Raw genomic sequence first — 57,188 nt, 5'->3', positions numbered from 1 at the left:
GGCATCGATCAGCACGAACTTGACGTCGGGGAAGTCCTTGGCGATCTTCTCCACGCTCTTTGCCTGATTGAAGCCCACAGCGACGATGGGAGAGAACCCCTTGTCGGCAAATTTGCGCAGACCCTGTTCCACCTGGGCTTCGTTCTGAGGTTCGTAGCCCCGGTAGGTTTCTCCCGTGCGTTCGGCGAAGCGCTGGGCCCCCTCGTCGACGGCTTGGTTGAAGGATTTGTCGAATTTGCCCCCCAGGTCGAAGACGATGGCGGGCTTGAAGGCCTCGTCGGCCCGGGCCTGGGGAAGACTGCCAGACAGCAGGCTGCCGGACAGCAGGCCAACAGCGGAAAGAGCGGCGATCACAAGCGTCTTCATGGTATCGATTACCTCCACTTGGGCGTTTCTATTCGGGCTTGTTTCTGCTCGGGGTCATCCCTGCTCGGAGATGGAAAAGGCGCAAAGAGAAGGGGGGTGGCGAACAGTCCGCCACCCCACCCGACTCCCGGATCATCCGCCGAAGGCGGCTTTCCAGACGACATCGGTGGTGGCGCCCTCGGGCTCCTTGCTGATGATCGGCGCGCTGCCCGGCTGCATCAGCACCTTCACGGTGCGGGCGTAGGCTTCTGGATCCAGGTAGCCGAAGCCTTTCTTGGAGCCTTCCAACAGCTTGTTGACCTCGCTTAGCATGCGGGCCTGGTGCTCTTCGGTCTGGGCGCCGGTGGCGTCGTTGGCCAGGACGATCTCTACGGCTTCTTCGGGATGTTCGGCCGCATAGGCCCAGCCCTTGGCCGAGGCTTTCAGGAAGCGGGCCAGCTTGTCGACCATGGCCGGGTCAGCCAGGGTGGCCTCGGTGGCGTAGAGGCCGTCTTCAAGGGTGGCGACGCCATAATCCTGGTACTTGAAGACCGTCAGATCGGACGCGGGGATGCCCGCATCGATGATCTGCCAGTATTCGTTATAGGTCATGGTCGAGATGCAGGAGGCCTGGTTCTGCAGGATTGGATCCACGTTGAAGCCCTGCTTCAGCACGGTTACATCCGGGTTGGAGCCTTCGGTGCTGAAGCCGAGCGTCGACATCCAGGACAGGAAGGGATACTCGTTGCCGCCGAACCAGACGCCCAGGGTGTGGCCCTTGAAGTCCTCGGGTTTGGTGATGCCGCTGTCCTTGCGGCAGGTCAGCATCATGCCGGATTTCTGGTAGACCTGGGCGATGTTGACCAGGGGTACGCCCTTCTCGCGGGTGGCCAGTGCGCTGGGCATCCAGTCGACGACCACGTCGGCGCCGCCACCGGCGATGACCTGACTGGGGTTGATGTCCGGACCACCAGCCTTGATGGTCACGTCCAGGTCTTCCTCGTCATAGAAGCCCTTGTCCTTGGCCACGTAGTACCCGGCAAACTGGGCCTGGGTCACCCACTTCAATTGCAGGGTCAGGTCGTCGGCAGCGAAGGCCGCGCTGCTGGCGCCCACCAGGGCAAGTGCCCCGGCCATTCCCGTCAATACGGTGGTCTTGAACTTGCTTCGCATCGCATAAGCTCCCTTGCGGTGAGATGAGGGCGGAAGAATTCGAAAAGGGTCAATGAAAACGGAAAACGGCTTACTTGGACCTGAACGACGGATGCCAGAAGGTGGCTCGCCGTTCGGCCAGGGACAGAAGGCCGTAGGCGCCAGACCCGACGACGGCGGCCACTGTAATGGTCGCCCAAACCACGTCCACGTTCATCCGGGCGACCTCTGAGCTGATCCGGAATCCCATACCGACGATGGGGGTTCCGAAGAACTCGGCGACGATGGCGCCGATCAAGGCCAGGGTGGAGTTGATCTTCAGGCCATTGAACAGGAAGGGCAAGGCTGCGGGCAGGCGCAGGTGAAAAAGGGTGCGCCAATAGCCGACCCCATAGGATCGCATCAGGTCCAACTGGATCTTCTCCGCCGATTGCAGGCCGGCAAGCGTGTTTACCAGCATGGGGAAGAAGGTCATGATCACCACAACAGCCGCCTTGGACTGCCAATCGAAGCCGAACCACATGACCATGATCGGTGCGATACCGACAATGGGAATGGCGCTGGCCAGATTGGCGAGCGGCAGTAACCCCCGGGCCAGGAACGGCACCCGGTCGGCGATGATCGCCAGCAGGAAGCCCGACAGGCAACCGGCCACATATCCCCGGATCACGGCTTGCAGCACGGTCTGCTGGAAGTCCGCCCAAAGGGTCCCGGCGTGGCTGAGCAGGGCTGCGGCCACCGCATGGGGGGCAGGCAGAAGCACCGAGGGCACCTCGAAACCGCGCACCCCAACCTCCCACAGGTAGAGCAGGGCTGCCCCGAACAGGGTGGGCACGAGGATCCGGCGGAACAGGGCATGCTCTTCCATATTGGCCAAAACGGCCATGGCGTGCCAGGTCATGCCCATGGCGCCGAGCACCACCAACCAGACCGGTCCGGCGCCCCGGGCCAGGGAATACCCCTGGTCCATGAGCATCAGGGGCACTACCCCCAAGGCGACGAGGGAGAGCAGAGACAGCAGGCCTTCGACCAGGGCGGTCCTGGCCCATCGACCCGCCAGGGCGGCGCCGATGCCCAGGATCACAGCCGCTGCGGGACCGGGAAGCTCCCACCACATGGGGCGGAGGCCGTCCAGGGAGACGGGCGGTACCAGCAGGGCGACGACGGCCAACAGGGGCCAGGGCGCCATGGGGGGGCGGCATGTGTTGGCGGACAGCATCTGTTGGGGGCTCATCGGTGGCCTCCTGCGGAGTGAATGACCGCCTTTTCGATACGAGCGACCAGGGCCACCAGCACCACCGACAGGACGGAAGCGAGGATCAGGGCTGACCAGATTTGCACGGTCTGCCCATAATAACTGCCCGAAAGAAGGCGCGACCCCAGGCCCGATTGGCTTCCGGTGGGCAGCTCGCCGACGATGGCCCCGACCAGGGAAATGGCGATGGCGATTTTCATGCTGGTGAAGAGGAAGGGCATGGCTCCGGGCAGGCGCAGCTTCCAGAAGACCTGACTGGGGCTGGCCGAATAGGTCCGCATCAGGTCGAGTGCCAGGGGATCGGTGGAGCGCAATCCCTTCACCATGCCGATGGTGATGGGGAAAAAGCAGAGGTACATGGAAATCACCGCCTTGGGCAGAAGGCCGGTGAAGCCGATGTTGCCGAGGACCACGACGATCATCGGAGCGATCGCCAGGATGGGAATGGTCTGGCTGGCAATGACCCAAGGCATCAGGGCGCCGTCGAGGGTGCGTGAATGGATGATACCCACCGCCAGCACAATGCCCAGGACCAAGCCCATGGCGAAGCCGGTCAGGGTCGAGGCGCTGGTCACCGCCGCGTGGAACAGCAGGTTGCGCACGCTGTCCAAGGGCCATTTGGTCGTGCTGGTCCACAGGTCAACGGCAATCTGGTCCGGTGTGGGCAGGATGGGCCGCTTCATGGTGTAGGCTTCGGCCAGCACCCGGGAAAAATCCGGGCTCTCGATGCCTTTGCGGGCCAATTGGTCGAGCACGACCGGTGCATTGAGAAAATAGGCGCCCAGGTACCAAATGATCAGCACGGCTGCGGCAATCACCAGGATGGGCAAGCCATGGTGGACGAGGGATTGGGCTCCGGAGCGCTTAATCGTCATATCCATGCCCCTCCGCCAGTCCCACGCGTACCTTGGCGGCGATTTCCTGGAATTCGGCGCTTTCGCGCATGTCCAGGGTCCGATCCCGGGGCAGGTCGCAGTCGATGACCTCCAGGATGCGGCCGGGCCGGGGGCTCATGACGACGATTTTGGTGGAGAGGAACACCGCCTCGGCGATGGAATGGGTGACAAAGACACAGGTCTTGCCCGTTTGGTTCCACAGACGGGTCAGTTGCAGGTTCAAATGGTCCCGGGTGATCTCGTCCAGGGCGCCAAAGGGTTCGTCCATCAGCAGGATGTCCGGGGCGAAGGTCAGGGCCCGGGCGATGGAGGCCCGTTGCTGCATGCCGCCGGACAACTGCCAGGGAAACTTTTTCTCGAACCCGGTCAGGCCGACCAGGGCCAGTTGCTCCTCGGTGATGCGCTTGCGTTCGGCCTTGCCAGCGCCGAACAGTTCGAGCGGCAGGGAGACGTTGCGTTCCACGGTCCGCCAGGGGTAGAGGCCCGGCGCCTGGAACACATAGCCGTAGCGGCGTTTGCGCCGCGCTTGCTCGGCGCTCATGCCCTCGACGGTGAGGTCTCCGCCGGTGGGTTGCTCCAGGTCGGCGATCACCCGCAGAAGGGTGGTCTTGCCGCAGCCCGAGGGGCCAATCAGGGAGACGAATTCCCCCGGCGCAATCTTCAGGCTGACATCACTGAGGGCATGCACCGGGTGGTCGCCCGCGTTGAAGGTCAGATTCAGGTGGCGGATATCGATGATGGCCGAAGCACTGGCCCCAGTGTGCGGGCCAGTTCGGGTATCGGTTCTGGGATCGGTGGAAGCGGACAGGGGCGCCGTTGAATTGGGGGAGGGGGCCACGCGAAATCTCCTGGAACGGGTATGGACCGCTTTGGCGAAAAGGGGACGAAAGGGAGGCGGCGTAATGAGGTGGCGAAAGGAGGCTTCCGGGTTCCTTGACCCGAATGCTTCAACCGTAACCCATAAGGCAAATCCGGGGCCAACTGTTTGACACGTCTTCCCCGGCCGTCTGCTCGGGATCACTCTTCTCGCCTCCCCAGGGCCTCCGGACCCCACGAAGGGGAAGGAAACCCTAGGGAAAGTTGACCAAGAAGACAGCTTATTCGCTCCGCAGGCCCCCCCTGTCCCAAGGTCGTGTGACCGGGAAGGGGGCCTGGATTAGGGACTATGGGAAAAGTTCAAAAAGCAGGCAGAGACAAATTCCCATAGAAAGGCTTGGGTTTCCAAGCGATATCCGAGGGAAGACCCTTCGGAATGGCGGTCTCGGACCCGAAGCTGGGGAGGGAGATTCTGAGAAGGGTTCCTCTATGATGCTGAAAAAAAATGAAAATTTTTAATATGATTAATTTTTGTGCTTTAAATAAAGATATTGCTTAGAAAACGATCTTATCGAACGGGCATTTCTTGGCCAAAAAGTCAGGAAAAAAACGAAATTTTCGGGTTATCCTATGTTGGCATTGTCATTGCTTGACCAGATGGTCAGGTTTTCGAGGATCCCTCCGATGGTTAGGTTTTGAAGGGCCCCCTCAGCCGCGTGTCCCTTACCGACGTGTTTCCTTTCCCCCTAACGAAGGATTTCGCCGATGACCGCCGCTCCCCGTCTTCCCGCCGCCGATTTGTCCAGCGCCTGTCGATCCAGTGGTGGCTTCGACGACCTCCATCCGCCCCTGTCCTCCTTTGAGGCCATGGCTGACAGCGCCCGCTGCTTCTATTGCTACGACGCGCCCTGCGTCACGGCTTGTCCGACCTCCATCGACATTCCCGGGTTCATTCGCCGCATTGGGCAAGGGAACGCGGTGGGCGCGGGCAAGACGATTCTCTCGGCCAATGTGATGGGGGGAACCTGCGCGCGGGTCTGCCCGACCGAGGAACTCTGCGAGGCCGCCTGTGTGCGGGAAAAGGCCGAAGGGGAGCCCGTTGCCATTGGCCAGTTGCAGCGGTTCGCCACCGATGCCCTGTTTTCCGCCGGAGTCCAACCCTTCACCCGCGCCGCCTCCACGGGTAAGCGAGTCGCCGTCGTCGGGGGCGGTCCCGCCGGACTGTCCTGCGCCCATGCCCTGTCCCGCGCCGGGGTGGAGGTGACCGTTTTCGAGGCCCGGGCCAAGGCTGGTGGTTTGAATGAGCACGGTTTGGCCGCCTACAAAATGACCGACGATTTCGCCCAACGGGAAGTGGACTTCATTCTGTCCCTGGGCGGGATCTCCATCGAAACGGGAAAGGCCCTGGGCCGGGATATCGCCTTGGCGGATTTGACATCCGGCTATGACGCGGTCTTCTTGGGCATTGGCCTGGGTGCTGCTAATCCGGTGGGCCTTCTCGGCGAGGGCTTGGACGGCGTGGAAGCGGCCATCGATTTCATCGAGCGCCTCCGCCAGGCCAAGGACCCCATCGGCGAGATCTCCCTTCCCGACAATGTCGTCGTCTTGGGCGGAGGGAACACGGCCGTTGACGCGGCCATCCAGGCTCGGCGCTTGGGCGCGGCCCATGTGACCCTGGCCTATCGCCGGGGCGAGGACCAGATGGGCGCCACCGCCTTCGAACTGGATCTGGCCCGGGCCAATGGCGTCCAGGTGGTCTTCTGGGCGAGCCCCACCCGCTTCGTTGATACCGCAGGCAATGGCGTTGTCGGCGCGGTCGCTTTCGAACACACCGTCCTGGTGGACGGCAAATTGGAGGGCACCGGCGGGACCTTTGAGGTCGCTGCGGATCTCGTGCTCAAGGCCGTGGGGCAATCCATGAAACCGCTCGGGTTGGAGGGGCTGACCCTCGCGAAGGGACGGCTTGCCGTCACTGACTATCGAACCAGCGACCCCAAGGTTTTTGCGGGAGGGGATTGTATCCACAACGGGACGGATTTGACGGTGCGCGCCGTGGCCGATGGCGCCAAGGCGGCGGAGGCGATTTTGGCCTCCCTGGCCCTGTGAGGGCGCCTTCCGTTTCCCCGATTGCTTCCCTTTCCTTTTGAACGAGGACATCGCGCCATGGCCGATTTGACCTGCACCATCGCCGGAATCAAAAGTCCCAATCCCTTCTGGCTGGCTTCCGCTCCGCCGACGGACAAAAAGTACAATGTTGAACGCGCCTTTGCTGCTGGCTGGGGGGGTGTCGTCTGGAAAACCCTGGGCGAGGATCCCCCAGTGGTGAACATGTCCAGCCGCTACGGCGGTCACCTGGACGCCAGCCGCCGCCTGATCGGCATCAACAACATCGAGCTGATCTCCGACCGTCCCCTGGAGGTCAACCTGCGGGAAATTACCGAGGTCAAGCGCGATTGGCCCGACCGGGCCTTGGTGGTCTCGCTGATGGCGGTGATCGAGGAGCGGGCCTGGGCGAGCCTCGCCCAAAAGATCACCGCCGCCGGAGCCGATGGCCTGGAGCTCAACCTGGGCTGTCCCCATGGCATGTGCGAGCGCGGTATGGGTTCTGCTATCGGTCAGGTGCCGGAGATGGTGGAGCAGGTGACCCGCTGGGTGAAGAATGCCACCGACCTGCCGGTTCTGGTCAAGCTGACCCCCAATGTGACGGATATCCTGATCCCCGCCTCTGCTGCCCGGGCGGGGGGGGCGGATGGCCTGTCGCTGATCAATACGGTAAATTCCATCACCAGCGTCGATCTGGACATCATGGCGCCGACTCCCACTGTGGACGGCAAGGGCAGCCACGGGGGCTATTGCGGCCCGGCGGTGAAGCCCATCGCGCTCAATATGGTGGCCGAACTGGCCCGCGATCCCATCACCCAGGGCCTGCCCGTTTCCGGCATCGGTGGCGTGGGCAGTTGGCGGGACGCGGCGGAGTTCATGGCGCTCGGCGCCCATGGGACGCAGGTCTGCACGGCGGCAATGACCTATGGGTTCCGCATTGTTGAGGACATGATCGACGGCCTGTCCGACTGGATGGACGAGAAGGGCTACAAGACCCTGTCCGACTTCATTGGCATGGCCGTGCCCAATGTGGTCGACTGGAACGAGCTGAACATCAACTTCGACAGCAAGGCGATCATTGACACGGAGAAGTGTATCGACTGCGGCCGGTGCCACATTGCCTGCGAGGACACCAGTCATCAGGCCATCACCATTGCCCAGGGCGAGGGGAAACGCGTCTTTACGGTGGTGGACGAGGATTGTGTGGGGTGTAACCTCTGCTCGCTGGTTTGCCCTGTGCCCGATTGCATCACCATGGTGCCAGTCGATAACGGTAAGCCCGCTCTGACCTGGCCCGAGGATCCCCGGAACCCCATGCGCGTCGATGCCGCTGAGTAATCCCAAAACGCGTGATTTCGAAAGGACGATGAAGCGATGGAAACGCCTACCAATTTGAAAAGCAATGGGTCGCGCCTCTGGGACAGCCTGATGGAGATGGCCCAGCATGGCGCCACGGAAAAGGGTGGCGTCTGCCGTCTGGCGCTGACGGATATCGACCGGGCGGGACGGGATCTGTTCGTCTCCTGGTGCCAGGAGGCCGGGTGCACGGTCTCTGTGGACAAGATGGGCAATATCTTCGCCCGCCGCCCGGGCAAGAACCCGGATCTGCCGCCGGTGATCATGGGCAGTCACCTGGACAGCCAGCCCACGGGCGGGCGGTTCGATGGTGTTTATGGCGTGCTCGCCGGGCTTGAGGTGGTGCGCAGCCTGAACGACCTGGAAATCGAGACCGATGCACCCGTGGAAGTGGCCGTCTGGACCAACGAAGAGGGCTCGCGCTTCGCTCCGGCCATGGTGGCCTCCGGTGTGTTCGCCGGTGTCTTCGACCTGGACTATGGCCTCTCCCGCGCCGACCTGGATGGCAAGACCATGGGCGAGGAACTGGCCCGTATCGGCTATGCCGGGGATGCGGATGCCAGCTATAAGGCCCACCCGGTGGGCGCCTATTTTGAGGCGCATATCGAGCAGGGCCCCATCCTGGAAGCCGAGGACAAGACCGTCGGCGTGGTCACCGACTGTCAGGGCCAGCGCTGGTACGAGATCACCTTCACCGGCGTGGAAAGCCACGCGGGTCCAACCCCAATGAACCGACGCAAGGACGCCCTGTTGGGGGCCTCGCGGGTGGTGGATGCGGTCAACCGCATTGGCATGAAGCATGCGCCCTACGCCTGCGCCACCGTGGGGCTGATGCAGGTTTTCCCCAATTCCCGCAATGTCATCCCGGGTCGGGTCTTCTTCACCGTGGACTTCCGCCATCCCGACGATGCCGTGCTGGCGGCCATGGACGCCGAGCTGCGTGCCGAAGTGGACCGTATCGCCAGCGAGATCGGTCTTCAGAATGACTTCGAGCAGATCTGGTACTATGCGCCGGTCAAGTTCGATGCCGATTGCGTGGCGGCGGTGCGCAAGGGCGTGGAGGCGGGGGGCTTCTCCACCCGCGACATGGTGTCCGGCGCCGGCCACGACGCCTGTTACCTCGCTGCGGTGGCGCCGACGGGGATGATCTTCATCCCCTGCGTGGATGGGATCAGCCATAACGAGATCGAGGACGCCAAGCCTGAATGGGTGGCCGCGGGCGCCGACGTTCTTCTGCATGCCGTGGTGGAAACCAGTCGCACCATCGCTGACAAGGCTTGCTAGAGTATTTCGAGATCAAGTTGGGTCACTTTGCGACCAAACTTGGCCTCGAAGATACTCTAAAATCTATAGAATGAGAGTGAAACCGGGCCAGCTTGACTCAAGCTGATCCAGTTTCACTCTAGCAGATTGCGGGAAAAAGTTTTTCCGTCATTCTCGCCCCCTTCCCGTCATTCCCGCGAAAGCGGGAATCCAGGGTGGGGACAGGTGACGGAAGCGGTCGACGCGACAGGCGCGCGTTTCATCGTCGGCAGCGAAATCAACCCTGGATCCCCGCCTGCGCGGGGATGACGAATGTCGCGAGGATGACGAATAGAGGGGAGGGCTCGGACTCTTTCCGCAACCTGCAAGATCCGAAAGGGTGGAGACCAGACGATGAAACAGGCGGTATCGGAAAATTCCACCGGTAAGGGGCGGATCCGGCTGGAGAACGAGCAGCGGATTCTGCGCGCGGCGGAGGCTGTGTTCGCCGATGCCGGGTTCGCCGGGACGACCATGGCCGATATTGCCGCCACCGCTGACCTGCCCAAGGCCAATCTCCATTACTACTTCGGGTCCAAGGAGGACCTCTATCGGGCCCTCCTTCGGGATATTCTTGATGTCTGGCTGGACCCCATCGAAAGCATCCGGGCCGAGGCCGATCCGGCGGAGGCAGTCACCGCCTATGTGGCGGCTAAGATGGAGGCCACAAGGACCCGACCGGCGGCCTCGCGGGTTTTTGCCAATGAGGTTTTGCATGGTGCGCCGGTGTTGGCCGATTTCCTGGCCCATGACCTGCGAGATCTGGTCAATGCCAAGGCTGCCGTGCTGGAAGACTGGGCCAGGCGGGGGCTGATTGCTCCGGTGGATGCCCGCCATTTCCTGTTCATGATCTGGGCCCTGACCCAGCATTACGCTGACTTCGATGTGCAAATCCGTCTGGTGTTGGGGCGCCGGACGCTTGGGCGCTCCGATTACAACCATATCACCGCCGAGGTGACGCGCTTCGTGCTGCGCGGCCTCGGTTTGCCCATCCCCTCACACCTCCAATAATGGACCAAGGGAAGGATCTCGCCATGGCACTTCTGGTAAAGGGCGGCACCGTCGTGACCGCTGACACAACGACCCGGGCCGACGTGCTCGTCGAGGACGGCGTGATCATCGCCGTTGGTGAGGGCCTGGAGGCCCCCGTCGGCGCAGAAGTGGTCGACGCGGGCGGCTGTTACGTCATGCCCGGCGGCATCGATCCCCATACCCATATGCAACTACCCTTCATGGGGACCGTCGCCAGCGAGGATTTCGAAAGCGGTACCGCTGCGGCCATGGCCGGTGGGACGACCACCATCATTGATTTCGTCATCCCCAACCCCAAGGAACGCTTGATGGATGCCTACCGCACCTGGCGTGGCTGGGCGGAGAAGGCGACCTGCGACTATGGGTTCCATGTGGCCGTCACCTGGTGGGATGACAGCGTCTATGAGGACATGGGCACCCTGGTGACCGAAGAGGGCGTGAACAGCTTCAAGCATTTCATGGCCTACAAGAACGCCATCATGGCCGATGATGAGATCCTCTATAACTCCTTCTCCCGCTGCCTGGAGCTGGGGGCCATCCCCACCTGCCATGCGGAAAATGGGGAGCTGGTCTTTCAGCTCCAGAAAAAACTCCTGGCCGCAGGGATCACCGGACCGGAGGCCCACCCCCTCTCCCGCCCGCCGGAGGCCGAGGGCGAGGCCGCCAACCGGGCCATCCGCATGGCCGAGGTCATCGGCGTGCCGGTCTATCTGGTGCATGTCAGCGCCCAGCAGGCCCTGGACGAGATCACTCGCGCCCGCTCCGCCGGCAGCCGGGTCTATGGAGAGGTCCTTGCCGGTCACCTGATGATTGATGACTCCGTCTACCGAAATGAGGATTGGTACACCGCCGCCGCCCATGTGATGAGCCCGCCCTTTCGCCCCAAGGGCAATCAGGAGGCGCTGTGGAAGGGCCTGCAATCGGGTAACCTGCAGACCACGGCCACGGACCATTGCTGCTTCTGTGAAAGCCAGAAGTCCATGGGCCGGGACGACTTCACCAAGATCCCCAATGGCACTGGTGGGGTCGAGGATCGCATGGCCGTGCTTTGGGACCAGGGAGTGAACACCGGGCGGCTGACCATGAACGAGTTCGTGGCCGTGACCTCGGCCAATGCGGCGAAAATCTTCAACCTCTATCCCCGCAAGGGTGATGTGCGGGTGGGGGCGGACGCGGATCTGGTGGTCTGGGATCCCAAGGCCACCCGGACCATTTCCGCCAAAACGCACCATCAGAAGGTGGATTTCAATATCTTCGAAGGCATGACCTGCACCGGTGTTCCCGTCCACACCCTGTCCCAGGGCAAACTGACCTGGACCGGTGGGGAGCTGCGGGCCGAAAAGGGGGCGGGACGCTATCTGAAACGCCCCAATTTCCAGCCGGTCTTTGACGCCGTCTCCAAGGTCAACGCTGCCCGCGTGCCGACGTCCGTCGCACGGTAGACGCGGATTGGGTCAAGCGGGACGCTTTTCGGCGCCCCGCTTGATTCGGGGGTGATCAGTCGCTCTCGCCGTTCAGAAAGGCCTCGCTTTCCTTGCGGACGATCGACACCGCTTGGTCGCGGGGCATGCCGGGTAAAATGGCCGGAAGATAGTGAAGCTTGGGCAGCAGTTCCGTTGCGTACAGTCCGTGTCCCGCAGCATCGACATAGTGGCTATTCCAGGCCACACTTCCTCGGAAGCCCACGGCCCAAAGGGCGGCTGTGGTCGCGACGGTTCCGAGGACCTGGGGGGAATCGTTGAGCATCCCCACCGGGTCAACGGTTTCGAGCGTTGAAGGGCTGATCTCGATGCGCACCCGGCTGAGGACGCCCGCACGGTGGCTGAAGTGGGCTCCCATGGCGTCGGGCTCGCCTCGGGCATTCGTTCGGGGGCCATCGAGATGGGTGATTTCGACGGTACAAGGGCCGTCCTCCGGTGCGTCTTGCAAACCTGCCGCTTTTAGCGTGGATGCGGTCCGAGACAGCAGGTTGTCCCGGAGCAGGCTATCGGGAAATCCCGTGACACAAACGCGGATGGGGCTTGCCCATTTGAGGATCACAGCGCCGGGTTCCGTGGAAACGGCGCGGGCGTACAGGGCGGACAGTGTTTCTGGCGTCAAGGGAACTTGGTTCCAGACGATCAAGGCCCAGCCGAACAGGCCACCACCGACGATGATGGGAAGAAATTTAAACAACAGTGCCTTCCCAAGGCGAGGCAGGAGGGGGCGGGATCTCTCTTCCCTTCGAAACTGCCGTTCATCGTCCTGGAAGGTGCGCCCCGGGGGACCGAACGGATGGGGGTGGGGAAGGCCCGTTGCCGTTGGTGGCGGTTCGTACATCCAACTGTCCGATAGGCGAATGCCCTTGATTTGCCGGACGATCAAACGACCCGGATCCAGAAGAAGGACAAGGGCACAGAGAATAAAGACAAGTCTGTCTCCTTGAGTGACGAGGACGCCGAGGGCAGGCGCGGCAAAGGGAAAGGCGGCGATGGCCAAGGCCAGAGTCAGGAGGGCCGCGACTTTTCTGATAAATCGTCCCCGGCCCCATTGCTCCGAGGGTTTCAGGGAGAGAACCGGGGGACGGCGCATGGGGCGTGGCGGGATGCCCATGCGCTCCAGACCTGCGCTGAAATCACGGGCAAGCCAACGTTGCAAGACGAATTGCGCAAGCGGGTGACCAATCACCAGACCGATCCCAAGGCAGAGAAGTCCTAGAACCCTGTCGGAGAGGAGCAGGGGGGGAAGGGGAAAAACCACGAACACCCCAAAGGCGAGAGCCGTGATGGGAAGCACGGCCAGCAAGAAAAGGGGGGAGGTTTTGGCTTCCATCACCAAGGCACTCCATTGCACGGCGGCATCTTCATCGATCTCGTAGGCCCTGTCCGTGCGGTTTGGCCAGAGGAAGAGACGTCCGGACCGGTCGACATACAGGCCATCGGCCTGGGTTGCGCCGGGTCGCGTATGGAAGAAGCCGTAGGTCATGGTCATGGAGCCTCCAACCTGTTGCCGGGATGCGCGTTCCCCTGCGAATGAGGAGGGGTGTCACAGACAGAATGATCGACGAGCGCCATCTGACGGTTTGCATTTTTTGCGATATTGAGAGGGGGAGACCCGATAGGTTTGGACAAAGGTAGCGTTGAACTGACGAATGCTCCCGAAACCGGCCTGAAACGCGATAGTGGCGATTTTTAAGTCGCTTTCGTCCAAGAGGCGTTTGGCCCGCTGCAGTCTCACGGTTCTTGCTGTCTGTATGGGGCTGGCGCCAACATGGGTCTGGAAAAGCCTGGATAAATGCCGCTCGCCGATGCCAAGCCTGTCTGCGAGGTGTTTGACATTGCCCTCATCCAACGCGCCCTGATCGATCAGTTTCAGGGCACGCGACACCGTCGCTTGAGTGCCACTCCAGGCTGCCGAATGGGGGGCGGCTTCAGGGCGGCACCGTAAGCAGGGCCGATACCCCTCCGCCTCTGCCGCAGGTGCTGTTGGAAAATAGAGAACGTTTTTCGTCAGAGGTTGCCGGACCGGACAGATGGTGCGGCAGTAAATCCGAGATGTTTTGACACCGACGAAAAACACACCGTCAAAGTCGGGATCACGCCCCAATCTCGCCGTCTCACACGTTTGAAAGTTCAACATACAGGCGAGGTTACCCGACAAGTGAAGACTTGTCGAAAGCCCTTTCGATTTCCATGTCCGAAAACCGCCAGAAAATTCGTTCCGTACATGCGAATAGGCTAGATCAAACCGCCTTAAATCGGAATCGATTTAAGGCGGGTAATTTGATCTAGATTCAACAGGTTGAGCATCGAGTGGATCGGAAAACCGGTGCTCACTTTTCCGCTCGATGCTCTAGAGTGAAATGGGATCAGCTTGGAACAAGCTGGCCCCATTTCACTCTAGTAACGCCTATTGGCATGACCTTGTGGAGCCCGACCAATGAATTTGTCTCGTACTGAAAATCTGGCGATGCTGGTTGCCGCACTCTCGGGGGTTGCCTGGGGGCTCTTCTGGATTCCTTTGCGGGCGCTTGACGATGCCGGGATTACCGGTGTCTGGGCTGTCGTTCTCTTCTATGTCTTACCAACACTTCTGCTCCTGCCCCTCATCGTTGTGCGCCGACGCCGATTCATTGCGGGGGGATGGCCCCTGCATTGTGCGGGACTGCTCTCGGGCGTGGCCCTTGCCTGCTATGCGGGCGCGCTCGTCTTCACCGACGTGGTGCGCGCCTTGCTGTTTTTCTACCTCACACCGATTTGGAGCACGCTACTGGAGCGTCTTGTGCTGGGTGAACCCATCACAGCGCGCCGGTGGGGTATGATCGGTTTGGGGTTGATCGGGCTCTTGTTGATCTTAAAGATCGATACAGGGTTCAGCGGGGGTCCCAACCTGGGGGACTGGATGGGGGCCATTGCCGGGATCGTCTGGGCCATGGCGGCGGTTTGCATGAAGTCCGACGAGAGCGGCAATGGGATCGACTTCACCCTGTCCTATTTTGTATGGGGAAGTGTCGCGGCCCTCCTGCTGGCTGTTCTGCCCCTTGAGGGGCAGACTTCGGCTCCCGATTGGGAAACGATTGGCGATGTCCTCCCCTGGATTCTGCCGGTGGTTCTGTTCTTGGTCATTCCTCCCGCGATTGGCATTATGTGGGGGGCGACGGTGCTGAGCCCTGGTCTTCTTGCCATTCTGTTCATGACAGAGATCAGCGCGGGTACGGTGACGGCAGCACTCTGGGCCGACGAACCGTTTGGCGTCAGGGAAGTGTCAGGCGTGATCTTGATCACCGCAGCGGGAATTCTGGAACCGCTTCTCCTGATGTGTCGACGTGACCCTTGACGGAGCAGCCAACCTTCGCCGTTGCGTGACTTGCGTTCGTTGCCTGTCCTCACCCTGGAGTCCCGCCTGCGCGGGAATGACGACGACGCTATTGAAACAAGGGGAGTCCTTTCGGGTTGGCTCTAACCCTCCAACCCAGCCACCCAGCGTTCGAGGATGGCGTGGACGGCCTCTGGCCGTTCGATGGGGGCGAAATGGCCGGCGTTCTCGACGATTTCCAGCGTTGCGCCGGGGGTCGCTTCGGCCATTTCGGTGTGCTGCTCCGGTGGGCTCCAGGCGTCCTGGCGGCCAACGATCAGCACCACCGGACAGGTCAGGGTCGGCAGCACCGGCGCGGCGTCGGGCCGGGTCAAGAGGGCCTGGATTTGGCGGGCGTGGATCTCCGGGGTCATCCGTTTGACCATCCGGGTGAGCGCTCCCATGAGATCACCGTCCTTATGGCGGCCTGGGTGGACCATGGGGGGAAGCCAGGCCTCGGCGACGGCGGCCATGCCCTTTTCCCGGCCCAGGGCGGTCAGGGCATGGCGGGGACCCTCCTCGCCGGGTTTGGCGGGGTGGATGCCCGTATCGAGCAGGGCCATGCCGACGATCCGCTCGGGGGCTTGGCGGGCCATCTCCAATGCCACCCGCCCCCCCATGGAATGGCCGATCACGGCCAGGGGACCCGGATGGGAGTCGAGCATGTCCTTGGCCATGGCTTCGATGGAGTCCTGGGTGGTCAGGTCTCCGACGACGGTCGGCAGGGGGGCAGTCAGGTCTTCCAGGATCACTTTCCAGACCACAGCATCGGACAGCAGGCCAGGCAGAAATAACAGGGTCGCGGGCATGGACGGGGACTCCCTTTGTGTGATCCCATGGGGTGAACGCGCAGTATCCGGGGGAGGGCGGTGATCATAGCAGCCGCAGCCGATCCGGCAACGCAGACCTTTTCCTGCGGGAAGGGGCCTCTGTAAAAATGGAGAAGTCGGCATGTTCCTTGTCTGCGGTGAAGCCTTATTCGATGTCTTCGTTGTCGAGGACCGGCCCGATGGTCTGACCCTGGACGCCCGCCCGGGAGGATCCCCCTTCAACGTGGCCATTGGGCTGGCCCGGCTCGGTTGGCCGGTTCAGGGTCTCATGGGGTTGTCTGCGGACTTCTTCGGGGATCGCCTGCGGGCGGTTCTGGCCAGGGAGGGGGTTGGAACCGTTCCCTTGCCCGATCGGCGGGCCCCCACCAATCTTGCCGTGGTGCGTCTGGATGACCGGGGCGTGCCAACCTATGCCTTCGGTGTGTCGGAAACGGCGGATCGGGCCATCCGCCCCGAGGATCTTCCGGACCTGCCCGAGGCGATCCAGGCCATCCATATGGGGTCCATCAACACGGCCATGGAACCAGTTGCCACCGCCCTTTTGGCCCTGGCCCAACGGGAAACCGGCCGCCGCTTCCTCGCCTATGACCCCAATGTCCGCCTGACCGTGGAGCCCGACCAGGAGGTTTGGCGACGGAGCCTGGCCTCTCTGGTGTCTTTGGTGGATCTGTTGAAAATCTCCAGTGAAGATCTGGCGTTGCTCTATCCCGGTCGCGACTTGGAAGACGCCGCCCGCTCTTGGCTGGACCAGGGTCCTGGCTTGGTGGTGATCACCGATGGGGAGAACGGCGCCCAGGCCTGGACCGCGGAGCACCACCTGTCCTTGCCCTGCCATGCGGGACCCGTGGTCGACACGGTGGGGGCGGGGGATACCTTCCAGGCGGGTCTGCTGGCGGCCCTGGCCGAAATGGGGCATTTGTCGCGGAAGGGGCTCAAAGCGCTGGATCGGGAGCGCTTGGCTGCGGTCCTGGATTTCGCTGCCCGGGCGGCGGCGGTGACCTGCTCCCGCCGGGGGGCAGATCCGCCGCAACGGACTGAGTTGCCGATTATTCCATGAATGGGGGTCCGGGGCCTCAGGCCCCGGCGGGGGGCGGGGCAGAGCCCTGCACGGGGTTCATTCGCTTCCGATTTCAGGCGATTTGATCTGGTCGACGGGTCCCTGCAAGGTCAGAATGGGGCGAGGTACCATTTTTTGGATAGGGCCAAATGGGCAGGACGAAGGGAACCGGGGGAACCCGGCTGGATGATGCGGCGCGGGCTGGGTGGCTGTACTATATTGGGCGCAATACGCAGGAGGAGATCGCCGAAAAGCTGGGGATTTCCCGGCAGGCGGCGCAGCGGCTTGTCTCGCTCGCCGTCTCCGAGGGGTTGGTGCGTTTCCGCCTGGACCATCCCATTGCCCATTGCCTGGACCTGTCGGCCCGTCTGACGGATCGCTTCGGCTTGACAGCTTGCGAGGTGGTGCCCTCTGATCCCACCTCGGAGTCCACCACTTTGGGGCTTGCAGAGGCTGCCTCTGCCACCTTGGAACGGGCTTTGCTTGATCCGGAGACGCGGATCATCGCCATTGGCAGTGGTCGGACCTTGAAAGCGGCCATCGAATGCCTGCCGCCCATCGAGGTCCCGGACACCAAGGTTGTTTCCCTGACCGGCAATATTGCCCCCAACGGGTCTGCGGCGCTCTATAGCGCCATTTTCACCATGGCCGACCGGGTCAAGGCGGAGCACTACCTGATGCCCGCTCCGGTGGTTGCGTCCTCGGTTGCCGAACGGGATAGCCTGCACCAACAGTCCATCATCCAGCGCAGCTTCACCCTGGCCAAGCAGGCGAATGTGGTCTTTGTCGGTTTGGGGGACCTGGGACCCCAGGCGCCTTTGCTGGTGGATGGCTTCATCGACGAGGGCGAACTGGATGCCCTGCGCAAGGCCGGAGCCGTGGGCGAGATCCTGGGCTGGGCCTTCAATGCTGACGGCGATTTGGTCGATGCGGCGACCAACCGGCGAGTCGCCTCGGTTCCCCTGGAATGGGGACCGGAAACGCTGGTAACCGTCCTGGCCATGGGGCGGCGCAAACTCCCCGGAATGCGGGCTGTCCTGCGCAAGGGATGGGTCGGGGGGCTGGTCACCGATGAATGGACCGCCGAAGCACTCCTGAAAGCCTGAACTGCAACCCACGGAAGTGTCTGCCAGAATTCCCCTTGGGTCCTTAGAGCATGTTGCGTGAATCACATTTCACGCAACATGCTCTAAGGACCCAATCCAAAAGTCATGCCGTGAAATTAAAGGTTACCGTCATGCCCGTGAAAACGGGCATCCAGGGTTGATTTCGGTGCCGGTGCTCAAATGCACTGACGTCGCGGGATTTGCTTCCCTTGCCTGCTCCCACCCTGGATTCCCGCGTGCGCGGGAATGACGACCAAGTGGTTGAAAGAATGAGAGTCATTTCGGGTTGGGCTCTAAGGAAAGGGATCCTGCTGTCTTTTTCCCGTAAACAATACCCTGGCTATTTGGTCAAGAACCTCGCGTTTGTGGTGCGCCGCAGCGACGAAGAGTCTTGACTTGATTCTCAGAAAAGTGGGTAATTGCCCGACAACGAGGCAAAAGCCCGGTTAAAATGTTTCTGGGAGGAAAAAATCATGAAACTTTCCAAGCTTCTTCTTGGAGCCTGTTCGGCTATCGCTCTGTCCTATCCGGCGATGGCGGACACCACCTTGACCATCGCGACGGTGAACAACGGCGATATGATCCGGATGCAAAAACTGACCGGACCGTTCACCGAAGCCCATCCGGACATCAAACTGGAGTGGGTGACCATGGAGGAGAATGTGCTCCGCCAGAAGGTCACAACGGATATTGCCACCAAGGGTGGCCAATACGACATCATGACCATCGGCAACTACGAGGTGCCGATCTGGGCCAAACAGGGCTGGCTGCTTCCCCTGGATGACCTGGGCGCTGACTACGATGTCGACGACCTGCTGCCCGCCATCCGCTCGGGCCTGACCTACGAGGACAAGCTGTACGCCGCCCCCTTCTATGGGGAGAGCTCGATGGTCATGTACCGCACGGACCTGTTCGAGAAAGCCGGATTGACCATGCCGGAGGGACCCACCTGGGAGTTCATTGGCGAGGCTGCCCGGAAGATTACCGACAAGGACAACGAGATCTACGGCATTTGCCTGCGCGGCAAGGCGGGTTGGGGCGAGAACATGGCCCTGATCACCACCATGGCCAATTCCATGGGTGCCCGCTGGTTCGATATGGACTGGAACCCCCAGTTTGACCAACCGGCTTGGAAGAACACCCTGAAGTACTATGTGGACCTGATGACTGACGCTGGTCCTCCGGGCGCTTCCTCCAACGGCTTTAACGAGAATCTGGCCCTGTTCCAAACGGGGAAATGTGGCATGTGGATTGATGCCACCGTTGCCGCCTCCTTTGTGACCAATCCCAAGGACTCCACGGTTGCCGACAAGGTTGGCTTCGCGCTGTCCCCCGATGCAGGGTTGGGCAAGCGGGGAAGCTGGCTATGGTCCTGGAACCTGGGCATTCCCGCAGGCTCGACGAAGGCGGAGGCCGCCAAAGCGTTCATCGGTTGGGCTACCAGCAAGGCCTATACCGAATTGGTCGCCGAGAAGGAAGGTTGGGCCAACGTGCCCCCGGGGACCCGGACCTCGCTTTATGAAAACCCGACCTACCTGAAGGACGCGCCCTTTGCGGCCATGACCCTGCGGTCCATCAATGCTGCGGATCCCAAGGCGTCGACCGTGGATCCGGTGCCCTATACCGGTGGGCAGTTTGTCGCGATTCCGGAATTCCAGGGGATCGGGACGGCGGTTGGCCAGCAGTTCTCTGCGGCCTTGGCCGGTCAGACGAGCGTGAATCAGGCCCTGGAAAACGCCCAACGGATCACCGAACGGGAAATGGAGAAGGGCGGTTACATCAAGTAATCGGGTGACCTTTTCGCAGGAGGGTGAGCGGGGAACGATGGCTTCCATCTTTTCCGCCCCCCGCCCCGTTTTGGGGCCGGACCCCTCCCACTTGGCGGGCCGCGTGACGCTCTCTCCTGGCGCGGCCCGCCCTTTCTCTTCCCTTCGAGATCCCATCGTTGGACCTTGGCGTCCGGCGAGGAGGAGGCATCCGTGGCGACCTTGCACACCAAATCCACCGCCCGGGCGATGATGTCCCCCAGCGTCATACTCCTGTTTTGCTGGATGGCTGTCCCCCTGGCCATGACCCTCTATTTCTCCTTCCTGCGGTATAACTTGCTGATGCCGGGCATGGAGGAATGGGCGGGATTTTTTAATTACAAATACTTTCTGACCGATCCGGCCTTCTTTTCTGCCCTGTTCAATACCTTGATCCTGGTGGGCAGTGTCTTGGTGATCAGTGTGGGAGGCGGGCTGTTGATGGCCCTGCTGCTCGATCAACCGGTCTTCGGCCAGGGCATTGTCCGGGTTTTGGTGATCTCACCCTTCCTGATCATGCCCACGGTTTCGGCGCTGGTCTGGAAGAACATGATGATGCACCCGGTCTACGGCCTGTTCGCCTGGCTCGCCAATGCTGTCGGATTGGACCCCATCGACTGGCTGTCCTCGGCGCCCTTGACCTCGATCATCATGATCGTGTCCTGGCAATGGTTACCCTTCGCCACCCTGATCCTGCTGACAGCCCTCCAATCCCTGGACGAGGACCAAATGGAGGCGGCGGAGATGGATGGGGCGAGCTTGTGGTGGCGCTTCTATTTCATTGTCCTGCCCCACCTGGGTCGGGCCATCACGGTCGTCATCCTGATCGAGACCATCTTCCTGCTCAGTGTCTTCGCCGAGATCCTGGTCACCACCTCCGGCGGGCCGGGTTATGCAAGTACCAATATCACCTACCTGATCTATACCCAAGCCCTGCTTCAATTCGACGTGGGAGGGGCCTCCGCTGGCGGCATCGTCGCGGTGATCCTGGCAAATATCGTTGCCTTTTTCCTCATTCGCCTCATCGGCAAGAACCTGGAGGGCTGACCCATGGCACGCACCGTTTCCACAAGGCGGCGGGTGGCCTTCACGGCCCTGGCTTGGACCGTTGCCCTCGCCCTGTTCTTCCCGATCCTCTGGACCTTCCTGACCAGCTTCAAGTCCGAGGGGGCGGCCATCGCCTCGCCCCCCTCCTTCCTGTTCTTTGATTGGACGCTGGAGAACTATCAGGAAGTTCAAGAGCGGTCGAATTACTTTCACCACATGTGGAATTCCGTGGTGATTTCCTTCGGCTCCACATTCCTGGGACTGCTGATCGCCGTTCCCGCAGCCTGGGCCATGGCCTTTTCGCCGACCAAAAACACCAAGAACATCCTGATGTGGATGCTGTCGACCAAGATGTTGCCGCCGGTCGGCGTGCTGGTTCCCATCTACCTGCTGTTCCGGGATTGGGCGTTGCTCGACACCCTGACGGGGTTGGTGCTGGTGCTGACCATGGTCAACCTGCCGATCATCGTCTGGATGCTCTATACCTATTTCAAGGAAATCCCTGTCGACATCCTGGAGGCCTCCCGCATGGATGGCGCCTCCCTTGGGCAGGAGATCCTCTATGTCCTGACACCTATGGCCGTGCCCGGCATCGCCTCCACCTGTCTGTTGAACGTGATCCTGGCCTGGAACGAAGCCTTCTGGACCTTGAACCTGACCGCAGCCAAGGCGGCGCCCCTGACGGCCTTCATCGCCTCCTATTCCAGTCCCGAGGGCTTGTTCTGGGCCAAGCTGTCTGCGGCCTCGACCATGGCGATTGCGCCCATTCTCATCCTTGGCTGGTTCTCGCAGAGGCAGCTTGTTCGCGGCCTGACCTTCGGTGCCGTCAAATAGCGATCGCCGTCGCTTGTTCCTTAAACAGCGACCTCCGTCGCGAAAGAAAAAGACCCTCTCGGGAGAGACCCCATGTGCAACATCCGGCTTGAAAATGTGACCAAGGTATTTGGCGAACTCGCCGTCATTCCAGGCATCGACCTACAAATCGACGACGGAGAGTTCGTGGTCTTTGTCGGCCCGTCGGGCTGCGGCAAATCCACCCTGCTGCGGCTGATCGCCGGGTTGGAGGACATCTCTGGCGGGGCCATTCTGCTGAATGGCGAGGATGTGTCCAGCCTGCCCCCGGCCAAGCGGGGGTTGTCCATGGTCTTCCAGTCTTACGCCCTCTATCCGCATATGACCGTTTACGGCAACATCGCCTTTCCGCTCAAAATGGCGGGCATGGACAAGGAGGAGATCGACAAGAAGGTGTTGGCGGCGGCCAAGGTTCTGAATCTGACGGAATACCTGAAGCGCAAGCCCCGCAACTTGTCGGGCGGTCAGCGCCAGCGGGTGGCCATCGGTCGGGCCATTGTGCGGGAGCCTGCGGCCTTCTTGTTCGACGAACCACTGTCCAACCTGGACGCCGCCCTGCGGGTGAATATGCGTCTGGAGATTACCGAGCTTCACCAACAGCTTGGCACCACCATGGTCTATGTGACCCACGACCAGGTGGAGGCCATGACCATGGCCGATAAAATTGTCGTTTTGAATCGGGGCAACGTGGAACAGGTGGGCTCGCCCTTGGATCTGTACCGGGATCCGGCCAACCAGTTCGTTGCGGGCTTCATCGGCTCACCCCGCATGAACTTCGTCGACGGAGGAAATGCGGCAAGCATGGGCGCCACCACCATTGGGATCCGCCCGGAACATATCCGGATCGACCGGGAAACGGGCCTGTGGAAAGGGGTGATCGGGGTCTCCGAGCACTTGGGGTCGGACACGTTTCTGCATGTCCATGTGGAGGATGTGGGGACCATCACCGCCCGGGCCGGAGGGGAATGGGCCCTGCGGCATGGGGAGACTGTTTTCCTTACTCCGGAGCCGGACAAGGTTCACCGCTTCGATGAGTCCGGGCGCTCCATGGCGCGCGCAAGGATACCGGATGTGGAGACCCTTCCCCCGAGCCTTCGGGCGGGCCCGACCTCGGGAGCGCCCCTTCAATGAAACGGCTGGCGGGAAAGGTGGCCTTGGTGACCGGCGGCGCGCGGGGGATCGGGCGCGCCTTCGCCGAGGCCTTCCTGGAGGAAGGAGCTTGGGTGGCCCTCGGTGATGTGAACCTGGAACAGGCGGAAGAGACGGCTCGGGACCTCGGGCCCGATTGCCTTGCGGTGTCCCTGGACGTGTCGGATCCGCTCTCCATCGATGGGGCCTTTGAACAGGTGACGGCGGCCTACGGGGGTCTCGACATCCTGGTCAACAATGCCGCGATTTTCGACATGGCGCCCCTGACCGAAATCACCCGGGAGAGTTACGAGCGCGTCTTCTCGATCAATGTGGCGGGGGTGCTGTTCTGTATGCAGGCGGCGGCCCGGGTGATGATTCCCCAGGGCCGGGGCGGTCGGATCATCAATATGGCGAGCCAAGCCGGACGCCGGGGGGAGGCCCTGGTGGCAGTCTATTGTGCATCGAAGGCCGCCGTCATCAGCCTGACCCAATCGGCGGCCCTGAACCTCATTCCCCATGGCATCAACGTCAACGCCATCGCCCCTGGGGTGGTGGACGGGGCGCATTGGGACGGGGTGGATGCCCTGTTCGCGAAATATGAAAACCGACCCATCGGCGAGAAAAGACGGTTGGTCGGAGAGGCCGTGCCCCATGGCCGCATGGGGCGGGCCGAAGATCTGACAGGCATGGCCGTGTACCTGGCCAGCGCCGACGGCGATTACGTCGTGGGCCAGACCTTCAATGTCGACGGCGGTAATGTCTTGAGTTGAGAAGGGGACGGAACATGTATCTCGAACGTTTGAAAATAGAGGGGCGGGTTGCTGTGGTGACCGGTGGGGGACAGGGCATTGGCGCAGCCTGTTCGGAAGCCCTGGCGGAGGCGGGAGCCACTGTTATTGTCGCTGATATGAAGGAAGACCGGGCCCAAGCCGTGGCCAAGGCCCTCACCGACAAAGGCTTTCAGGCTCATGCCGCCGTGCTGGATGTGACGGACTCGGCTCAGGTGGATGCCGTCGCCGCCCAGGTTCTGAAGGACCAGGGCCGGATCGATATTCTGGTGAACAACGCGGGCGTGGCCATCAGCAATGTCCCGGCGGAGGAGACCAGCGACGACCATTGGCGCTTCCATATGAATGTGAATGTGGACGGACTGTTCTGGTGCTGTCGGGCCTTTGGCAAGATCATGCTGGGGCAGGGCGCTGGGTCTATTGTCAATATCGGCTCGATGTCTGGCTTGATCGTCAACAAGCCGCAGCCCCAATCCTTCTACAATGCCTCCAAAGCGGCAGTGCACCAACTGACCCGGTCACTGGCTGCGGAATGGGGGGCTCGGGGGGTTCGGGTCAATGCCGTGGCACCGACCTATATCGAAACGCCCTTGACCGCCTTCGGCATCGAGGAAAACCCCGAGATGTACAAGGTCTGGGTGGAGATGACACCCATGGGGCGGGTCGGTCAGCCGGAGGAAGTCGCTTCCGTTGTCCATTTCCTGGCCTCCGATGCGGCCAGCCTCATGACCGGGGCGATCGTCTCCACTGATGCCGGATATACCTGCTGGTAGGGGAGGGGAACAACCATGGGAGAGAGACACCGACCCGCAGCCCGTCGTGCCATTGATTTGCTGTTGTTCGACTGTGATGGGGTGCTGGTGGACAGCGAACCGATCGCGGCCCGGGTGTTGCTTGAGTCCGTCGCCGAACGGGGCGTGGCCATCGACCCCGGCGAGGCCAACGACCGCTTCCTTGGACGCAGCATGGCTGCCATCACCGGCATCCTGAGGGATGACTATGGCTGTACCTTCGGCGAGGAGGGGCTCGCGGCCATGCGGGAACGGCTTTTCACCGCGTTCCGGGCTGACCTGAAACCGACCCCGGGCGTTGTCGGCGCTTTGGAGCGTTTGACGGTGCCCCATTGCGTTGCCTCCTCCAGCCAGGTGGAGCGGATCCGTTTGGCCCTGTCGGTCACCGGCCTCCTGCCCCATTTCGAGGGTCGGATCTTTTCTGCCACCATGGTCCGGAACGGCAAGCCCGCTCCGGACCTGTTTCTTTATGCCGCTGCGGAAATGGGCGTACCCGCAGAGCGCTGTCTGGTCATTGAGGATAGCCCGGCGGGGGTGACCGCAGCCCATCGGGCGGGGATGCGGGTGTTTGGATATTGGGGAGGGAGCCACGCATCCAACGCGCGCCATCGGGAAGCCTTGGAAGCGGTGGCGCCCTTCGCTACATTCAATAATATGGATGATCTGATTGATCTTGTTGGCGGATTGGACGGTCCGTCGCATAAGGTCCAGAGATAGGCGGTAAAACAAAGATCGCGCCGGTCGGATCCGATCCGCCGCGAAGGAGAGGGGACATGCGGACCTACGTGATTGGCGTGGATGTGGGGACGGGCAGCGCTCGGGCGGGCGTACTCGATACCACGGGTGCCCTGCTTGGGCGGGCGGAGCATCCCATCGAGATGCGCCAGCCAGAGCCAAACCATGCGGAATACCAATCCGAGGGCATTTGGGAGGCCGTGGGCAAGGCCGTCCAGGGGGCTCTCGCCGAAGCGGGGACACCGCCCGAGGCGGTGGTTGGGATCAGTTTCGATGCCACCTGTTCCCTGGTCGTTCGCGACCGGAACAGCGTCCCCTTCCCCGTGGGGCGGGATGGGGCTCCGGGCTGGGATACCATTGTCTGGATGGACCATCGCGCCCTGGCCGAAGCCCGGGAATGCACGGAAACGGAGCATCGGGTGCTCGGCTACGTGGGCGGGGTGATGTCCCCGGAAATGGAAATTCCCAAGCTGATGTGGCTCAAGCGCCACTATCCGGAGCGCTGGCCGAATGCGGGTTATTTCTTCGATCTGGCCGATTTCCTGACCTGGAAGGCCTCGGGCTCGCTCGCCCGGTCCCAATGCACCCTGACCTGCAAATGGACCTATCTGGCCCATGAGGATCCGGGCTGGCAGCGGGATTTCCTGGAGGTCGTGGGTCTGTCTGACCTGTTGGAGCGGGGCAACCTTCCCGACCGGGCCACGCCGATCGGCGACGACCTCGGCCCGCTGTCGGAGGAGGCAGCGGCCCATTTGGGCCTGACCACCGCCTGCCGGGTGGGGGCGGGGTTGATCGATGCCCATGCGGGGACCCTTGGCGTGCTCGGGGCGATCGCAGCCGAGCCTTCCGTTGATCACCATTTGGCATTGATCGCCGGGACATCAAGCTGCGTCATGGCCCTCTCGCCCGAGGCCCGGCCCACAAGGGGGGTCTGGGGGCCCTATTTTGGCGCCGTTGTGCCGGGATGTTGGCTGAATGAAGGGGGACAGTCGGCTACGGGGGCGTTGCTCGACCATATTATTCGGCTCCATGGGGCCGGGGGAGAGCCCACCGGTGCCATGCATGGCAAGATCTGTGACCGTTTGGCCGAACTGCGTGCGGTGGAGGGGGCGGATTTTGGCGCACGCTTGCATGTTCTGCCCGACTTCCACGGTAACCGCTCGCCCCTGGCCGATCCCCTGGCCCTGGGCGTGATCAGTGGCTTGGACATGGATAGCTCCTTTGACAGCCTCTGCCGCCTCTATTGGCGCACGGCCGTGGCTATTGCCCTGGGGGTTCGCCATATCCTGGAGGCCTTGAACGAGCGGGGCTATGGTATCGATACCCTGCATGTGACCGGGGGCCACCTGAAGAACCCCGTGTTGATGGAGCTTTATGCCGACGCGACCGGTTGCACGGTTGTGGTCGCCCGAACCGAAGACGCGGTCTTGCTGGGGACGGGGATGGTGGCGGCCAAGGCAGCAGGACTCCACGATAGTCTCGCCTTGACCGCTGCGGCTATGCGGCAGGGGGAAGATATTCGCGCCCCCAATCCGGCGGCTCGGGCCCGGTTCGACAAGGATTACGCGATTTTCATCGAGATGCACGCGCATAGGAAAGCGTTGGACGCCCTGTCCGCAGGATAAGTCTGCCCAATGCGGGAGGATGTCTTGTCCTTGTCAACCAGTTTAGCCAAACTGCGTCATCACATGGTTTGGGAGGCGGGTTGAGGGGTATGGTGTCTGGTATGTATGATCGGGAGTGGGATCTTCAAAAGGCAACGGCGGAATTGTTGGATGGGGGTTCCGCCGATCCCGAAGCGTTGCGTGACGCGCTGGACCGGTTGAATAGTGAATTTGGTCGCCTCATTGAACAGGGCGAGGAACAGGTCGCCCAACGCACCAAGGAGTTGGCTGCGGAGAAATCCAAACTGGCCTCATTGGTGGAGCAGGGCATCGCCTTATCTGCGGAACGGGATTTGGGGGCGCTGTTGGGGCGGATTCTGTCCTCCGCCATGGGGCTGACCCATGCGGATGGGGGAACCCTTTACCTGCGTACGCCGGAAAATACGCTTCGTTTTGCCATCATCCACAATGGTACGCTGAATGTGCATATGGGGGAGGGGGAAGAGGCGGATATCTCCTTCCCCGACGTGCCCCTTACCCTTGCCGATGGCGCGCCTAATCACCGGAACGTTGTCAGTCAGGCGGTTCTTCGCGAACGGACCATCAATATTCCAGATGCCTATGACGACAGTGAATTCGACTTTTCGGGGACCCGGGAATTTGACGAACGGGTGGGATACCGCTCGACCTCCTTTCTTACTGTCCCCCTGAAACCTCGGGGAGGGGAGGTGATCGGTGCCTTGCAGTTGATCAATTCCCTCAACCAGGAGACCGGAGAGGTCGTTCCCTTTTCGCCGGAGCTCACGGGGTTCGTGGAGGCCGTCGCTTCCCTGGGGGCGACGGCGATCGCCAATCGGGACCTGATGGAGGCCCAAAAGGATTTGCTGGATGGCTTTATCAAGTTGATCGCTGGGGCCATCGACGCCAAATCCCCCTATACGGGGGGGCATTGCGAACGGGTGCCTGTGCTCGCCGAAATGCTGGCGCGGGCCGCAACCGCCGCCGAAGAAGGGCCCTTTGGCGAGTTCGCCTTCACCACCGAGGAGGAATGGGGCGAATTCCACATTGCCGCGTGGCTGCATGATTGCGGTAAGGTAACCACGCCGGAATTTGTTGTCGACAAAGCCACCAAGCTGGAAACCATCTACAACCGGATCCACGAGATCCGCATGCGTTTCGAAGTCCTGATCCGGGACGAGGAGATTTTCGCCCTGCGCAAGCTGCTGGCCGGAAACCACTCCACCGGTGAGGTCATGGACTCCCTGGAGCGTCGGAAGCAGATGTTGGCGGACGATTTCGCCTTCGTTGCCGAATGCAATGTGGGGGCGGAATTCCTGTCCGATGACAAGGTGGATCGCCTCAAACAGATCAGCGCGCGCACCTGGGTCCGCACGCTCGACGACCGTCTCGGCCTCTCCCACCTGGAAGAAGCCCGCAAGCGTGCCGCCGATCCCGATCCCCCCCCCTTGCCAGTGGAGGAAAAGCTCCTCGCCGATAAACCTGAACATCGGATCACACGTCCAGAGAGTCAGCGCGAAGCGCCCTTCGGGGACAACCCCCATGGGTTCCGCATGGATGTTCCCGAGTATGAATATGACTTCGGCGAACTGCATAACCTCTGTATTCGGGCCGGGACGCTGTCGCCGGAGGAGCGCTTCAAGATCAATGATCACATCATCCAGACCATTGGCATGCTCGGGAAGCTGAACTTTCCGAAGCATCTGGAACGGGTTCCGGAATATGCGGGCTCGCACCATGAGACCATGATTGGCACCGGATACCCCCGGAAGCTGTCACGCGACGATATGTCTGTTCCGGCCCGGATCATGGCCATCGCCGATATCTTCGAGGCCCTGACCGCCTCGGACCGGCCGTATAAAAAGGCCAAGACGTTGTCAGAGGCCATTCGGATCATGGGATTCATGGTGAAGGACCAGCATATCGATCCGGACCTGTTCCAACTGTTCCTGTCCCAAGGGATTCACCGGGATTACGCTGATCGTTATCTCACGCCAGAGCAGATCGACGACGTGGATCTCACCCCGTATCTGGAGGGGTGAGAGGTTGGGCGGAGGCTTATACCAAGGTGCGGTGAGTTTGGCTCACCGCACCTTGGAAGCGGCCAAGTGGCCGCCGCGCCTTATGGCGCGTAAAAGCCCGCCTGGCGTTTGAACGCAAGAAAAGCGGCCTGGGTTTCAACCCGCGCCGCTTGGTATTATGCCGCCAACCCCATCACCCCGTCCCAAATCAGCTTCAGGGCTACGAGGCCGATGAAGGCGTGGATCATCGGATAGAAAACCGCTGGCTTCATGCGCTTCACTACCCAGGCGCCGAGCCAGGTCGAGACGATGGCCAGCGGAAACATCAGCGCCGAGAGGGTCAGGTTTGTGGTGTCGAATTGCCCCAGAGCGAAATAGGGTCCCAGTTTCACCGCATTGACGATGGTGAAGAACAGAACGCTCGTGGCCGTATAGCGGCGGGGATCCATTTTCAGGGGTAAGGCGTAGATCTGGAAGGGGGGCCCTCCCGCATGGGCGACGAAGCTGGTGTATCCGGCGATGGTGCCGAGGACCCAGGCCAAGACCGGTTTGTGGCCCCGCGCCGCCTTCTCCTTGGCGCCGGGCCAGGGGATGGTGCGCAGGACGAACAGGCCCGCCAGCACACCGACAATGAGTCGCACCGCCGCTTCCGACACATGGGACGCGGTCGCCCAGCCAATCCCCACCCCTAGAACGGCGGGAGGAATCATCATCAGCAAGGTCTTGCGGTCCCACTCCCCCCGCCATGTGAGCAAACCGACCATGTCCATGACCACCAGGATGGGCAGCAGGATCGCCGCAGCCTGGACCGGCGATATGAACAGGGCCATCAGGGGAACACCGAGGATCGCCACGCCCCCTAATCCACCCTTGGAGAGCCCCACCAGGAAGACGGCCAGGGAGGTGATGGCGAGCAGGGAAAAGTCAAAGCCGAAGAGCATCTAAAACGTCCGTTGGGGAAGATGAACTCTCCCTTAGCATGCTATGCCCACCTCAGCAAATGCGGGGCAGTTGCTCTCCGGCCAGCATGTCGACACGGCGCCCTCCGCCGAATAGGGTTTTCAGGACCACCTGTTCCGGATGGGCGCTTACGGCTTGGCCAATGGCACAGGCGCCCCGGCCTTCCGGAACGCCACGCATGGCGGCCAGGGCTGCTTCAGCCTGATCGGCTGGGGCGAAGAGCACCAGAGTCCCCTCGTTGGCCAGATAGAGAGGGTCCAACCCGAGAATTTCACAGCACCCTCGCACTTCGGGCCTGAGGGGCAGGGCGGTTTCCTCCAGGTCGATGCCGCATCCGCTGGCCTGGGCGATCTCGTTGAGGGCTGAGGCCAGACCACCCCGGGTGGCGTCCCGGGCGCAACGGGTGCCCGGTGCCGCAGCCAGCACGGCCTCCATTAGGGCATTCAGGGGCGCGCAATCGCTCTCCACCGGGCTATCCAGGGCCATATCGCCCCGGGCGTTGAGGATTGCCGCCCCATGGTCGCCAAGGGTGCCGTTGACGAGGGCGACATCTCCGGGCCGCACATGGCGGGCGGCGAGGTCACGGCCCGGCGGGATGACACCGATGCCTGCTGTGGTGATGAACAGCTTGTCGGCGGCGCCCCGGTCGACGACCTTGGTGTCTCCGGTGACGATACGGACCCCGGCCCGGTCCGCCGCTCTGCGCATGGTTGCGGCCACGGTCCGCAGGATATCGACGGACAGTCCTTCTTCAATCACCATGGCGCAGGACAGCCAAAGGGCTTTGGCTCCGCCCACGGCCAGATCGTTGACCGTGCCGTTGACCGCCAAATCTCCAATGTTCCCGCCCGGGAAAAACAGGGGATCGACGACAAAGCCATCGGTGGTAAAGGCCAATCGGCCCCCCTCTGCCAAATGGGGGGAGGGGTCCAGACGGGCCTGATCCTCCATGTCGCCGGTCTCCGGATTATCGAAGGCGGTGATGAAGACATCGTCGATCAGATCGCGCATGGCCTTGCCACCACCGCCGTGGGCCATGGTGATGGTCTCGGTCTTCAACTGGCCGCCGCGACGGCGGGGAGGGCTCTGGTCGGTCATGGCTTGGCTCATAGGGTCAGGGTGTCGGCGTAAAGGTGATAGGCGGCGCAGGCGCCCTCGGAGGAGACCATGAGTGCTCCCAAGGGGGTATCGGGTGTGCATTCGGCGCCGAATTTGGGGCAGGCCCAGGGCTTGACCTTGCCTTTGACCACCTCGCCGCAGAGGCAACCCTCCATGTCCGGCAAGGCCATTTCCCGGCCCGAGGTCTTGCCCGCCCCATAGCCGACGCCAAATTTCTCCTCGGCGTCGAAGGCGGCATAGGTCGGGCGGATTTTCACGCCGGATTTGTCGATCTCCCCCAGGCCGCGCCAGTCGAAGGCATCCCGGGGGGTGTAGACATCGGCGATGGCCGCCAGGGCTGCGGGGTTGCCGTCCTTGGGGACAATGCGGGCGTATTGGTTCTCGATCTCGGCCCGGCCCTCGGCGATCTGGGTGACCACCATCAGGACGGCTTGCAACAGGTCCAGGGGTTCGAACCCGGCGACCACCAGGGGTTTGCCGTAGTCCCGGGCGATGAAGTCATAGGGCGCGGTACCGATGACCATGGAAACATGGCCCGGCCCGACGAAGCCATCCAAGGCCATATCCGGGTCGTCCAGCAGAGCCTTAATGGGCGGCGGCACGAGGATATGGTTGCAGAACAGGGAAAAGTTCGTCCGGTTCTCCCGCGCAGCCTGTTGCAGGGTCAGGGCGGTGGAGGGCATGGTGGTTTCGAAGCCCAGGCCGAAGAAGACCACCTCCTTATCCGGATGGCGGCGGGCCAGCTCCAGGGCGTCGAGGGGAGAATAGACCATGCGGATATCCGCGCCCCGGGCTTTGGCCTGCATCAGGCTGCCCCGGGTGCCGGGCACGCGCATGGCGTCGCCGAAGGTGGTGAAGATCACGTCCGGGCGCTCGGCGATGTCCAGGCAGTCGTCCACCCGGCTCATGGGCAGGACGCAGACCGGACAGCCGGGACCGTGAATGAATTCGATGGCGTCGGGCGTCAGCTTGTCCAGGCCGTAGCGGAAGATGGCATGGGTGTGCCCGCCGCAAATCTCCATGATATGCAAGGGGTGGTCTGCCGTGGCCCCGGTGCGAGAGACCTGGGTTTCGATGGCGGCGAGCAGGCTTTTAGCCTTGATCGGGTCGCGGAATTCGTCGGTGTATTTCATGGGGTTTCGCCTTCCATCATGCGGTCGGCTCCCCGTATGGCCTCGATCTCGGCCATGGCGTCTCCCAGGTCCTCCAGCGCCTTTAGGGTCGCTGCGGCTTCCTCCGGGTCGATGCGGCTCATCGCGAAGCCCACATGGACGAGCACCCATTGCCCGATGACGTCCTCCAGGGGGCCGTCTCCAGCCACGCAGGCCAGATTGACCGCCCGGCGCACGCCCGAGACGTCGACCATGCCCATCATGTTGGCCGCGTCGGTGATTTCGACCACTTGGCCGGGGATGCCTAGGCACATGGTTCGTTGCTCCTCTTCGAGTGGGCTTTCGCCCACACCCAATTGGGGACGATGTCCCCAAACCCCTCTTTTTCTTCTTCGTCATTCTCTCCCAAACAAAGGGAGGGTTTGGGAGGCATCGCCTCCCAAATGGGTTTTTTGGGGGCGATAGCCCCCAACTGCCTCACCCCGAGAGTGCTTCGTCTTCGGTCTCAACTTCGCGGAGGGGGGAGTCGATGCCGTAGCGGTCCAGCTTGGCCCGCAGGCCCACCCGGCTGAGTCCCAATTCCTCCGCCGCGCGGCTTTTGTTCCAGCGCAGGCGGGTCAGGGTTTCGCGCAGGATGCGGGCTTCCATCCGTTCCACCCGGTCCTTCAGGGTGCCCTCAATGCAGAGCACCGCTTCGGCTGCGGGATCCGTTTCTGCTCCCACCGGAGCGGCCCGCAGGATACGGGGGGCGATATCCGCCGCCGACAGGCTGTCGCCGGTGGCCATCATCAGCATGCGCAGGATTTCGTTTTCCAGTTCCCGCACGTTGCCCGGCCAGTCGTAGGCGGACAGGAAGACCAGGGCCGCCGGTTCAATGCCGTTGACCCGTTTGCCGTGGGTCGTCATGGCCGTGTCCAGGATATGTTCGGCCAACAGGGGAATGTCCTGGGGCCGTTCACGTAAGGAGGGCAGGCGCAAGGGGCTGACGGCCAGCCGGTAAAACAGGTCGTCCCGGAAGCGCCCGGCGCGGGCTTCCTCTTCCAGGTCGCGGTTGGTCGCGGCGACGATGCGGACGTTTACGGTCAGGGTCTCGTTGGAGCCGACCGGGCGGATCTCGCCCTCCTGCAGGAAGCGCAGCAGTTTGACCTGGAAGGCCGGGGAGGTGTCGCCGATCTCGTCGAGGAAGACCGTGCCGCCGTCGGCCTGTTCCAGCAGACCCATGCGGTTGGCGTGAGCCCCGGTGAAGGCGCCTTTCTTATGGCCGAAGAGTTCGGATTCCAGCAACTCGTCGGGGATGGCGCCGCAATGGACCGCGTGGAAGGGTTTGTCCGAACGCAGGGAGCCGTAATGGATGGCTCGGGCCAGCAATTCCTTGCCCGTTCCTGTCTCGCCAGTCACCAGGGCGGGGACGTCAAAGGTGGCGATCTGGGCGGCGACAGAGCAGAGGGCCTGCATGGGTGAGTCTGCGGTGCGGATGATCCGCTCGAAACCGAAGCCCCGCTTCAGGGCCTCCCGCCGGTGGGAGACCCGGCGTTCTGCCACGGGGGTAAGTTGGCGCATCTCCAAAGACAGGCGGTCGTGCTCCCGCTGGAGTTGGAACAGCCGGGCGCCGTTCCGTGCGGCCATGACCAATTGGTCCGGGTGCCAGGGCTTGGTCAGAAATTGGTAGATTCCGGCTTCGTTGATGGCACGGATGATGTCGTCGGTTTCCGTGTAACCGGTCACGATGATGCGGATGGTCTCCGGCCAGCGTTCCCGGGCCTGGGACAGAAGGGCCACCCCGGTGGTGCCGGGCATGCGCTGGTCGCAGAGGATCACCTGGATCCATTCGTCATGCAGAATCTCCAGGGCCTCTTCCGCAGAATTGGCGGTGAAGACGGTGAATTCGTCCTCCAGCGCCATCTCCATGGCATCGAGCGAGCGTTGTTCGTCGTCCACCAGCAGGACGGCGGGATTGCGCGCGGAGTTCATGGCCGGTCTCCCTTTCCCTGGGGTTTATTGGGCCGCTGCGGTGGGGATCAGGGCCGCGCGGCGATTTTCGATCCAGTCTAGCCAAGCCGCCATCCCCTCGCCAGTACGGGCCGAAAGACGGATCACCTCCACTCCCGGGTTCACCCGGCGGGCATTGGTCTCGTAGAGCTCCAGGTCGATGTCACAATGGGGCGCCAGATCGATCTTGTTGAGAATCACCAGCCCGGCGGCGGCGAACATATCGGGATATTTCAGGGGTTTGTCCTCACCCTCCGTGACGGACAGGATGGCGACCTTGACCGCCTCTCCCAGGTCGAAGGCTGCGGGGCAAACCAGATTGCCGACGTTTTCGATGAACAGCACGCCGCCGGGTGTCGGGGACAGGTGGTCAATGGCATGGCCCACCATATGGGCGTCCAGGTGGCAGCCCTTGCCGGTGTTGACCTGGATGGCCGGAGCGCCGGTGGCGCGGATCCGGTCGGCATCATTGGCGGTTTGCTGGTCCCCTTCGATGACGGCCACTGGGACGGCCACAGGATGGCGCGCCATCAAGGCGCTGACGGTCCTGCAGAGCAGGGTCGTTTTGCCGCTGCCCGGGGAGGAGACGAGGTTGAGTGCCAGTGTCTCCAGGGCGGCCAGCCGCGCCCGGTTGGTGTCAGCATAGGCATCGTTCTTCGAGAGAATGCTGGTCTCGATTTCCACCATGCGGGCCTGGGTCAGGCCCGGTGCATGGGCATGGGCGGGACCCTGACCATAATGCAGATCTCCCTGGACATGATCCTTGTGGGAAGGACCGTGCCCATGGTCGTGACCCGGCGAATGAGCATGGTCATGGTGGTGATGGTCATGACCATGGGGATGATGATGGCCATGACCATAGGCCTGTCCTTCGACCTTGGCGCCGTCCCCGGCGCATCCGCAAACCGTACACATGTCACACCACCTCCAGGTCTTTGATCCGCATATCGTCGCCACCGGTTGGCGACAGACGCCCGCTTCCGCATAGGGGGCAGGGGTCCAGGCGGGTGTTGAGTTCGACGGTCTCGCCGCAGCCAAAGCAATGGGCGAGGCCCGGTTGGTCGATGATCTCCAGCGCTGCGCCCTCGGCCAGGGATCCGCGCATCACAATGTCGAAGCCAAAGCGCAGGGCCTCGACTTCCACCCCGGCGAAACGGCCCACTTCCAGGCGCACCCGCTTCACCTTGGTAAAGCCGTTGGTTTTGGCATTGTCCTCCAGGATCTGGAGGATGCCTTCGCAGAGGGACATTTCATGCATGGCGGGGGGCTCCTTCCACCGTCAGCTCCACGGCAAAGCAGGGGTCGATGACATCCACCGCCAGTCGGGCCAGGGCTTCCAGGTTTGGCGCGTTACAGGGCAGGCTGGACAGGGCCAATTCCAGCGCACCTCCGGGAGCCAAAGCAAAATCCGTGGGCGTCAGGCGCTCCAGGTTGGCAACCCTCCCCGCGTCGTCCATCTTGGCGCGGGTGAAGAGGGTTCCTCTGGCTGCCTCGACCACGCCCGGCGCGCGGAAGGGGGAGGGGGCGGTACCAGAGAGCAGGCATTCCATTTCCACCAACCTTGCGGTCATGCGCCAGAGGACACCCCGCCCCAAGCGATCCGCAATGGCGACCATCAAAGGGTGCCCCGACAGCCGCCCGCCCACCCCATTGTCCCGCAGGGGGGCAAGGTCCGGAGAACCGGGCCAGCTGCCTGCGAGGGGGAGGCGGCTGGGCAGGTCCGCGCGGCCCCAGGCTGGATTCCAGCCGTCCCGCACGGCTTTCATGCACCGGGCCGGAGCCGACCCGGTGCTGTCTATCCATCGCTCGAAGGCGCTCCAGTCCTCGGGCAGGATACCTTTGGGGCCGAATAGGGAGACCCGAAGAGTGGCAACCATGGTTTCGTTGTCCAGGGCGCGGGCCAGCAGGGTCGCCGCTGCTCGGTCGGGCTCGATTCCCAAAAGCCCGGGCCAAAGGAGGAACAGCTTCACCCCATGTTCCCGCAGGGTTTCCGTAACCACTCGTTTTTCCAAGGCGGAGTCCAAAGCCAAACCGAGGGCCGAGCGGGCCGCAGCCTCCTGCGCTGCGCCACAGATGTTAAAAAGCCGTCCCACCAGGGATGCCGCAGTCTCTGGATCCTTGCCCCGGAGGAGCGCGGCCAGGGGCAGCTCAACCGGCGGCGTGATCTGCACATCCAGCCCCTGGAGACCCGGCGTCAGGCGCAGGCGCAGGGCTGTGGGGGCGGATGTCATTGCTCGGTATCGCTTTCCTTGGCTCGCCCGGTGAACAGGGCACGGCGGTCCAGGACCTTAGGGTCTTCGGAGTTTACGTTTTCCTCAGCTTTCGGCGTGCGGGGCTTGGTGGAGGTCGCATCCGTCGCGGCGATCTCCGCCTCCCGCTGGGCGCGGATGGTTTCGCGGCGGTCGGTATCCTCTCGATTGTCCGGGTCGAACAGGGCTGTCATGGCGGCCCGGGCAACGGCCACCGCCGCCTCGTGGCTTTCGAAGTCGCCCATGGGGGAGAACAGGGAACACCCCTTGAACGGCCCGGTCAACCGCATGGACATATGGGTGAAGGAATAGGGGCCGGACGGGAACTGGAACAGGGTCTTGGCGCCGGTTCGGTCGGCGCTCCAGTCCTCCCCAGGCCCAGGCAGGAGAAGCAGGTTCATGAACCAGGGGGCGATGAGGATGCCGACGTAATGCCCCTCCCAGGGCTGGAAACCCACGGCCTCCACCGACAGTGCCTTGTTGCGGAAGGGCACGTCTCGCATTTTTCCGATATTGATGTCGCGGAATTCGGCCACCAATCGCGCCACCAGATCCGCGCATTCGGGGGCGGAGGCGGGCAGGACACCCTCCTCTCCCAGACCCGGATCCTCCAGCACCATGAACTGCTCCCGGGCGCCGCCGCAATTGGGACAGGTCCAATCGCCGGGCAGGTCGAGGAAGGCGGTGCCAGGCTCGATCTGCCGGGTCTCGTCTCCGACAGCGGGGTCGTAGGGGGTCCAGCAGATCTTGCATTCCAGGATGGCGCGGGGCGAGATGCGGCTGTCCGAACCCAGATAGGAGCCCTCAAAGCCGCTGCGGGCGGTGGATTGTGACGTGGTCATCGGATGCTCTCCAGCACTTCGCGCAGGCGTTCGGCGCTGTCTTCCAGGTCTTCCCTGGCGGCCATGGCCACCTCGGGCACGCCGGTGACCTCGTAGGTGTCGAGGATCATGGCGTCCATGGAGTTGAAGAACTGTACTTTCCAGACGTTCGCCAGAGCGGTTGCCCGGATCCGGCAATCCCCATAGCCGCGCGAGGCAATGGCCACAGAGCCCGACCCCAGGGCCATGTCCAGGTGGCTCAGGTCCTCGGGCGTATGGGGCAGCAGGCTGAGGTTGATGACATGAACGTCGCTGCCGGGCCTCCAGCTTGCGCTTTTGTCCATCATCTCGGTGACGAGTGGCGGGGCGTTGACCACCCCGGGCAGGACCGGGGTCAGGGAGCCAAGTCCCGCGTCGGAGGGCCGGAAGGCCCGCTCTCCCACCACCTTGGGCATGGGAGAAACCTCAACCCGATCTGGTCCATCGCCGATGACGGTCCAGACCCCGGCGAAGACCGATTCCGTGATCTGAACGGTCACCTTGCCCTGGTCGGCGTCAAACAGGTCGGCGGAGACTTCGCCCCGGCCCAGGGTTTCATCCAGCAGGGCGCGGTTGGCGGTATCAAGGCCCGCCAGGTCAAAGGCTTTGTCTTGACCGCTGTGGGTGGCGCAGGCCTCGGCGATGGCCTCCATCAGGGCGAGGGCCGGGGCCAGGGCGTCGGGGTCCTCGACCTCGGGCAGGTGGGCCTGGAAGGTGCGCATGTCCTTGGGCAGGGGCATGTATTCCAGCTCTTGCCCGTCACCGGAGGCGGGCTGGGAGCCCGCGCCGAAGCCAATGGGCGGACGGGTGAAATTGTTCAGCATGGGGTATCCTCCGTCCTCGTCAGTTGGCCGTCGCCGGGGTTGGGGTGGTCGTCGCATCGCTGTCGGCGTCCGGTTGGGCATGGCCATTCAGGATGGCACTGGTCCGGGTCAGATAGTCGGCCCAGTCCCGCACCCGGGGGATGGAGCCCAAAAGGGTGCCGTTCCGCAGGAAAATCAGGCTGGGGGTGGGCCAGCAATCGAACTGGGTTCGGGCCTTTTCCTCGATGGCGGGGGCGATGACGGCGCAATCGAAGCGACCCTGGAAGGCGCGGACCAGTTCGGGCAGAACCACTGCGGCGTCATTGGTCTCCAGGTTTTTGACCGGATCCCCGGGGATGAAGAGGCAATGGTCGCCGGGGGTGGCGAGATGGGCCTCCAAGGCCGCAAGGCTATCGAGGCGAGGCCATCCCAAGTCGTCGGTCAGGCGGTCGATCAGGGAAGAGGACATGGTCTTGGCTCCTCAAGCGGTCTTGGCGCCGACCCGGCGGGCGGCTTCCAGGTGGGGTGGCAGGGCGGGCTCGCGGGCTTCCAGGTCGGCGAAAGCGTCTCCGAGATCGCCTCCATTCAACAGGGATTGGAGTCCCTCTAAGGCGCGGGAGATCTGGGCGGCGTTCTCCGGGTCGAGCACTTCCCTTGCGGCGCCGAGGAAGGCGAGCACCCAGGTTTCTGGCTCCTGGGGGCCGACCAGGGAGAGGTCGACGGATCCGGTCTGTCCATCCGCGGCCTCGCAGACTGCGGAAAACCCCTCGACGGAGAGGATGCGCATGGGGATGCCAAGGCACATGGCTTAACGGTCCCCCGTGCTGGTTCGGGCGCCCGCAGGGGCGAGAAATCGGGGGTCGCCGATGCGACAGGCCTCCTCGGCGCTGGGGCGGCCGGTTTCATAGTCCACGCGGGCGATGGAGCGGTGGGTCAAACCGGGGGAAGCCTCCATCCGAATCTCTGGAGTGATGCCGAAGACCCTGCGCAATTCGTCCAGGGCGATCTGGAGGGCCGTGTCGACCCGGCTGGCGGTCAGCTCCCGCAGACCTCCGCCGTAGTCCTCCAGCTCCACGGGTTGAACGCCGATCAGCAGCAGGGGATCGGGGCAGTACCCCATCAACGTGGCGGTGGCGAGCACGTCCTGGAAGCCGGTCTGGTGGAGGCTCATCTTTTTGGCGCCCATGAAGGCGGGAACATCGTCGCCCCGAACCACCTTCATGGTCCCCGGTTCCAGGCCGTAATCCACGGCGTCGAAGACGATCAGGGCGTCGTGGTCCTCCAGATAGGGAAGCAGGTAAAGGCCCTGGGTGCCGCCATCCATAACGGTGACGGTATCGGGGAAGACGTAGCGGGCGTCCAGGGTCTCGGCGCAGCGCACGCCAAACCCCTCATCCGCCCATAGCACATTGCCGATGCCTAAAATGAGAATCCGTTGGCCCTTGGAGCTCGACATGCTGGTCCCCCCTCGTGATCCCAGGGAGCGCCGCACGGATGCTTGGGCGGACCCTTGGGTGGCCCTGTGGTGATATCCACTTGGACCTTGGTGATATTATTACCCGCATTGGTCGCGGGGCTTTCGGTTTTGCTTTTGGCCGGTGACCGGCTTTCCAGTTCTGGGGTGGTTAACTGCATGGGCCGTGCCAATGCGTCTTAATCTGGTCAAAAGCTTTCCAGACTCTCGCATTTCTTCACAAAACGGTTTTATCCGTTGGTCAGGTTGAGTGGAATGTTTGTTTTCTGTTCTGGTGTTTGTTGGAATGGAAATATCCAGTCTGGCGTTTCGAAATCCGCCCTGCCTGGATGATACGGGAATGGGTAGACGACCGGGGGGGAGGTTCGGTTAATACTGTTGACGATCCCGTCGCGATTGCCTCACCGGGGTCTTGCGCCCCCTGCGATGAGTTTCCTTGATCATGACATCTCTTGATACCCTTCGCCGAAAGTTTTCCGAGACCACCTGGGAGCGGGGAGCACGCTACCAGCGCGCCGATCGGGCGAGGGTTACCGAGGTTTCCCACGATGGCCGTCGGGTGTCGGGCACGGTGTCGGGAACCCGATCGCGGCCCTACGTCACCCATATGACGGTGAAACGCGACCGGTCTGGAAAGCTCACGATTGTTGGAAGCTGCAGTTGTCCGATGGAGGTGAACTGCAAGCACGTGGTTGCCTTGTTGCTCCAGGCCAAAGCCGATGGGGTCCTCCGTCTCCCCTCGGAGCCATCCGGGGGGGACGGCGAAACCGAAGACCGAGACCGCGTGGTTCCCGCAGAGCGGGATGTCCTGTCTCCGGAGATCACCAGTTGGCTTCAGACCCTGGAGAAGGTGGGACAAGGGGAGGCAGAGGCGTACCCCGACAGCATCCGCCAGCGTTTGGTCTATGTCCTGTCCGTTGAAGATGGTCCGGGTTTGGTCGAACAGAGAGAGCTGGAGGTTGAGGTTTTATCCACGCGCCTCCTGAAGGACGGGAGCTTCTCCAGCACTGTCCATAGCTATGACCCCTCCCGCGTCTATGGGCCGCAAGGGGGGGGACAGTTCTTGCGGCCCTCCGACCGGAAAATTCTGAAAGCGCTGGATACGGTGGGGCGCATGGGCTGGGGGCAGGGTGTCCTCAAGGGGGAAGACGGGGTGGAGATCTTGGAGACCATCCTCAAGACAGGGCGGGGCCGGTGGGAGGATATCAATGGGCCCATTCTGACACGCGGCCCCTCCCGCCAGGGCCGTCTGACGTGGACCGTTGGGAGGGATGGTCGACAGCGGCCCACCGTCGAACCCGCTTCCGAACTCGCGTCCACCGGGGATGGGGGGGAGGGCGAATCCGCGTCACTCTGTCTGTTGCCTCTGGTGCCGCCCTGGTTGGTGCGTATCGACCCAACCGACCCCGGGCGTATGGTCGCCTCGCCCCTGGCTCTGGACGTGTCTCCTCGTCTGCTGGAAGCGCTGTTGGCCGCGCCACCCCTGGGAGCCGGGGAGGTCGAGGCCGTCCGGACGAAGCTCTCCGACCTTTTGGGGGAGAGGGGGGGCGGTCCCGTGCCATTGAGCTCCTTGCCGCGCAGCCTCCCCAAGGCTCGTCGGGTGAAGGAAGCCCTGGTACCCTGCTTGCGCCTTTTTACGGTCAAGGCACCGAAAAGTCGGGTCTGGGGAGAGTCGCCTTTTGCCATTGATGGGGACAAGCTCCCCCTGGCCCGGCCTTGGTTCCGGTATGGAGAGATCGATATCGGTGTTTCCGAAGCAGAGAAGGTGGTGACGCACCTTATCGAGGAAACACCGGTCGAAATCAAACGGGCCATTGGCCAGGAAGGCAAGGCCTTGACGCTATTGGCGGACATGGGCTTCACGCGGGCCATCTCTCTGCCGCTGGTGATCTTGGGGCCAGAGCATCGGGATGACCTGACCCTGCCTCCCGATATGGATAGGGACCTCGATTCCCAGTGGGTCGAGGTGCTGCTTGACGACGTTCCCCGTCTGCGCGAGGCGGGGTGGTTTGTGGAGGTCGCCGATGATTTTCCCCTGCGGCCCGTGCTTGTCGATGGCAATTTCGAGGCCGAAGTGGCGGCGGGCGAGGGGAGTGGCATCGATTGGCTGGACCTGAACCTGGGCGTGATGGTCGATGGGGAGCGGGTGGACCTCTTGCCCCCGTTGTTGGGCCTGTTGGAACAAATCCCGGCCGATGTCATCGACGATTTTCTTCTTGAGGACGCGGGGGAGGGGGCCACCCTTCATGTGAGAGGGGCCGATGGCCGGGTGCTGGTCCTGCCCTTCGAGCGGCTACGGCCCATCCTGCAGGCGCTGATTGGCCTGATGGGCGGGGGCGGGCGTGAGGGCGCGTCCGGGGAAGGGCTTCGTCTGTCCGCACTGGATATGGCCGAATTGGTCGATTTCGAGGAGACTCTGTCGGGTCTTGGTGTGGCTTTCAAGGGGGCCGAGGCGGAACGGGCGCTCTGTCGGCGGTTGCGGGATATCGGGGGCTCGGTTCCCGAGGTCACCTTGCCCCCGGCCTTCCTGGGGGAGCTCAGGCCCTATCAAGCCGTTGGCGTGGCCTGGATGCAGCTTCTTCGGGAGACAGGGATCGGCGGAATCCTCGCCGATGACATGGGCCTGGGTAAGACCGTCCAGGCCCTGGCGCATCTGTCCATCGAGAAGGCCGAGGGCCGTCTGGACAGGCCGTCCCTGTTGATTGCGCCCACCAGTTTGATGGGCAATTGGCGGGCCGAGGCCGCGCGGTTTGCGCCGGAGCTGAAAACCTTGGTTTTGCATGGCCCGGATCGCAAGGCCGACTTCGACCGTCTGGCCGAATACGATCTCGTCCTGTGCACCTATCCCTTGCTGACCCGCGATGGCGATGTTCTCGCCGGTCAGGACTGGTCCCTGCTGATTCTGGACGAGGCACAAACGGTCAAGAACCCCCGGACCACGGCGGCGAAGGTGCTGGCGCGTCTTTCCGCGCGCCACCGTCTGGCTCTGACTGGGACGCCGGTGGAGAACAATTTGGGGGACCTTTGGGCGCTCTATAATGCCGTCTCTCCGGGGCTGTTGGGGGATCGGACGACTTTCACAAAGCGGTGGCGGACGCCCATCGAGAAGAAGGGGGATATCGACCTCCAAGGCACCCTGTCCCGACGCTTGCGCCCCTATCTGCTGCGCCGAACCAAGACCGATGTGCTCGCCGAATTGCCACCGCTGACCGATATTGTCGAGCATGTCGCCCTGGAAGACGAACAGCGTGCGGTCTATGAGGCCATCCGCTTGGCCATGCACGCCAAGGTGCGCGAGGCCATCGCCCGCAAGGGTCTCGCCCGCAGCCATATCGAGCTTTTGGAAGCTCTGTTGCGCATGCGACAGGTTTGCTGTGATCCCCGTCTGGTTGCGAAAGCGGATCTCGGGGGCAAGGGCGCGAAGGCGCGGCAGGCCGGATCCGCAAAGCTGGAGCGGCTTTTGGAGATGTTGCCCGAACTGATCGCCGAGGGGCGGCGGGTGCTGCTCTTCTCCCAGTTCACCAGTATGCTCGATCTGATCGAACAGGCGATTGGGGGACTGGGGATCCCCTATGTGACCTTGACCGGGAAGACCCGCGATCGGGAGGCTGTGGTGAACCGCTTTCAGGCCGGGGAGGTGCCCCTGTTTCTGATCAGCCTGAAAGCGGGCGGAACGGGCTTGAACCTGACCGCCGCCGATACGGTCATCCATTATGACCCCTGGTGGAATCCGGCGGTGGAACGGCAGGCGACGGACCGCGCCTACCGTATGGGTCAGGACAAGCCGGTTTTTGTTCACAGGCTGATTGCCGAGGAGACCATCGAGGTCAAGATGCAGGCGTTGAAGGATCGCAAGCAGGCCCTGGCCGATGGGCTCTATGACGAGGACGGCGCCACACCCTTCGACATCGGCGAGGAGGATATCGAGTACCTGCTGGGGCGTGGGTAATGTGGGTCCTGAAGGTGTGGAGGGAGGTTGACTGATTTTTTGGGCGATTGCCCAAGCCCATTTGGGGGCCAATGCCCCCAAACCCCCTTTTTTTTTGAGCCAGTGGGGGACGGGGCAAAGCCCCGTGACGGGAAAGCACCCCCTGTGATGATCAATCCGGCAGGTCGTCCTTAAAAGTCCTTGTGCCGGAAATCATGGTCGAGACGATGGACTGCCGCGACATGATGTCCTCGCGGATGGCCACGTAGACATGGGTGAGGACGAACATCAGGATCCACCACATGCCCATGTGATGCCAAGTGTGTACATCCATGGATCCGCCAAACAGTGGGATCACCCAGCCGAACAGGATGTCCGCCCAGCTTCCTTCGCCCAGACCCTCGCCATACAAGGCGAAGCCGGTAACGATTTGGAAGGTCACCCCCAGGGTGAACAGGAAGAACATGGCGAATTGTGCCAGGGGGTTATGGCCCACGTATTTCTTCGGACGCTTTTCCAGGAAGAAATACCAGCGCAGTTCGAAGAGCACTTCCTTCCACCACTTCTTGGACCACAGGGCCACGTAGAAGAGCTGGCGGGCATGGTGGTTGCCCACGAACGCCCAATAGATCCGCCCGAGAAAACCGACGGCTAGGACATAGCCCGCAGCGAAATGGGCGAAGCGGATATAGCCGAACCAGAAGGTATCAAAGGTGTTCCCCGGCGCCGCAGCGGGCGGCGGGGAGCCGATGAAATAGCCGGTTACGGCCAGAACAACGATGGCCAGGGCATTGATCCAGTGCCACAGGCGCACCGGCGCCTCGTACACATAGACCGAAGTGATTTTCTGCAGGGAGGCCATATCTTCCGGAGCGACATCGTCGGCTCCGGCGACAGCAGTATTCGGCTTGCTCATGCCAGTGGTCATGATCACCTCCCTATCAACGGACCTTCACGGTCGTGAGTTCCTCGCCCTCGGGCGACATGACGTGCGTGGAGCAGGCCAGGCAGGGGTCGAAGCTGTGCAGGGTGCGCAGGATCTCCACCGGTTCGTCGGGCCGTTCCATGTAGGTGTCCATCAGGCTGGCTTCGAAGGCGCCGATATTGCCCTCGTTGTCCCGGGGACTGCCGTTCCAGGTGGTCGGTACGACGCATTGGTAGTTGTCGATGCGACCGTCCTTGACCTGGACCCAGTGACCCAGAGCGCCGCGCGGCGCCTCGGTCATACCCACGCCCTTGGCCTCCTTCGGCCATTTGGAGGGATCCCACTTTTCGACGTTGGCGGTGCTGGAATCGCCGTTCTTGATGTTGGCAATCAGCTTGTCGAAGAAGTGCCGTTGCAGGTCGGCACAGTAATCGGCTTCGAGCGCCCGGGCCGCGGTGCGTCCCAGGGTGGAGAACAAGGCGGTGACGGGCAGATTCATGGTGCTCAGCAGGCCCTTGATCTGGTCCGTGATGACCTCGTGGCCACTGGCGTAGCCGACAATATAGCGGGCGAGGGGGCCGACCTCCATGGCATGGCCACGCCAGCGCGGGGCCTTGATCCAGGAGTATTTCGCCGCTTCGTCCAATTCCTTGATGTCGGTCTTGGTGCCGACGGTCTTGGGGCCGAGGGCGAAGTTCGGCTCGGTGACGCCGTCCCAGGGGTGCAGGCCCTTGTTCTCGTCGGCGTATTTGTACCAGGAGTGGGGCACGAACTCCTGTATTTGCTCCGGATCGCGGACATCGACCTCATGGACCTTGGACAGGTCGCCATCGATGATCGCACCCCGGGGCAGGTGGAGCTGGGCAGGGTCGAAGTTGCTTGGGTTCTCCGGGATATCGCCATAGGCGAGGACGGATTTTCCAGAGAGGCCGCCTCCATAAAGCCAGGATTTGTAAAATCCTCCAATGGCAATGATGTCCGGGATGTAGACGTTCTTCACGAAGGTCTTGGATAGATCAACGATGGAGGACACCAGATTGAGGCGCTCCATGTTGATGGCGCCAACGGCGCCCGTGTCACTGACGTTGATGGCGCAGGGTACGCCACCCACCAGCCAGTTCGGGTGGGGGTTCTTGCCGCCGAAGATGGTATGGACCTTGACGACTTCCTTCTGAAGATCCAAGGCTTCCAGATAATGGGTGACCGCCATCAGGTCGGCCTCGGGCGGCAGCAGGTAAGCGGGGTTGTCCCAATAGCCGTTTTTGAACAGGCCGAGCTGGCCGGATTCCACGAACCGTTTGATGCGGTTCTGCACGTCGCGGAAATAACCCGGGCTGGACAGCGGGTGGCTGGGGGATACCGCCTGCTGCAACTCGCTGGTGGCCTTGGGGTCGGCTTTCAGGGCATTGACCGGATTGACCCAATCGAGCGCATGCAGGTGGTAGAAATGCACGATGTGGTCATGGATCTGCAGATTCAACTGCATCATGTTGCGGATGGAGTTGGCGTTGTCCGGGATGGTGATCCCCAGCGCATCCTCCACGGCACGGACCGAGGTCAGGGCATGGGTGCCGGTGCAGACGCCGCAGATTCTTTCGGTGAAGGCCCAGGCGTCCCGGGGGTCGCGACCCTTGAGGATCACTTCCAGGCCGCGCCACATGGTGCCGGTGGAGACGGCGTTGCGGATGATGTTGTTCTCGTCGACATTGACCTCGCAGCGCATGTGGCCCTCAATCCGGGTGACCGGATCGACCACGACGCGGCGGCCGTTGGTGTCGAGATTGAAGCCGTTGGGCGTGGCGACCATGGATTAATCCTCCCCCTTGGTAGTGGTGGGCTCTTCTTTGATTTCATTTTTGTGCTGGGCGCGCTTCAACGCCGAGATAGCGGCATGCACGGCGATGGCGCCCCCCACGCCCGCGGCGGCGGCACGGCCAATCGTGTCGGCGTTTTCCTCGATGCCGAACTGTTTGACCTGGGCCAGCCGGTCATAGAAGGGGCCGTTGTCCCAGAAGCCGTCCTCGGAGCAGCCAATGCAGCCGTGGCCGGACTGGATGGGGAAGCTGACGCCGTCGTTCCACCGCACGGTCGAACAGGCGTTGTAGGTGGTGGGACCCTTGCAGCCCATCTTGTAGAGGCACTCGCCCCGCCGGGCCGCGTCGTCGTCCCAGTTCTCCACGAATTGGCCGGCATCGAAATGCGGGCGGCGGTAGCATTTGTCGTGGATCCGCTGGCCGTAGAACATTTTGGGGCGGCCCTGGCGGTCCAGCTCCGGCATGCGATCGAAGGTCAGCATATAGGTGATGACGCCGGTCATGACTTCGGCGATGGGCGGGCAGCCCGGCACCTTGATGATCGGCTTGTCGGTGATGACCTTGTGGACCGGGGTGGCCCGGGTCGGGTTGGGCTTGGCGGCCTGGACGCAGCCGTAGGAGGCGCAGGCGCCCCAGCTGATGATGGCCTTGGCGTCTTTGGCAGCATGGCGCAATTGCTCGACGAAGGGCTTGCCGCCGATGATGCAGTACATGCCGTCCTCGTTGAGGGGCGGATTGCCCTCCACGGCGAGGATGTAGTTGCCTTTGTACTTCTCGATGGTTTCCTGAAGGGCCGCTTCCGCCTGATGACCGGCCGAGGCCATCAGGGTGTCGTCGTAGTCCAGCGAGATCATGGATAGAACGACATCCTTGACCAGCGGATGGGCCGAGCGGATGAAGCTTTCCGAGCAACAGGTGCATTCCAGGCCATGGACCCAGATCACCGGCGTGCGGGGCTTGGTCTCCATGGCGTTGGCGATCTTGGGCGCATAGGCCGGGCCCAGGCCCAGCGCCGCCGCAGTCAGGGAACAGAATTTCAGGAAACTACGCCGGGTGATGCCCTGACGGCGCATCACCTCGTAGAAGGTTTCGGTTGTTTGGCTCACTTGGTCGCCTCCCCCAGTTTGTTCTTTGGGTACCCATTCGGGAATGGAGGTAAGCAAAACGCGTGCCGAAAAAAATATGCTTTTTTATGAGTTGGTTAGCCAAGGGTAGCGCGCCGCTGGCTGTGTTGTCCTTCCGCTTTCCAGGGGGAGTGGTCAGGGGCTTTCCAGGGGGTCACCCCCCGCACCGCCGCGCCCCTGCCACCACGGCTTGACCCAACGATAGCCCGCCGTCATTGGCCGGAACCAAGGCATGGGTGAGCGTCCGGAAGTTGCCCAAAGCTTCGAGGACTCCCTCCAGAAGGGTGGCGTTCTGGAGGCAGCCTCCGGTGAGGGCGATGGCCCTTGCAGCATGGGTTCCGGCCAGGGTCAGAGCCGTTTCCGCGATGCTCTCGGCCAGACCCCGATGGAAGCGGGCCGCGATGATGCCCCGGGGCACGCCCCGTCCCAGGTCATCCATGAGGGCGCGCCAAAGGGGGGCCGGATCCAGCCGACCTCCGGCGTCCAAAGGAAGGTGGTAATGGGGGAGGCGCTGGCTGTCCATAAAGGGCCGGGCAAGGGTTTCCAGGGCCATGGCGGCTTCGCCCTCGTGGCTCTGCTTGTCCGGTGCGATGCCCAGGGCGGCCGCGACGGCGTCGAACAGCCGCCCGCAGGAGGAGGACAGGGGGCTGTTTACCCCCTTGGTGATGGCCGCGCGCAAGGGGGCTAGCGGGTGCCTGTCGAGCAGGCGGTCGGCGTCCTTGGACAGTCCGGCGGCGTCCAGATGGGCCAGCAGATTGCGCCAGGGTTCCGATTGGGCGGCGCCTCCACCGGGCAGGGGCACGGGTTTCAGGTGAGCGAGCCGGGTGAAGTCCCGGTAGTCGCAAAGCAGAAATTCTCCGCCCCAGACCGTGTCGTCCGGTCCCCACCCCAGACCGTCCAGGGCGACACCCAAAACCGTGCCGCCGTCCAGCGGCCAGCCGTTCTCCGCCATGACCGCGGCCACATGGGCGTGGTGGTGTTGGACGGGCTCCAGGGGCAGGCCGGTTTCTCGGGCGCGGGCCTCTGCCTGGGCGGTTGAGGGATAATCCGGGTGGAGGTCATGGGCCAGAACGTCCGGCCTGTGGTCCATCAGCTCGGCGTAATCCCGGTCGGCCTTGGCGTATTCCTCGGCGGTCAGAGTGTCGTCCAGGTCTCCCAGGTGGTGGGAGAGCAAGGCTTCCCCCTCTCGCGTCAGGCAGAGCGTGGATTTGAGCAAGGCCCCATGGGCGAGCACCGCTGGCGCTTTTTCCAGACCCGGCGGCAGGGGCAGGGTTTCGGGCGCGTAGCCCCTGGCGCGCCGCTGGAGGCGGGCCCGACCGGCGACTACTCGCGCAACGGAATCATCCAGACGTCGGGCAATGGGCCGGTCATGCATCAGGAAAAGGTCGGCGAAGGGGGCGAGTTTCTCCCGCGCCTCGCCATTGTCGACGGCCTGGGGCTCTCCGGACAGGTTGCCCGAGGTCATCACAAGCGGCCCACCAAAGGCCCGCAGCAACAGCAGATGGAGGGGCGAGGTGGGGAGCATCCAGCCCAGCGCCCATTGCTCGGGAGCGACGGAGGGGGCAATGCCCTCTGCCGTGGATCCGAGGGCGCTTCCTTCATCCCGTATTTCCAGCAGGACAATGGGTGCGGCGGGTGACGCCAGGGTTTGGGCTTCCTGGTCGGAGACCCGGGCATGGTGGGTGATGGTGCCCAAGTCCGGGGCCATCAGGGCGAAGGGTTTGGTTGGGCGGCGTTTGCGGACCCGAAGGCGGGTCACGGCTTTTTCGTTTCGGGCGTCACAGGCCAGATGGAATCCGCCAATCCCCTTGATCGCCAGGATTGCCCCCTCTCGCAGATGGGCCGCCGCCGCCGTGATGGGATCGGGGGTGTCCAGAAGTCGTCCGCTGCCACCGACTTCAAGCCAAGCCTTGGGGCCACAGGAGGGGCAGGCGATGGGCTGGGCATGGAACCGTCGGTCGTCGGGGTCGTCATATTCCTTGCGGCAGTCGGGGCAGAGGCGAAAACCGGCCATGGTGGTGCTGCCCCGGTCGTAGGGAATGGCCTCGACGATGGAAAATCGGGGGCCGCAATGGGTGCAATTGGCGAAGGGGTAAGCGAACCGGCGGTCTGCGGGATCCAGAACCTCGGTTGCACAGGCCGGACAGGTCATGGCGTCCGGCGTCACGCCGGTCCGCGCAGACCCCACCGTGGTGGCGATGATGGAGAAGCCCTCGCCCTCGGGAAGCTCAGGGGTGGGGGAGACGTCGACGGAGTCCACTCGGGCCAGCGGTGGGGCTTGGTCCCATAGCGCACGGGCGAAGGCGTTCAGGTTTTCCCCCGCAGCGTGGATCCAGACGCCTTCTCCGTCGTTGCGGACGGTTCCCCGCAGCCCCAGCTCCCGGGCGAGCCGCCAGACGAAGGGGCGAAAGCCGACCCCCTGGACCTGGCCTCGGATACGGATGTGAACGGTTTTCATGCTCGCTACCTGGTTATTGGCGGGAGTTCATCGCGTCTTTTCCATTTTGAGTATTACCTCACGAAGAGGGATTTTTTCTTTTTCTTCTTCATAAAATATTGTTTTGCTCGCTTCTATTAATTCCTTTGACTGCTCTTTTGTTAGTTTGTAGCAACGGCCATTTTCTATTGGTTGTAGGTAATCTATTTTCATTGTAATGGATATTTTTTGGTTTTCTTTTGGTATTTCTTGTTCTGATAAAATTACTTTTAGGTAGTTGGCTTTTTTTGGTCTTCTCCCATTCTTAATATTTATATCAATTAATAATTCGTTTTCTTTTAGATTTTCTATTTGATACGTCCAGAAGGGACTTCCTTTTTTGCTTTCAGTGGGTTCTTCTTTGGTGCGTGTTTTTATATCTTTGATTAAATGTTTTGAGTATCTTTTTGCTTCTTCTGATATGTCTGTGTCGTAGATTGAGATATAAACATTTGAGAATATTTCTTCATTTTGATTGAAGTCTTCAAATAAATCTGGAATTTCAGAATTCAATGGCAAAGGAGTATTTTTTCTTCTTAACTTCCATTTTTCTTCGCTTTCTCTCAAGGATTCCATTGTTATTGTATTTGTGTTTTCGTTATCCCATAATTCAATAAATCTATTTTTGGCGTGCTCAACAGATGCTTCGTCCTCTAACAATATATTTGTTTCCAGCCAGCTCTCCGACTCTGTTTTATTCAAACAGAGTCCATTTGATGACGCATTGGATGATCCAATAATTGCGGATTCTCCCGTAATATATATTTTGCTGTGTAATATTTTATTTGTTCTGACTGTATGTCCGTATTGAATTAATTTCCGTATCTCTTCCGGGTTTGTGCATCCAGATTCGAGGTTGCATAATATCTTCGACTTAATACCTTGGTTCAACCCAAGAGCTTCTGAAGCCCCTTGACCCCAAAAGGCAACGGCTATGAGTGCTCTATTCTCTTCAGTTTCGTATAATTTCTTGAACGTCGGAGCCGTGTCGCGTTCTGTCAAGATTTTGGACATGATGATGTCTCCAAATGGAAAAAATTGACACTCTCAAATCACTCTATTTAATTACATTCTAGAGTGCCTTTGAGGCCAAATTGGGCCAAGACGTGGCTCATTTTGATCTCGGAGCACTCTAATGCACCGTGCAGACCATGCAGGGGTCGAAACTCCGCACGATGTGCTGGACGGCCAGGGGGGTGGTCTCCCCGGGCAGGACAGGGGCTCCCTCCAGGGCCTGTTCCACCGGGCCGGGGATGCCTTGGCCATCCCGGGGGCTGAAGTTCCAGGTGGTTGGCGCGATGATTTGATAGCTGGTAATCTTGCCATCCCGGGCAATCAACCAATGCCCCAGGGAGCCCCGGGCGGCTTCCACCAGACCGGCGCCCCGTCCCGTTTCCAGGGCATGGGTCGGGGCCATGTGGGAGGCGCCGGGGGAGAGGGTCGCCGCCCAGGTTTCCAGCGCCAAGGCGGTTCGGGCGACCTCCAGCAGGCGGCCCAGGACTCGGGCGCGCACGTTGGCCGCACCATCGCGCAACAGGGCGCGGGCGAGGGGATGGTCGTCCACCACCTGCCGGGCCAGCGCGCCCACCTCCACCGTTTCCCCGGCCAGACGGGGGGCCTTGCACCAGCTATAGGCCGGGTCGGCCATATCCGGATCCGGTTGGGTCACTCCGGCGAAGGGGTGGGCGGGGGCGCCGGTCATCCAGGAATGGGCTAAGTGTTCCTCGATGTGTTCCAGGGGCACCGGCCCCGTGGCGCCATCCTTGAACAGCCCCCGGTCGAAGAGGAACCCCGCTCCGGTTTCGTAGGCGCCAAGGGAGAGGAAGCGGGCCGGTCCAGGACCCATGCGGTCCAGTCCCAGGTCTTCGGCGATGTCGAGGAACAGGCCGGTGTCTCCCCGGGGCGCGGCGTGGCGCCAGCGGGTCAGAGCCTCTTCGCCGTCCAGGGCGGCGACCTCCTCCAGAGGGGCGGCGAACAGTTCGGTTTCCAGGAAGCGGCGGCAGGCCTTGAGGGTGGCGAGGATACGGACCTTGTCCCGGGCGTCCGGTGCCTTGGTCACGCCCCCGGGCTGGAGGGAAAGGGTATGGGGCCACTTTCCGGCGAGTTGGCCCATGATGTGCAACAGATCCGCCCGGGCCTTGGTCGCGCTGCGAATGGCCGAGCCTTCGGTGGCGGTGAAGCGGGTCACGACCCGATCGTGCCAGGGCCGCCCGGCGTAGGCGGGGCGGGCGAAGTCGGGCATGAAGAACAGGTGGAAATGGGTCAGGTGGTCGGCCAGATTCTCCACGGCGTGGATCAGGGCGGCAACCAACTGGCCCGGGGCGGGGGGGGTGACGCCGATGGCCTGGGCGATGGCCCGGGCTGCGGCCATGGATTGGCTGATGGAGCAGATGCCGCAAATACGCGGCGTCAGGGTCAGGGCGTCCAGGGGCGTCTTGCCCACCAGGATCATCTCGAACCCCCGGAACAGGGGGGAATTGGCCCGGGCCTCCCGGACCCGGCCATCGGTGATGTCCAGGGTGATTTCCAGATCCCCCTCTACCCGGTTGAAGGGACCGGCAATCAGGCGTGTCGTTTCGCTCATGTCCTGTCCCATCAGCTCCGTTTGGTCGAACGGATGGCGGGCGGGGTGACGATATGGTCTGCAACGGCATTGTCGCGCAAGCGTTGCGGGGTCGCTGCCTTGGAGAGGGAGGCCAGGGCGATGAACCAGGCTTTGGGCATGTCCGTCGGCAGCCCCACCGGCACCCCTGCGATCTTCGGCGTTTCTGAGAAGGCATGGCCCGGCTCCTCGAACTCCGGTGCGGTGCAATTGATGCAGGGGTAGCCCCCTCGGGTGCAGGAGCCCTCACCATTCCAGGGGCGGATATTGCAATCACCATGGGCCTGGGTGCCGACGCAGCCCAGGTGCTCCATCATGCAGCCCTGCTCCGAAAGGTGGCCCGCGCTGGCCTTGAATTCATAGTACTCGTTGCGCGGGCAGCCGTGGTGGACCAGATGGTCGGCCAGGAACCGGGGGCGCTTCAGGGGATCCAGATCACCGTCCCCCAGCAAGCCGAGGGAGAGCATCATCAGCGTCTCGGTCACCCAATTGGGGTGGGTGGGACAGCCCGACACATTGATCACGGGACGACCGGAGCGGGACCGGAAGTCAGCGCCCAGGGCGCCCCCCTCCCGCGAGCCGTCGTAGGTCAGACCGATGGCATCGGTGGGGTTGGGACCCGCCGCAGTGACCCCGCCATAGGCGGCGCAGGAGCCGATGGCGACCACATCCCCGGCCAAGGGAGCGATGTCCCGCACCCAGGACAGCATGGAGCGGTTGGTGCCTCCCAGGATGTGGAAGCGGCCGGTGCCTCGGGGGCCTCGGGCGATGGCCCCTTCCACACAGAGGCAGTCCAGCCGGACCCGCCCTGTGGTGATGTCCTCCAGGATGGCTCGGGTTTCGGCGCCGGTTTCCAGGCTCAGGGAGGGATGCCAGAGGAGTTTAATGCCGAAGTCTTCCAGCGCTTCGAACACCCCCGGACTTTCCGCACAAAGGAGCGACATGGTGCAGCCCCCGCATCCAGCGGATTGAAGCCATAGGACGGTATAGGAGGGGGTCATGGGGTCTGTCCGTTCGGGAGGGTCAGGCGGAAAACCGCGCCACCTTCGGGGCGGTTGGCGACGGAGAGGGTGCCATTGTTCTCGGTGACGATTTTATAGCTGATGGACAGGCCCAGGCCCGTGCCCTGGCCCACGGGTTTGGTCGTGAAGAAGGGGTCGAAGATTTTCAGGGTCAGCTCCTCCGGAACGCCGGGACCGCTGTCGGCCACCTCCAGGCAAACCCTGCCTCCGCTTTGGGACAGGGTGATCTCCATGTGAGGGTCGGGCTGGGGGACGGAACTGCCGGTCATGGCGTCCAGGGCGTTCTGCACCAGGTTCATGACCACCTGCTGAATATGGCCCGGGCGACCCAGGGCCCAGACCGGCCCTTCGGCGTGGATCTCCACGGGGATGGAGGACGCGCGGCCCTTGATAACCCATTCGGCAGCCGTTTCCACCGTCGAGCGGAGATCGAAGGGTTCGATCTCTCCAGCCCCTTCAGCGGAGAGGCGGCGCAGGCTTTCGACGATGTCTCGGACCCGTTCCGCCCCTTCCAGAGCGCCGGATGTCGCCGAACGCATCTGGCGCACGGCCCGATCCAGTTTCAGGTCCTTGCGCAGCTCCACCAATTCGGCGCGGGTGGCTCCGGCTTCGACCCGATCAAAATATTCCTCGAACTTGCGGGTATAGCGATCCAGGGCATGGGCGTTGCCATAGATGAAACTGATGGGGTTGTTCAACTCGTGGGCCACGCCCGCCAGCAGACGGCCCAGGGAGGCCAGTTTTTCCGAATGGACCAATTGGGATTGGGCTTCCTTCAGTGCTTGGTGGCTTTCCTCCATATCCTCGTAAGCCCGGCGCAGCTCTCCCATGGGGCGACCGATAAGCACCGCGCCCTCGTAGCGGCCCCGGCTGTCCCGGCGGGCGGTGATGCTCAGTTCCAGGGGGGTGGACCCATTTCTCGTGCGGAAGCTCCGTTCGACGGCCTCGACCGTGTCGCCACTTCGCAGGCGGGTCAGGTCCCGGGTCACGAGGGCGCCGTCGCCATCGGGGAACAGATCGGTTACAGGACGTCCTTGAAGGATGTCCTTCGAACGGCCTGTGACCGCCTCGCAGGCCCGGTTGGCTTCCAGGACCCGGCCATCTTCCGCACAAACCAGAAGAATATCGGTCATCGCGGCCAGAACAGAGGTCATGAAAGCCCGGACACTTTCCAGGTCGGCGTTACGGCTTTCCAGCTCCGATTGGTAGGCGACCAATTCTTCGTAAGTGCGGTCAACGGATTTCAGGACCTCGACCCAGACATCCTCGGAGAATTCGGGGCGGTCTGAAGGAGGGAGCGGAGGGGCGGCCAGGATCCCCCCTGTGGCGGTCGGTGGCCCGGACGCAGGCTCCGGGAGATGACGTGGTGGCTGTCTCATAGGGATAGGATCCGCTCTCCCGTGGGATTCATCAAGGGAAAGAGGATCCTGGGCGAGGGCGGACCGCTTTCACAGCGGTTTCGAGGGGGCCATAGGCCTCCCACGGTACGCGACAGGGCGTGTTTTCCCGCCACGCGGCTTTGCCCCGTCCCCCACAGGGGCCGATAGGCCCCAGAGGGCATTTTGGGGCCGATAGGCCCCAGAGGGCATTTTGGGGCCGATAGGTCCCAGAGGGCATTTTCTGGCCGAAAGGCCCCAGACCCCGGGCTCCTATTTATAAAAGAGAAATGGGGGTTTGGGGGCATCGCCCTCAAATGGGCTTGGGCACTCGCCCAAAAAGGACGAGACACTGTCGTGTACTGTGCAGGCCTCCAAAGAGGATGGGAAAAAGGGTACATCTTATGCTAGATGGTCATTTTTTGTGTTACTAATATGTTAATGGAATAGGGTGGTCTTTGTTAGATAGAATTTTCACAGCAGGGCAGGGGCTGTCTCTCATCACCGTCCGATTGTGACTCACATAAAGGTAAATCATGGTTGATACAGTGAAAGGGAGCATCCGTCCCGACCCCTTGGATTTCATGCTCAGCGCGGAGGAGAAGCGTGCGCTTGAGCAGGTGCGCCCCGTGTTGGACCGTGTCCTGCCCGGTGTCATCGACGCCTTTTATGAGCGCATCTCACGCGAAGATCATCTGGCCAAGATGTTCGGTGGGGCCAAGAACATGGAGAAGGCCAAGGCTGCGCAGAAACGCCACTGGCAGTCCTTGTTTCAGGGAAGCTTCGACGAAGCCTACCGGCAGGATGTCCGGGGGATCGGTTTGGCTCACCATAGGGTGAAGCTGGAGCCCGATTGGTATATCGCGGGCTATGGTCATGTGCTGAAAGACCTGATCGATGCCACAGCGCCCAAGAGGGGGGGGCTGTTCGGTGGGCGAGACAACGGGTCCACGGCTGCGCAAAAGGCTGTGGTTTCTGCTGTTCTTTACGATATCCAGGGCGCCTTGACGGCCTATTGGGATGTCCTGCGGCAGGAGCGGGTCCAATCCGTGGAAGCCATGGTGGAGCGAATTTCCGAGCAGGCCCACGATATGGTCGATGCGGTGTCCCATTTTACCGATGATCTCAAAGACTCGGTGACCGAATTGACGGATGTCTGCGAGGTGGTGGATGGGTCTGCCATCCAAGCCCGGACCGAGGCGGACCAAGCCCTTGGTTCGGCGCAGACCGTCTCCTCTGCGGCGGAGGAATTGTCGGCGTCGATCGGCGAAATCGCCCGTCAAGTGTCGGACTCCACGGCCACCAGCCAAGACGCCGTGCGCGAGGTCGAGGGGACGCGCGCCGTGATGAACAAACTAAGCAGGTCAGCCGAGGAAATTGGCGAGATTCTGGACATCATCTCAAATATCGCCGACCAGACGAATCTGTTGGCCCTGAACGCGACGATTGAGGCCGCCCGGGCCGGGGTGGCAGGCAAGGGATTCGCCGTCGTGGCTGGGGAAGTCAAAAACCTGGCCAACCAGTCCTCCCGGTCCGCCGACCAGATCGCCGGGCGCGTGGGGGCCATGCAGTCGGCGGTAACGGAGGCCGTTGCTACCATCGATCGGGTGGCAACCACCATTGGTCGGATCGAGCAAATTGCGACGGCCATTTCTGCGGCAGTGGAAGAGCAATCCGCCGCCACCAAAGAAATTGCCCGCACGGTCCAATCGGTGGCGTCCACGGCCAAGGGCGTGAACGACCTGATGGGACAGGTGACGGGTGAAACCACGCGGGCCAAGCACAGTGCAGCAGTGGTGCGAGAGGGAACCAAACAGATCCGCGAAGCCCTGGTTGAGCTTCCTGATCTTCTGGCCAAGGCCATTCGAACGTCATCGGATATGGCCAACAGGCGCCAATACCGTCGCCGTCCGGTGCTGATCGAGGTGACTTTGCGGGGGGCGTCCGGGACGTCCCAGGGCATGATGCGGGACTTGTCCGACCATGGCTGTTTCATAGAAACCGATCTGAATGCCGCCTATGGGGAGGTCCTGCAAATTGACACCAAAGGAGCCTTGGGGACCTTTCCGGCGTCTGTGAGCGCCCATGCTCGCAACGGTCTTCATGTGAGTTTGGGTGAATTCACCCTGCCTGTCGATCTGGTAGAGCAGGTTGCCTTGGAAAGTGCAGGGCAGCTCACCGAGCTGGCCAAGGCGGACCATCTTACCTTTATGAAGCGTATTGAAGATGCCCTGGAGGGGCGGAATGACGATATCGCCGCAGGGCTGCCGACCCACCACAATTGCCGCCTTGGTCGGTGGTATGACGCGGTGAACGACGCCGTGGTGATGGACCTGGACTCCTATGGGAAGCTCGCCGATCCCCACCAACGGGTCCATGACGCGGGCCGGGCCTGCCTGCTGGCCAAGGAGGCCGGCAGGACCGAGGACGCCCGAAGAGAACTGGAACGCTTGCGCGGCGCCAGCCAGGAGGTGCTCTCC

48 protein-coding genes and 2 pseudogenes (2 of these 50 cut by a window edge) are annotated in these 57,188 nt (G+C 62.4%); 20 read left to right on the top strand and 30 right to left on the bottom strand.

The features are described 5' to 3' along the window. The 5 genes from ACLIRY_RS13445 to ACLIRY_RS13425 form a co-directional block, all read right to left on the bottom strand. Positions 1–366 carry the start of a BMP family lipoprotein gene (locus ACLIRY_RS13445; protein WP_413205913.1) on the bottom strand. It extends 657 nt beyond the left edge of the window, so 366 of the gene's 1,023 nt are visible here — the first part of the coding sequence; the start codon lies at positions 364–366; the stop codon falls past the left edge of the window. Positions 367–498: 132 nt separating this feature from the next. After that, positions 499–1,518 (bottom strand): ABC transporter substrate-binding protein, encoded by a 1,020-nt coding sequence (locus ACLIRY_RS13440; protein WP_413205912.1) that lies wholly within the window; start codon positions 1,516–1,518, stop codon positions 499–501. A gap of 70 nt (positions 1,519–1,588) precedes the next feature. Continuing rightward, positions 1,589–2,731, bottom strand: a complete 1,143-nt coding sequence (locus ACLIRY_RS13435; protein ID WP_413205911.1) for an ABC transporter permease — start codon at positions 2,729–2,731, stop codon at positions 1,589–1,591. Further along, positions 2,728–3,627 (bottom strand): ABC transporter permease, encoded by a 900-nt coding sequence (locus ACLIRY_RS13430; RefSeq protein ID WP_413205910.1) that lies wholly within the window; start codon positions 3,625–3,627, stop codon positions 2,728–2,730. The genes ACLIRY_RS13435 and ACLIRY_RS13430 overlap by 4 nt, the downstream gene beginning before the upstream one ends. Then, on the bottom strand, positions 3,617–4,387 hold the full coding sequence (locus ACLIRY_RS13425) for an ABC transporter ATP-binding protein (RefSeq protein ID WP_413206096.1): 771 nt from the start codon (positions 4,385–4,387) through the stop codon (positions 3,617–3,619). Before ACLIRY_RS13425 ends, ACLIRY_RS13430 begins: the two co-directional genes overlap by 11 nt. Positions 4,388–5,229: 842 nt before the next feature. Here ACLIRY_RS13425 and ACLIRY_RS13420 point away from each other — a divergent pair. From ACLIRY_RS13420 to hydA, 5 genes are all read left to right on the top strand, one after another. Next, complete coding sequence (locus ACLIRY_RS13420; RefSeq protein ID WP_413205909.1) at positions 5,230–6,570, top strand: NAD(P)-dependent oxidoreductase; 1,341 nt, start codon at positions 5,230–5,232, stop codon at positions 6,568–6,570. Between the two features lie 57 nt (positions 6,571–6,627). Beyond that, positions 6,628–7,905: an NAD-dependent dihydropyrimidine dehydrogenase subunit PreA gene (gene preA, locus ACLIRY_RS13415; protein WP_413205908.1), complete on the top strand. Its 1,278-nt coding sequence runs from the start codon at positions 6,628–6,630 to the stop codon at positions 7,903–7,905. A gap of 36 nt (positions 7,906–7,941) precedes the next feature. Beyond that, entirely contained in the window at positions 7,942–9,207 is a 1,266-nt protein-coding gene (locus tag ACLIRY_RS13410) for a Zn-dependent hydrolase (RefSeq protein ID WP_413205907.1), read from the top strand. 372 nt (positions 9,208–9,579) lie between these two features. Then, a complete protein-coding gene (locus ACLIRY_RS13405) occupies positions 9,580–10,236 on the top strand; it encodes a TetR/AcrR family transcriptional regulator (protein WP_413205906.1) in 657 nt (218 codons plus the stop codon). Positions 10,237–10,259: 23 nt separating this feature from the next. Beyond that, positions 10,260–11,699, top strand: coding sequence for a dihydropyrimidinase (hydA, locus tag ACLIRY_RS13400; protein WP_413205905.1), 1,440 nt, complete (start codon positions 10,260–10,262; stop codon positions 11,697–11,699). A 55-nt stretch (positions 11,700–11,754) separates the two neighbouring features. Here the strand turns inward: hydA and ACLIRY_RS13395 are convergent, their stop codons facing one another. Both ACLIRY_RS13395 and ACLIRY_RS13390 read right to left on the bottom strand, forming a co-directional pair. Beyond that, positions 11,755–13,227, bottom strand: a complete 1,473-nt coding sequence (locus ACLIRY_RS13395; RefSeq protein ID WP_413205904.1) for a hypothetical protein — start codon at positions 13,225–13,227, stop codon at positions 11,755–11,757. 54 nt (positions 13,228–13,281) lie between these two features. Further along, positions 13,282–13,503, bottom strand: a pseudogene (locus tag ACLIRY_RS13390) (helix-turn-helix domain-containing protein); the annotation flags it as partial. A gap of 27 nt (positions 13,504–13,530) precedes the next feature. Between ACLIRY_RS13390 and ACLIRY_RS13385 the strand changes: the two are divergent. Beyond that, positions 13,531–13,683 carry a hypothetical protein gene (locus tag ACLIRY_RS13385; protein WP_413206100.1) on the top strand — a complete coding sequence of 51 codons (153 nt, stop codon included), beginning with the start codon at positions 13,531–13,533 and terminating at the stop codon, positions 13,681–13,683. Between the two features lie 42 nt (positions 13,684–13,725). On the opposite strand, the pseudogene ACLIRY_RS13380 reads toward ACLIRY_RS13385, so the two are convergent. Further along, positions 13,726–13,875 (bottom strand): annotated as a pseudogene (locus ACLIRY_RS13380) (Ada metal-binding domain-containing protein); the annotation flags it as partial. Between the two features lie 300 nt (positions 13,876–14,175). On the opposite strand from ACLIRY_RS13380, the gene ACLIRY_RS13375 reads away from it, so the two are divergent. After that, a complete protein-coding gene (locus ACLIRY_RS13375; protein ID WP_413205903.1) occupies positions 14,176–15,072 on the top strand; it encodes a DMT family transporter in 897 nt (298 codons plus the stop codon). Between the two features lie 122 nt (positions 15,073–15,194). Here the strand turns inward: ACLIRY_RS13375 and ACLIRY_RS13370 are convergent, their stop codons facing one another. Continuing rightward, positions 15,195–15,899: an alpha/beta fold hydrolase gene (locus ACLIRY_RS13370; protein ID WP_413205902.1), complete on the bottom strand. Its 705-nt coding sequence runs from the start codon at positions 15,897–15,899 to the stop codon at positions 15,195–15,197. A 142-nt stretch (positions 15,900–16,041) separates the two neighbouring features. On the opposite strand from ACLIRY_RS13370, the gene ACLIRY_RS13365 reads away from it, so the two are divergent. The 11 genes from ACLIRY_RS13365 to ACLIRY_RS13315 all read left to right on the top strand — a co-directional run bounded on the left by ACLIRY_RS13365 (position 16,042) and on the right by ACLIRY_RS13315 (position 28,896). Then, positions 16,042–16,977: a carbohydrate kinase family protein gene (locus ACLIRY_RS13365; protein WP_413205901.1), complete on the top strand. Its 936-nt coding sequence runs from the start codon at positions 16,042–16,044 to the stop codon at positions 16,975–16,977. 149 nt (positions 16,978–17,126) lie between these two features. Further along, positions 17,127–18,083 (top strand): sugar-binding transcriptional regulator, encoded by a 957-nt coding sequence (locus tag ACLIRY_RS13360; RefSeq protein ID WP_413205900.1) that lies wholly within the window; start codon positions 17,127–17,129, stop codon positions 18,081–18,083. Positions 18,084–18,556: 473 nt separating this feature from the next. After that, positions 18,557–19,870, top strand: a complete 1,314-nt coding sequence (locus ACLIRY_RS13355) for an ABC transporter substrate-binding protein (protein ID WP_413205899.1) — start codon at positions 18,557–18,559, stop codon at positions 19,868–19,870. A gap of 192 nt (positions 19,871–20,062) precedes the next feature. Then, positions 20,063–20,935, top strand: coding sequence for a carbohydrate ABC transporter permease (locus ACLIRY_RS13350; protein WP_413205898.1), 873 nt, complete (start codon positions 20,063–20,065; stop codon positions 20,933–20,935). Positions 20,936–20,938: 3 nt separating this feature from the next. Continuing rightward, positions 20,939–21,769 carry a carbohydrate ABC transporter permease gene (locus ACLIRY_RS13345; protein ID WP_413205897.1) on the top strand — a complete coding sequence of 277 codons (831 nt, stop codon included), beginning with the start codon at positions 20,939–20,941 and terminating at the stop codon, positions 21,767–21,769. 72 nt (positions 21,770–21,841) lie between these two features. Continuing rightward, a complete protein-coding gene (locus ACLIRY_RS13340; protein WP_413205896.1) occupies positions 21,842–22,918 on the top strand; it encodes an ABC transporter ATP-binding protein in 1,077 nt (358 codons plus the stop codon). Next, on the top strand, positions 22,915–23,688 hold the full coding sequence (locus tag ACLIRY_RS13335) for an L-iditol 2-dehydrogenase (protein WP_413205895.1): 774 nt from the start codon (positions 22,915–22,917) through the stop codon (positions 23,686–23,688). The genes ACLIRY_RS13340 and ACLIRY_RS13335 overlap by 4 nt, the downstream gene beginning before the upstream one ends. Positions 23,689–23,702: 14 nt before the next feature. After that, positions 23,703–24,479 (top strand): SDR family NAD(P)-dependent oxidoreductase, encoded by a 777-nt coding sequence (locus ACLIRY_RS13330; protein ID WP_413205894.1) that lies wholly within the window; start codon positions 23,703–23,705, stop codon positions 24,477–24,479. A 15-nt stretch (positions 24,480–24,494) separates the two neighbouring features. Further along, positions 24,495–25,214 carry an HAD family hydrolase gene (locus ACLIRY_RS13325; RefSeq protein ID WP_413205893.1) on the top strand — a complete coding sequence of 240 codons (720 nt, stop codon included), beginning with the start codon at positions 24,495–24,497 and terminating at the stop codon, positions 25,212–25,214. Positions 25,215–25,270: 56 nt separating this feature from the next. After that, complete coding sequence (locus tag ACLIRY_RS13320; protein ID WP_413205892.1) at positions 25,271–26,857, top strand: FGGY-family carbohydrate kinase; 1,587 nt, start codon at positions 25,271–25,273, stop codon at positions 26,855–26,857. A gap of 89 nt (positions 26,858–26,946) precedes the next feature. Then, positions 26,947–28,896 (top strand): HD domain-containing phosphohydrolase, encoded by a 1,950-nt coding sequence (locus ACLIRY_RS13315; RefSeq protein ID WP_413205891.1) that lies wholly within the window; start codon positions 26,947–26,949, stop codon positions 28,894–28,896. Positions 28,897–29,051: 155 nt separating this feature from the next. Here ACLIRY_RS13315 and ACLIRY_RS13310 read toward each other — a convergent pair whose 3' ends face one another. From ACLIRY_RS13310 to ACLIRY_RS13250, 13 genes are all read right to left on the bottom strand, one after another. Further along, on the bottom strand, positions 29,052–29,816 hold the full coding sequence (locus tag ACLIRY_RS13310) for a sulfite exporter TauE/SafE family protein (protein WP_413205890.1): 765 nt from the start codon (positions 29,814–29,816) through the stop codon (positions 29,052–29,054). Between the two features lie 52 nt (positions 29,817–29,868). Continuing rightward, positions 29,869–30,933: a hydrogenase expression/formation protein HypE gene (gene hypE, locus ACLIRY_RS13305; RefSeq protein ID WP_413205889.1), complete on the bottom strand. Its 1,065-nt coding sequence runs from the start codon at positions 30,931–30,933 to the stop codon at positions 29,869–29,871. Between the two features lie 8 nt (positions 30,934–30,941). After that, positions 30,942–32,087, bottom strand: coding sequence for a hydrogenase formation protein HypD (gene hypD / locus ACLIRY_RS13300; protein WP_413205888.1), 1,146 nt, complete (start codon positions 32,085–32,087; stop codon positions 30,942–30,944). Then, entirely contained in the window at positions 32,084–32,380 is a 297-nt protein-coding gene (locus ACLIRY_RS13295; protein ID WP_413205887.1) for a HypC/HybG/HupF family hydrogenase formation chaperone, read from the bottom strand. Before ACLIRY_RS13295 ends, hypD begins: the two co-directional genes overlap by 4 nt. A 163-nt stretch (positions 32,381–32,543) precedes the next feature. After that, the gene (locus tag ACLIRY_RS13290) at positions 32,544–34,037 is read right to left on the bottom strand and encodes a sigma-54-dependent transcriptional regulator (RefSeq protein ID WP_413205886.1); all 1,494 of its coding nucleotides are present in this window, start codon (positions 34,035–34,037) and stop codon (positions 32,544–32,546) included. A gap of 24 nt (positions 34,038–34,061) precedes the next feature. Further along, positions 34,062–34,970, bottom strand: coding sequence for a hydrogenase nickel incorporation protein HypB (gene hypB, locus ACLIRY_RS13285; RefSeq protein ID WP_413205885.1), 909 nt, complete (start codon positions 34,968–34,970; stop codon positions 34,062–34,064). 1 nt (position 34,971) lies between these two features. Beyond that, positions 34,972–35,313: a hydrogenase maturation nickel metallochaperone HypA gene (hypA, locus tag ACLIRY_RS13280; protein ID WP_413205884.1), complete on the bottom strand. Its 342-nt coding sequence runs from the start codon at positions 35,311–35,313 to the stop codon at positions 34,972–34,974. Then, complete coding sequence (locus tag ACLIRY_RS13275) at positions 35,306–36,286, bottom strand: hypothetical protein (RefSeq protein ID WP_413205883.1); 981 nt, start codon at positions 36,284–36,286, stop codon at positions 35,306–35,308. The genes hypA and ACLIRY_RS13275 overlap by 8 nt, the downstream gene beginning before the upstream one ends. After that, a complete protein-coding gene (hybE, locus tag ACLIRY_RS13270) occupies positions 36,283–37,146 on the bottom strand; it encodes a [NiFe]-hydrogenase assembly chaperone HybE (protein ID WP_413205882.1) in 864 nt (287 codons plus the stop codon). Before hybE ends, ACLIRY_RS13275 begins: the two co-directional genes overlap by 4 nt. Then, entirely contained in the window at positions 37,143–37,988 is an 846-nt protein-coding gene (locus ACLIRY_RS13265) for a hydrogenase expression/formation protein (RefSeq protein WP_413205881.1), read from the bottom strand. The genes hybE and ACLIRY_RS13265 overlap by 4 nt, the downstream gene beginning before the upstream one ends. Before the next feature lie 19 nt (positions 37,989–38,007). After that, entirely contained in the window at positions 38,008–38,436 is a 429-nt protein-coding gene (locus tag ACLIRY_RS13260; RefSeq protein WP_413205880.1) for a hydrogenase, read from the bottom strand. Between the two features lie 12 nt (positions 38,437–38,448). Then, positions 38,449–38,772: a HypC/HybG/HupF family hydrogenase formation chaperone gene (locus tag ACLIRY_RS13255; protein WP_413205879.1), complete on the bottom strand. Its 324-nt coding sequence runs from the start codon at positions 38,770–38,772 to the stop codon at positions 38,449–38,451. A gap of 3 nt (positions 38,773–38,775) precedes the next feature. Next, the gene (locus ACLIRY_RS13250) at positions 38,776–39,423 is read right to left on the bottom strand and encodes a HyaD/HybD family hydrogenase maturation endopeptidase (RefSeq protein ID WP_413205878.1); all 648 of its coding nucleotides are present in this window, start codon (positions 39,421–39,423) and stop codon (positions 38,776–38,778) included. A gap of 460 nt (positions 39,424–39,883) precedes the next feature. On the opposite strand from ACLIRY_RS13250, the gene ACLIRY_RS13245 reads away from it, so the two are divergent. Continuing rightward, positions 39,884–43,390 (top strand): SNF2-related protein, encoded by a 3,507-nt coding sequence (locus ACLIRY_RS13245; RefSeq protein ID WP_413205877.1) that lies wholly within the window; start codon positions 39,884–39,886, stop codon positions 43,388–43,390. Between the two features lie 151 nt (positions 43,391–43,541). Here ACLIRY_RS13245 and cybH read toward each other — a convergent pair whose 3' ends face one another. The 8 genes from cybH to ACLIRY_RS13205 all read right to left on the bottom strand — a co-directional run bounded on the left by cybH (position 43,542) and on the right by ACLIRY_RS13205 (position 54,711). Continuing rightward, positions 43,542–44,297: a Ni/Fe-hydrogenase, b-type cytochrome subunit gene (gene cybH, locus ACLIRY_RS13240; RefSeq protein ID WP_413205876.1), complete on the bottom strand. Its 756-nt coding sequence runs from the start codon at positions 44,295–44,297 to the stop codon at positions 43,542–43,544. Positions 44,298–44,310: 13 nt separating this feature from the next. After that, positions 44,311–46,101: a nickel-dependent hydrogenase large subunit gene (locus ACLIRY_RS13235; protein ID WP_413205875.1), complete on the bottom strand. Its 1,791-nt coding sequence runs from the start codon at positions 46,099–46,101 to the stop codon at positions 44,311–44,313. Between the two features lie 3 nt (positions 46,102–46,104). Then, the gene (locus ACLIRY_RS13230; protein ID WP_413205874.1) at positions 46,105–47,214 is read right to left on the bottom strand and encodes a hydrogenase small subunit; all 1,110 of its coding nucleotides are present in this window, start codon (positions 47,212–47,214) and stop codon (positions 46,105–46,107) included. A 172-nt stretch (positions 47,215–47,386) separates the two neighbouring features. Continuing rightward, complete coding sequence (hypF, locus tag ACLIRY_RS13225; RefSeq protein WP_413205873.1) at positions 47,387–49,690, bottom strand: carbamoyltransferase HypF; 2,304 nt, start codon at positions 49,688–49,690, stop codon at positions 47,387–47,389. A 27-nt stretch (positions 49,691–49,717) separates the two neighbouring features. Continuing rightward, positions 49,718–50,722, bottom strand: a complete 1,005-nt coding sequence (locus tag ACLIRY_RS13220; RefSeq protein WP_413205872.1) for a phospholipase D-like domain-containing protein — start codon at positions 50,720–50,722, stop codon at positions 49,718–49,720. Between the two features lie 118 nt (positions 50,723–50,840). After that, entirely contained in the window at positions 50,841–52,292 is a 1,452-nt protein-coding gene (locus tag ACLIRY_RS13215) for a nickel-dependent hydrogenase large subunit (RefSeq protein WP_413205871.1), read from the bottom strand. Positions 52,293–52,303: 11 nt separating this feature from the next. Then, positions 52,304–53,311, bottom strand: a complete 1,008-nt coding sequence (locus ACLIRY_RS13210; RefSeq protein ID WP_413205870.1) for a HupU protein — start codon at positions 53,309–53,311, stop codon at positions 52,304–52,306. Beyond that, positions 53,308–54,711: an ATP-binding protein gene (locus tag ACLIRY_RS13205; RefSeq protein ID WP_413205869.1), complete on the bottom strand. Its 1,404-nt coding sequence runs from the start codon at positions 54,709–54,711 to the stop codon at positions 53,308–53,310. Before ACLIRY_RS13205 ends, ACLIRY_RS13210 begins: the two co-directional genes overlap by 4 nt. Positions 54,712–55,292: 581 nt before the next feature. Between ACLIRY_RS13205 and ACLIRY_RS13200 the strand changes: the two genes are divergently transcribed. Then, positions 55,293–57,188 carry the 5' portion of a methyl-accepting chemotaxis protein gene (locus ACLIRY_RS13200; RefSeq protein ID WP_413205868.1) on the top strand. The gene runs 42 nt beyond the window's last position, so only the first 1,896 of its 1,938 coding nucleotides appear in the window; it begins with the start codon at positions 55,293–55,295; the stop codon falls past the right edge of the window.

This window comes from Rhodospirillum sp. A1_3_36, from assembly GCF_047263945.1.
Lineage (GTDB): Bacteria > Pseudomonadota > Alphaproteobacteria > Rhodospirillales > Rhodospirillaceae > Rhodospirillum.
Note: the sequence above shows the minus strand (reverse complement) of the source record. Positions and strands in the feature narration are given on the sequence as shown.

What these genes read in the sequence shown, in the direction of transcription:
- hypB (WP_413205885.1), bottom strand. Translation starts at nt 34,970, where the DNA reads ATGTGTACGGTTTGCGGATGCGCCGGGGACGGCGCCAAGGTCGAAGGA.
- ACLIRY_RS13220 (WP_413205872.1), bottom strand. Translation starts at nt 50,722, where the DNA reads ATGTCCAAAATCTTGACAGAACGCGACACGGCTCCGACGTTCAAGAAA.
- ACLIRY_RS13365 (WP_413205901.1), top strand. Translation starts at nt 16,042, where the DNA reads ATGTTCCTTGTCTGCGGTGAAGCCTTATTCGATGTCTTCGTTGTCGAG.
- hypE (WP_413205889.1), bottom strand. Translation starts at nt 30,933, where the DNA reads ATGACCGACCAGAGCCCTCCCCGCCGTCGCGGCGGCCAGTTGAAGACC.
- ACLIRY_RS13290 (WP_413205886.1), bottom strand. Translation starts at nt 34,037, where the DNA reads ATGAACTCCGCGCGCAATCCCGCCGTCCTGCTGGTGGACGACGAACAA.
- ACLIRY_RS13435 (WP_413205911.1), bottom strand. Translation starts at nt 2,731, where the DNA reads ATGAGCCCCCAACAGATGCTGTCCGCCAACACATGCCGCCCCCCCATG.
- ACLIRY_RS13360 (WP_413205900.1), top strand. Translation starts at nt 17,127, where the DNA reads ATGGGCAGGACGAAGGGAACCGGGGGAACCCGGCTGGATGATGCGGCG.
- ACLIRY_RS13340 (WP_413205896.1), top strand. Translation starts at nt 21,842, where the DNA reads ATGTGCAACATCCGGCTTGAAAATGTGACCAAGGTATTTGGCGAACTC.
- ACLIRY_RS13320 (WP_413205892.1), top strand. Translation starts at nt 25,271, where the DNA reads ATGCGGACCTACGTGATTGGCGTGGATGTGGGGACGGGCAGCGCTCGG.
- ACLIRY_RS13275 (WP_413205883.1), bottom strand. Translation starts at nt 36,286, where the DNA reads ATGACATCCGCCCCCACAGCCCTGCGCCTGCGCCTGACGCCGGGTCTC.
- ACLIRY_RS13370 (WP_413205902.1), bottom strand. Translation starts at nt 15,899, where the DNA reads ATGCCCGCGACCCTGTTATTTCTGCCTGGCCTGCTGTCCGATGCTGTG.
- ACLIRY_RS13395 (WP_413205904.1), bottom strand. Translation starts at nt 13,227, where the DNA reads ATGACCATGACCTACGGCTTCTTCCATACGCGACCCGGCGCAACCCAG.
- ACLIRY_RS13375 (WP_413205903.1), top strand. Translation starts at nt 14,176, where the DNA reads ATGAATTTGTCTCGTACTGAAAATCTGGCGATGCTGGTTGCCGCACTC.
- ACLIRY_RS13250 (WP_413205878.1), bottom strand. Translation starts at nt 39,423, where the DNA reads ATGTCGAGCTCCAAGGGCCAACGGATTCTCATTTTAGGCATCGGCAAT.
- hybE (WP_413205882.1), bottom strand. Translation starts at nt 37,146, where the DNA reads ATGACCACGTCACAATCCACCGCCCGCAGCGGCTTTGAGGGCTCCTAT.
- hydA (WP_413205905.1), top strand. Translation starts at nt 10,260, where the DNA reads ATGGCACTTCTGGTAAAGGGCGGCACCGTCGTGACCGCTGACACAACG.
- ACLIRY_RS13235 (WP_413205875.1), bottom strand. Translation starts at nt 46,101, where the DNA reads ATGGTCGCCACGCCCAACGGCTTCAATCTCGACACCAACGGCCGCCGC.
- ACLIRY_RS13265 (WP_413205881.1), bottom strand. Translation starts at nt 37,988, where the DNA reads ATGCTGAACAATTTCACCCGTCCGCCCATTGGCTTCGGCGCGGGCTCC.
- ACLIRY_RS13245 (WP_413205877.1), top strand. Translation starts at nt 39,884, where the DNA reads ATGACATCTCTTGATACCCTTCGCCGAAAGTTTTCCGAGACCACCTGG.
- hypF (WP_413205873.1), bottom strand. Translation starts at nt 49,690, where the DNA reads ATGAAAACCGTTCACATCCGTATCCGAGGCCAGGTCCAGGGGGTCGGC.
- ACLIRY_RS13260 (WP_413205880.1), bottom strand. Translation starts at nt 38,436, where the DNA reads ATGTCCTCTTCCCTGATCGACCGCCTGACCGACGACTTGGGATGGCCT.
- ACLIRY_RS13255 (WP_413205879.1), bottom strand. Translation starts at nt 38,772, where the DNA reads ATGTGCCTTGGCATCCCCATGCGCATCCTCTCCGTCGAGGGGTTTTCC.
- ACLIRY_RS13295 (WP_413205887.1), bottom strand. Translation starts at nt 32,380, where the DNA reads ATGTGCCTAGGCATCCCCGGCCAAGTGGTCGAAATCACCGACGCGGCC.
- ACLIRY_RS13385 (WP_413206100.1), top strand. Translation starts at nt 13,531, where the DNA reads ATGCCGCTCGCCGATGCCAAGCCTGTCTGCGAGGTGTTTGACATTGCC.
- ACLIRY_RS13410 (WP_413205907.1), top strand. Translation starts at nt 7,942, where the DNA reads ATGGAAACGCCTACCAATTTGAAAAGCAATGGGTCGCGCCTCTGGGAC.
- ACLIRY_RS13405 (WP_413205906.1), top strand. Translation starts at nt 9,580, where the DNA reads ATGAAACAGGCGGTATCGGAAAATTCCACCGGTAAGGGGCGGATCCGG.
- ACLIRY_RS13420 (WP_413205909.1), top strand. Translation starts at nt 5,230, where the DNA reads ATGACCGCCGCTCCCCGTCTTCCCGCCGCCGATTTGTCCAGCGCCTGT.
- hypD (WP_413205888.1), bottom strand. Translation starts at nt 32,087, where the DNA reads ATGAAATACACCGACGAATTCCGCGACCCGATCAAGGCTAAAAGCCTG.
- ACLIRY_RS13335 (WP_413205895.1), top strand. Translation starts at nt 22,915, where the DNA reads ATGAAACGGCTGGCGGGAAAGGTGGCCTTGGTGACCGGCGGCGCGCGG.
- cybH (WP_413205876.1), bottom strand. Translation starts at nt 44,297, where the DNA reads ATGACCACTGGCATGAGCAAGCCGAATACTGCTGTCGCCGGAGCCGAC.
- hypA (WP_413205884.1), bottom strand. Translation starts at nt 35,313, where the DNA reads ATGCATGAAATGTCCCTCTGCGAAGGCATCCTCCAGATCCTGGAGGAC.
- ACLIRY_RS13440 (WP_413205912.1), bottom strand. Translation starts at nt 1,518, where the DNA reads ATGCGAAGCAAGTTCAAGACCACCGTATTGACGGGAATGGCCGGGGCA.
- ACLIRY_RS13330 (WP_413205894.1), top strand. Translation starts at nt 23,703, where the DNA reads ATGTATCTCGAACGTTTGAAAATAGAGGGGCGGGTTGCTGTGGTGACC.
- ACLIRY_RS13310 (WP_413205890.1), bottom strand. Translation starts at nt 29,816, where the DNA reads ATGCTCTTCGGCTTTGACTTTTCCCTGCTCGCCATCACCTCCCTGGCC.
- preA (WP_413205908.1), top strand. Translation starts at nt 6,628, where the DNA reads ATGGCCGATTTGACCTGCACCATCGCCGGAATCAAAAGTCCCAATCCC.
- ACLIRY_RS13325 (WP_413205893.1), top strand. Translation starts at nt 24,495, where the DNA reads ATGGGAGAGAGACACCGACCCGCAGCCCGTCGTGCCATTGATTTGCTG.
- ACLIRY_RS13205 (WP_413205869.1), bottom strand. Translation starts at nt 54,711, where the DNA reads ATGAGACAGCCACCACGTCATCTCCCGGAGCCTGCGTCCGGGCCACCG.
- ACLIRY_RS13215 (WP_413205871.1), bottom strand. Translation starts at nt 52,292, where the DNA reads ATGAGCGAAACGACACGCCTGATTGCCGGTCCCTTCAACCGGGTAGAG.
- ACLIRY_RS13345 (WP_413205897.1), top strand. Translation starts at nt 20,939, where the DNA reads ATGGCACGCACCGTTTCCACAAGGCGGCGGGTGGCCTTCACGGCCCTG.
- ACLIRY_RS13210 (WP_413205870.1), bottom strand. Translation starts at nt 53,311, where the DNA reads ATGACCCCCTCCTATACCGTCCTATGGCTTCAATCCGCTGGATGCGGG.
- ACLIRY_RS13315 (WP_413205891.1), top strand. Translation starts at nt 26,947, where the DNA reads ATGGTGTCTGGTATGTATGATCGGGAGTGGGATCTTCAAAAGGCAACG.
- ACLIRY_RS13355 (WP_413205899.1), top strand. Translation starts at nt 18,557, where the DNA reads ATGAAACTTTCCAAGCTTCTTCTTGGAGCCTGTTCGGCTATCGCTCTG.
- ACLIRY_RS13430 (WP_413205910.1), bottom strand. Translation starts at nt 3,627, where the DNA reads ATGACGATTAAGCGCTCCGGAGCCCAATCCCTCGTCCACCATGGCTTG.